Origin of the sequence: Paucibacter sp. TC2R-5 (genome assembly GCF_025717605.1) — a bacterium.
GTDB lineage: Bacteria > Pseudomonadota > Gammaproteobacteria > Burkholderiales > Burkholderiaceae_C > Paucibacter_A > Paucibacter_A albus.
Window position 1 is genome coordinate 396709 of record NZ_JAJIRQ010000005.1, and the last position, 53711, is coordinate 450419.

Annotated in this window: 48 protein-coding genes and 1 pseudogene (1 of these 49 running past the window's edge); 27 read left to right on the top strand and 22 right to left on the bottom strand. The window is 62.3% G+C overall.

Annotation, left to right across the window (positions count from 1 at the left end):
- The 5 genes from icmF to LNV08_RS14450 form a co-directional block, all read right to left on the bottom strand.
- A protein-coding gene (gene icmF, locus LNV08_RS14430; RefSeq protein ID WP_263534419.1) for a fused isobutyryl-CoA mutase/GTPase IcmF crosses the window boundary here: on the bottom strand, nt 1-2694 show its 5' portion. 597 nt of this gene lie to the left of the window's left edge; the window shows 2694 of its 3291 coding nt (coding positions 1-2694); its start codon is at nt 2692-2694; its stop codon lies beyond the left edge, outside the window.
- Nucleotides 2695-2859: 165 nt separating this feature from the next.
- Complete coding sequence (locus tag LNV08_RS14435; RefSeq protein ID WP_263534420.1) at nt 2860-4098, bottom strand: HD-GYP domain-containing protein; 1239 nt, start codon at nt 4096-4098, stop codon at nt 2860-2862.
- Nucleotides 4099-4183: 85 nt separating this feature from the next.
- Nucleotides 4184-5809, bottom strand: a complete 1626-nt coding sequence (locus LNV08_RS14440; protein ID WP_263534421.1) for a GDYXXLXY domain-containing protein — start codon at nt 5807-5809, stop codon at nt 4184-4186.
- Complete coding sequence (locus LNV08_RS14445) at nt 5806-6807, bottom strand: DUF2157 domain-containing protein (RefSeq protein ID WP_263534422.1); 1002 nt, start codon at nt 6805-6807, stop codon at nt 5806-5808. Before LNV08_RS14445 ends, LNV08_RS14440 begins: the two co-directional genes overlap by 4 nt.
- Nucleotides 6808-6865: 58 nt before the next feature.
- Nucleotides 6866-7081, bottom strand: coding sequence for a YgdI/YgdR family lipoprotein (locus tag LNV08_RS14450; protein ID WP_263534423.1), 216 nt, complete (start codon nt 7079-7081; stop codon nt 6866-6868).
- Between the two features lie 233 nt (nt 7082-7314).
- On the opposite strand from LNV08_RS14450, the gene LNV08_RS14455 reads away from it, so the two are divergent.
- The 9 genes from LNV08_RS14455 to LNV08_RS14495 all read left to right on the top strand — a co-directional run bounded on the left by LNV08_RS14455 (nt 7315) and on the right by LNV08_RS14495 (nt 18452).
- Nucleotides 7315-7962 (top strand): ANTAR domain-containing response regulator, encoded by a 648-nt coding sequence (locus LNV08_RS14455; RefSeq protein WP_263534424.1) that lies wholly within the window; start codon nt 7315-7317, stop codon nt 7960-7962.
- A 260-nt stretch (nt 7963-8222) separates the two neighbouring features.
- Nucleotides 8223-9461, top strand: a complete 1239-nt coding sequence (locus tag LNV08_RS14460) for a CmpA/NrtA family ABC transporter substrate-binding protein (RefSeq protein WP_263534425.1) — start codon at nt 8223-8225, stop codon at nt 9459-9461.
- 13 nt (nt 9462-9474) lie between these two features.
- Nucleotides 9475-10359: a nitrate ABC transporter permease gene (ntrB, locus tag LNV08_RS14465; protein ID WP_263534426.1), complete on the top strand. Its 885-nt coding sequence runs from the start codon at nt 9475-9477 to the stop codon at nt 10357-10359.
- A gap of 4 nt (nt 10360-10363) precedes the next feature.
- Nucleotides 10364-11179 carry an ABC transporter ATP-binding protein gene (locus tag LNV08_RS14470; RefSeq protein WP_263534427.1) on the top strand — a complete coding sequence of 272 codons (816 nt, stop codon included), beginning with the start codon at nt 10364-10366 and terminating at the stop codon, nt 11177-11179.
- Entirely contained in the window at nt 11176-13626 is a 2451-nt protein-coding gene (gene nirB / locus LNV08_RS14475) for a nitrite reductase large subunit NirB (RefSeq protein WP_263534428.1), read from the top strand. The genes LNV08_RS14470 and nirB overlap by 4 nt, the downstream gene beginning before the upstream one ends.
- A gap of 14 nt (nt 13627-13640) precedes the next feature.
- Nucleotides 13641-14018 carry a nitrite reductase small subunit NirD gene (gene nirD / locus LNV08_RS14480; protein ID WP_263534429.1) on the top strand — a complete coding sequence of 126 codons (378 nt, stop codon included), beginning with the start codon at nt 13641-13643 and terminating at the stop codon, nt 14016-14018.
- A gap of 6 nt (nt 14019-14024) precedes the next feature.
- Nucleotides 14025-16817 (top strand): molybdopterin-dependent oxidoreductase, encoded by a 2793-nt coding sequence (locus tag LNV08_RS14485; RefSeq protein WP_263534430.1) that lies wholly within the window; start codon nt 14025-14027, stop codon nt 16815-16817.
- Entirely contained in the window at nt 16814-17617 is an 804-nt protein-coding gene (gene cobA / locus LNV08_RS14490) for a uroporphyrinogen-III C-methyltransferase (protein ID WP_263534431.1), read from the top strand. Before LNV08_RS14485 ends, cobA begins: the two co-directional genes overlap by 4 nt.
- A gap of 55 nt (nt 17618-17672) precedes the next feature.
- Nucleotides 17673-18452: a type III pantothenate kinase gene (locus LNV08_RS14495; protein ID WP_263534432.1), complete on the top strand. Its 780-nt coding sequence runs from the start codon at nt 17673-17675 to the stop codon at nt 18450-18452.
- Here the strand turns inward: LNV08_RS14495 and LNV08_RS14500 are convergent.
- The 6 genes from LNV08_RS14500 to LNV08_RS14525 form a co-directional block, all read right to left on the bottom strand.
- Nucleotides 18449-19234, bottom strand: coding sequence for a potassium channel family protein (locus LNV08_RS14500; RefSeq protein WP_263534433.1), 786 nt, complete (start codon nt 19232-19234; stop codon nt 18449-18451). The two genes, LNV08_RS14495 and LNV08_RS14500, sit on opposite strands and share 4 nt — an antisense overlap.
- Before the next feature lie 69 nt (nt 19235-19303).
- The gene (gene hslU, locus LNV08_RS14505) at nt 19304-20626 is read right to left on the bottom strand and encodes an ATP-dependent protease ATPase subunit HslU (RefSeq protein ID WP_263534434.1); all 1323 of its coding nucleotides are present in this window, start codon (nt 20624-20626) and stop codon (nt 19304-19306) included.
- Complete coding sequence (hslV, locus tag LNV08_RS14510; protein ID WP_318014125.1) at nt 20623-21186, bottom strand: ATP-dependent protease subunit HslV; 564 nt, start codon at nt 21184-21186, stop codon at nt 20623-20625. The genes hslU and hslV overlap by 4 nt, the downstream gene beginning before the upstream one ends.
- Nucleotides 21187-21232: 46 nt before the next feature.
- On the bottom strand, nt 21233-23062 hold the full coding sequence (locus tag LNV08_RS14515) for a hypothetical protein (RefSeq protein ID WP_263534435.1): 1830 nt from the start codon (nt 23060-23062) through the stop codon (nt 21233-21235).
- Nucleotides 23063-23140: 78 nt separating this feature from the next.
- A complete protein-coding gene (gene dksA, locus LNV08_RS14520) occupies nt 23141-23860 on the bottom strand; it encodes an RNA polymerase-binding protein DksA (RefSeq protein WP_263534436.1) in 720 nt (239 codons plus the stop codon).
- A gap of 160 nt (nt 23861-24020) precedes the next feature.
- Nucleotides 24021-25058 carry a CobW family GTP-binding protein gene (locus tag LNV08_RS14525; protein WP_263534437.1) on the bottom strand — a complete coding sequence of 346 codons (1038 nt, stop codon included), beginning with the start codon at nt 25056-25058 and terminating at the stop codon, nt 24021-24023.
- A 312-nt stretch (nt 25059-25370) separates the two neighbouring features.
- Here LNV08_RS14525 and LNV08_RS14530 point away from each other — a divergent pair, with 312 nt between their 5' ends.
- The 7 genes from LNV08_RS14530 to LNV08_RS14560 all read left to right on the top strand — a co-directional run bounded on the left by LNV08_RS14530 (nt 25371) and on the right by LNV08_RS14560 (nt 33071).
- On the top strand, nt 25371-26165 hold the full coding sequence (locus LNV08_RS14530) for an HlyC/CorC family transporter (protein ID WP_414858744.1): 795 nt from the start codon (nt 25371-25373) through the stop codon (nt 26163-26165).
- 10 nt (nt 26166-26175) lie between these two features.
- Nucleotides 26176-27657, top strand: coding sequence for an apolipoprotein N-acyltransferase (gene lnt, locus LNV08_RS14535; protein ID WP_263534438.1), 1482 nt, complete (start codon nt 26176-26178; stop codon nt 27655-27657).
- Between the two features lie 62 nt (nt 27658-27719).
- Nucleotides 27720-28637 (top strand): glycine--tRNA ligase subunit alpha, encoded by a 918-nt coding sequence (gene glyQ, locus LNV08_RS14540; RefSeq protein WP_263534439.1) that lies wholly within the window; start codon nt 27720-27722, stop codon nt 28635-28637.
- 3 nt (nt 28638-28640) lie between these two features.
- Complete coding sequence (gene glyS / locus LNV08_RS14545) at nt 28641-30746, top strand: glycine--tRNA ligase subunit beta (RefSeq protein ID WP_263534440.1); 2106 nt, start codon at nt 28641-28643, stop codon at nt 30744-30746.
- 55 nt (nt 30747-30801) lie between these two features.
- Nucleotides 30802-31422, top strand: coding sequence for a D-glycero-beta-D-manno-heptose 1,7-bisphosphate 7-phosphatase (gmhB, locus tag LNV08_RS14550; protein WP_263534441.1), 621 nt, complete (start codon nt 30802-30804; stop codon nt 31420-31422).
- Nucleotides 31422-32216: a lysophospholipid acyltransferase family protein gene (locus tag LNV08_RS14555; RefSeq protein ID WP_263534442.1), complete on the top strand. Its 795-nt coding sequence runs from the start codon at nt 31422-31424 to the stop codon at nt 32214-32216. Before gmhB ends, LNV08_RS14555 begins: the two co-directional genes overlap by 1 nt.
- A 12-nt stretch (nt 32217-32228) precedes the next feature.
- Complete coding sequence (locus LNV08_RS14560; protein WP_263534443.1) at nt 32229-33071, top strand: M48 family metallopeptidase; 843 nt, start codon at nt 32229-32231, stop codon at nt 33069-33071.
- A 318-nt stretch (nt 33072-33389) separates the two neighbouring features.
- Here LNV08_RS14560 and LNV08_RS14565 read toward each other — a convergent pair whose 3' ends face one another.
- Nucleotides 33390-34538, bottom strand: coding sequence for an MBL fold metallo-hydrolase (locus LNV08_RS14565; protein WP_263534444.1), 1149 nt, complete (start codon nt 34536-34538; stop codon nt 33390-33392).
- Between the two features lie 107 nt (nt 34539-34645).
- Here LNV08_RS14565 and LNV08_RS14570 point away from each other — a divergent pair, with 107 nt between their 5' ends.
- Nucleotides 34646-35062 (top strand): MerR family transcriptional regulator, encoded by a 417-nt coding sequence (locus LNV08_RS14570; RefSeq protein ID WP_263534445.1) that lies wholly within the window; start codon nt 34646-34648, stop codon nt 35060-35062.
- A gap of 118 nt (nt 35063-35180) precedes the next feature.
- Complete coding sequence (locus LNV08_RS14575; protein ID WP_263534446.1) at nt 35181-38066, top strand: histidine kinase dimerization/phosphoacceptor domain -containing protein; 2886 nt, start codon at nt 35181-35183, stop codon at nt 38064-38066.
- 174 nt (nt 38067-38240) lie between these two features.
- Here the strand turns inward: LNV08_RS14575 and LNV08_RS14580 are convergent, their stop codons facing one another.
- Together LNV08_RS14580 and LNV08_RS14585 are read right to left on the bottom strand one after the other, a co-directional pair.
- Complete coding sequence (locus LNV08_RS14580) at nt 38241-38831, bottom strand: PEP-CTERM sorting domain-containing protein (protein ID WP_263534447.1); 591 nt, start codon at nt 38829-38831, stop codon at nt 38241-38243.
- Nucleotides 38832-39105: 274 nt separating this feature from the next.
- Entirely contained in the window at nt 39106-39540 is a 435-nt protein-coding gene (locus tag LNV08_RS14585) for a PACE efflux transporter (protein WP_263534448.1), read from the bottom strand.
- 197 nt (nt 39541-39737) lie between these two features.
- Here LNV08_RS14585 and grxC point away from each other — a divergent pair, with 197 nt between their 5' ends.
- Both grxC and LNV08_RS14595 read left to right on the top strand, forming a co-directional pair.
- The gene (grxC, locus tag LNV08_RS14590; protein ID WP_263534449.1) at nt 39738-40001 is read left to right on the top strand and encodes a glutaredoxin 3; all 264 of its coding nucleotides are present in this window, start codon (nt 39738-39740) and stop codon (nt 39999-40001) included.
- Between the two features lie 49 nt (nt 40002-40050).
- A complete protein-coding gene (locus LNV08_RS14595) occupies nt 40051-40704 on the top strand; it encodes a pyridoxamine 5'-phosphate oxidase family protein (protein WP_263534450.1) in 654 nt (217 codons plus the stop codon).
- Here the strand turns inward: LNV08_RS14595 and LNV08_RS14600 are convergent.
- Nucleotides 40697-41596, bottom strand: coding sequence for a LysR family transcriptional regulator (locus LNV08_RS14600; RefSeq protein ID WP_263534451.1), 900 nt, complete (start codon nt 41594-41596; stop codon nt 40697-40699). The two genes, LNV08_RS14595 and LNV08_RS14600, sit on opposite strands and share 8 nt — an antisense overlap.
- A gap of 151 nt (nt 41597-41747) precedes the next feature.
- On the opposite strand from LNV08_RS14600, the gene LNV08_RS14605 reads away from it, so the two are divergent.
- Together LNV08_RS14605 and LNV08_RS14610 are read left to right on the top strand one after the other, a co-directional pair.
- Nucleotides 41748-42296 (top strand): carboxymuconolactone decarboxylase family protein, encoded by a 549-nt coding sequence (locus tag LNV08_RS14605; protein ID WP_263534452.1) that lies wholly within the window; start codon nt 41748-41750, stop codon nt 42294-42296.
- Nucleotides 42297-42379: 83 nt separating this feature from the next.
- Nucleotides 42380-42856 (top strand): nuclear transport factor 2 family protein, encoded by a 477-nt coding sequence (locus LNV08_RS14610; protein ID WP_263534453.1) that lies wholly within the window; start codon nt 42380-42382, stop codon nt 42854-42856.
- A gap of 49 nt (nt 42857-42905) precedes the next feature.
- Here the strand turns inward: LNV08_RS14610 and LNV08_RS14615 are convergent, their stop codons facing one another.
- The gene (locus LNV08_RS14615) at nt 42906-43445 is read right to left on the bottom strand and encodes a cysteine hydrolase family protein (protein ID WP_263534454.1); all 540 of its coding nucleotides are present in this window, start codon (nt 43443-43445) and stop codon (nt 42906-42908) included.
- Nucleotides 43446-43545: 100 nt separating this feature from the next.
- Entirely contained in the window at nt 43546-43923 is a 378-nt protein-coding gene (locus tag LNV08_RS14620) for a TipAS antibiotic-recognition domain-containing protein (protein WP_263534455.1), read from the bottom strand.
- 338 nt (nt 43924-44261) lie between these two features.
- Between LNV08_RS14620 and LNV08_RS14625 the strand changes: the two genes are divergently transcribed.
- Nucleotides 44262-44897: a glutathione S-transferase family protein gene (locus LNV08_RS14625; RefSeq protein ID WP_263534456.1), complete on the top strand. Its 636-nt coding sequence runs from the start codon at nt 44262-44264 to the stop codon at nt 44895-44897.
- Between the two features lie 19 nt (nt 44898-44916).
- Entirely contained in the window at nt 44917-47016 is a 2100-nt protein-coding gene (locus tag LNV08_RS14630) for a pyridoxamine 5'-phosphate oxidase family protein (protein ID WP_263534457.1), read from the top strand.
- On the opposite strand, the gene LNV08_RS14635 is transcribed toward LNV08_RS14630, so the two are convergent.
- Both LNV08_RS14635 and LNV08_RS14640 read right to left on the bottom strand, forming a co-directional pair.
- Nucleotides 46994-48424 (bottom strand): MATE family efflux transporter, encoded by a 1431-nt coding sequence (locus LNV08_RS14635; protein WP_263534458.1) that lies wholly within the window; start codon nt 48422-48424, stop codon nt 46994-46996. The two genes, LNV08_RS14630 and LNV08_RS14635, sit on opposite strands and share 23 nt — an antisense overlap.
- Nucleotides 48425-48609: 185 nt before the next feature.
- Nucleotides 48610-49674 carry a zinc-dependent alcohol dehydrogenase family protein gene (locus tag LNV08_RS14640; protein WP_263534459.1) on the bottom strand — a complete coding sequence of 355 codons (1065 nt, stop codon included), beginning with the start codon at nt 49672-49674 and terminating at the stop codon, nt 48610-48612.
- Nucleotides 49675-49770: 96 nt separating this feature from the next.
- On the opposite strand from LNV08_RS14640, the gene LNV08_RS14645 reads away from it, so the two are divergent.
- The 3 genes from LNV08_RS14645 (at nt 49771) to LNV08_RS14655 (ending at nt 51442) form a co-directional block, all read left to right on the top strand.
- Nucleotides 49771-50400 carry a TetR/AcrR family transcriptional regulator gene (locus LNV08_RS14645; protein ID WP_263534460.1) on the top strand — a complete coding sequence of 210 codons (630 nt, stop codon included), beginning with the start codon at nt 49771-49773 and terminating at the stop codon, nt 50398-50400.
- A gap of 215 nt (nt 50401-50615) precedes the next feature.
- Nucleotides 50616-51116, top strand: coding sequence for a YHS domain-containing (seleno)protein (locus tag LNV08_RS14650; protein ID WP_263534461.1), 501 nt, complete (start codon nt 50616-50618; stop codon nt 51114-51116).
- A 38-nt stretch (nt 51117-51154) separates the two neighbouring features.
- Complete coding sequence (locus tag LNV08_RS14655; RefSeq protein WP_263534462.1) at nt 51155-51442, top strand: DUF2282 domain-containing protein; 288 nt, start codon at nt 51155-51157, stop codon at nt 51440-51442.
- 104 nt (nt 51443-51546) lie between these two features.
- Here LNV08_RS14655 and LNV08_RS14660 read toward each other — a convergent pair.
- The 3 genes and pseudogenes from LNV08_RS14660 to LNV08_RS14670 all read right to left on the bottom strand — a co-directional run.
- A pseudogene (locus LNV08_RS14660) lies at nt 51547-52395 on the bottom strand (DUF535 family protein); the annotation flags it as partial.
- 111 nt (nt 52396-52506) lie between these two features.
- Nucleotides 52507-53124, bottom strand: a complete 618-nt coding sequence (locus LNV08_RS14665) for a porin family protein (protein ID WP_263534463.1) — start codon at nt 53122-53124, stop codon at nt 52507-52509.
- A gap of 467 nt (nt 53125-53591) precedes the next feature.
- A partial coding sequence (locus LNV08_RS14670) for an IS3 family transposase (RefSeq protein ID WP_263534473.1) occupies nt 53592-53711 on the bottom strand: 120 nt, incomplete at its 5' end.

Here is a 53711-nt window from a genome sequence, read left to right on the forward strand (position 1 = left end):
GCAGTTGTCATAGATCGCGATCAAGGCCTGCAGCGTGGTGCGGATGTCGTTGAACTGGATCTCTTGCGCGTGCAGGCTGCGGCCCGAGGTTTGGATGTGATATTTGAGCTTTTGGCTGCGCTCATTGGCGCCGTATTTGTCGCGCATCGCCACCGCCCAGATGCGCCGCGCCACGCGGCCCAGCACCGTGTACTCGGGGTCCATGCCGTTGGAGAAGAAGAAGCTCAGGTTCGGCGCGAAGTCATCGATGTGCATGCCGCGCGCCAGATAGGCTTCGACAAAGGTGAAGCCATTGGAGAGTGTGAGTGCCAGCTGGCTGATCGGATTCGCGCCGGCCTCGGCGATGTGATAACCACTGATCGAGACGGAGTAGAAATTGCGCACATTGTGGTGCACGAAGAACTCGGCGATGTCACCCATCACCTTCAGGCTGAACTCGGTCGAGAAGATGCAGGTGTTCTGGCCCTGGTCTTCCTTCAGGATGTCGGCCTGCACGGTGCCGCGCACATTGGCCAAAACCCAGTCCTTGATCTTGGCGGCTTCGTCAGCGGTCGGGTCGCGGTGATTGTCCGCTTTGAACTTGGCGAGGTTCTGGTCTATCGCGGTGTTCATGAACATCGCCAGAATCGTCGGCGCCGGGCCGTTGATCGTCATCGACACCGAGGTCGTCGGACTGCACAGATCGAAGCCGTCGTAGAGCACCTTCATATCGTCCAGCGTCGCGATGCTGACGCCGGAGTTACCGACCTTGCCGTAGATGTCCGGGCGCGGTGCGGGGTCGGCGCCATAGAGCGTGACCGAGTCGAAAGCGGTCGACAAGCGCTTGGCCGGCATACCGGAGCTGACCAGTTTGAAGCGGCGGTTGGTGCGGAAGGCATCGCCTTCGCCGGCGAACATACGGGTCGGATCTTCGCCCTCGCGCTTGAAGGCGAACACGCCGGCGGTATAGGGAAAGCTGCCGGGCACATTTTCCAGCAGCAGCCATTTCAGCAGCTCGCCATGGCATTCATAGGCCGGCAACACGACCTTGCGGATCTTGGTGCCCGAGAGGCTGGTGTGAACGAGGTTGGTGCGGATTTCCTTGTCGCGGATCTTCACCACATATTCGTCGCCGCCGTAAGCCTGCTGCATATCCGGCCATTGCTTGAGCAATTGGCGGGCCGGGGCGTCCATCTGCGCTTCGCGCGCTTCGGCCAAGTCGCTCAAGGCCATACGCGCGCCTTGCTTGTCCGGGTTGGCTTCCAGCAGCATGCGTGAGCTGCCCCAGAGTTGCTGGATCTCGCGCGCCAGCGTCGCTTGTTGACGGGAGCGCTTTTTGTAGCCGCGCACGGTATCGGAAATCTCGGCCAGATAACGCACACGTGCAGCGGGCACCACCGGGGTTTGGTGGGTGCTGTGGCGGGTGTTCACTTGCGGCAGGCGGCCTTCGTTCAGCTGCAGGCCCAAGTCGGCAAGGCGCGGCTTCAGGGCTTGGTAGAGCGCGGTCACCCCGTCATCATTGAAGCGGCTGGCCATGGTGCCGAAGACCGGCATCTGATCCGGCGCTGTGGTCCAGGCTTCCTTGTTGCGCTGCACCTGTTTGGCGACATCGCGGATCGCATCGAGCGCGCCCTTGCGGTCGAACTTGTTGATCGCGACGAACTCGGCGAAGTCCAGCATGTCGATTTTTTCGAGCTGGCTGGCCGCGCCAAATTCCGGCGTCATCACGTACATCGGCACATCGACATGCGGCACGATGGCCGCGTCGCCCTGTCCAATGCCCGAGGTCTCGACGATGATCAAATCGAAGCCGGCCACCTTGGCCGCTGCGATCGCATCGGGCAGGGCAGGGGAGATTTCGCTGCCGAAGTCGCGCGTGGCTAAGGAGCGCATGAATACTCGCTGACCTTGGCTCCAGGGGCCGATCGCGTTCATTCGGATCCGATCGCCCAAGAGCGCACCGCCGCTCTTGCGGCGCGACGGATCGATTGAGATCACGGCCACGCGCAAAGCATCGTTCTGGTCCAGCCGCAGGCGGCGGATCAACTCATCGGTCAGGCTACTTTTGCCGGCGCCACCGGTGCCGGTGATGCCCAGCACGGGCACCCTGATGCTCTTGGCGGCGGCTTGCAACTCGGCGACCAACGCCTTGTCCGCCTTATCGTTCTCAAGCGCCGTGATCAGTTGGGCCAAGGAGCGCCAAGCGCCTTCGCCATGGCCTTGCAGGCTGCTCAAGGCCTTGGGGGCATAGACGCTGAAGTCCTGGTCGGCCTTCATCACCATCTCGCCGATCATGCCTTGGAGGCCCATGCGCTGGCCGTCCTCTGGGCTAAAGATGCGCACGCCATGCTCGGCCAGATCGCGGATCTCGGCCGGCACGATCACACCGCCGCCGCCGCCAAAGACTTGGATATGCGAGCCGCCGCGAGCCTTCAGCAACTCGACCATATATTTGAAGTACTCGACATGGCCGCCCTGGTAGCTGCTGATCGCAATGCCTTGCGCGTCTTCTTGCAGTGCTGCGGTGACGACCTCGTCGACCGAGCGGTTGTGGCCCAGGTGGATCACCTCGACGCCCATGCCTTGCAAGATGCGCCGCATGATGTTGATGGCGGCGTCATGGCCGTCAAACAGGCTGGCGGCCGTTACAAAGCGCACCTTGTTGGACGGGCGGTAGTTGGCGAGGGCCTTGTATTCGGCGGACAAATCGGTCATGGCGGGTCTCCAGCGGCAGCGGCTAATGTCTTCAGGCTTGCCGGTTTGTAGCAGCAAAACTGCTGTGATTCTAGGGCTTGATTGACGTTTACGTAAACGTCAGGTTGACGGGGTGTTGACGAAATGGATGGCGATTAAATGAACCTGACCCCATTTAAGGGGTGCTCAAGCGCCGCTGGGCTGCTGCCAGATATCGTCCAGATAGCTGAAGCCCCAGTCTGAGGGGGTTTCGCGGCTGAGGACCTTGTCGCGCGTGCTGGGGTGCGAGAGGTCCAGGGTCAGAACTGGAATCGGCATGCTGGAGCGGGTCGAATAGAACACCCGCACCACCGGCGCGGCGAGGCTTGCCGCGTTCAGCTCGGACACGACCGCCAGCCGCCCCGATTCAAGCTTGACCAGGCTGCCGACCGGATAGATGCCGACGCTTTTCACAAAGGCCTTGAACACCACCGGGTCGAAATGGTCGCCCGACCATTGCGCCATGCGCTGAATCGAGCCGGCCGGGTCCCAGGCCGATTTATAGGGCCGGGTCGAGGTGATCGCGTCATAGACATCGCAGACCGCGCCCATGCGGGCCAAGAGGCTGATCTGCTCGCCCTTGAGCTTTTGCGGATAGCCAGAGCCGTCCATTTTTTCATGGTGGTGCAGGCAGACATCCAAGGCGCCGGCCGGCACCGAGGCGCCTTCTTTGAGCATTTGGTAGCCGCGCAGCGGATGGGAGCGAATGACGTTGAACTCGGCGTCGGTCAGCTTGCCTGGTTTGTTCAACACATCCATCGGCATGGCCATCTTGCCAATGTCATGCAGCAGGCCGGCCAAGCCGGCCTCGCGGGTCTGCTCGTCACTGAGGCCGAGCTGTTTGGCCAGGGAGACCATCAAGGCGCAGACCGCCACCGAATGCATATAGGTGTAGTTGTCCTTGGTCTTCAGGCGCGCCAGGCTGATCAGCGCGGACGGATTGCGCGAGACCGAGTTGCTGATTTCTTCGACGATGGGCAGGCATTGATCGGCGTCCAGGGCCTTGCCCAAACGCGCCTCGCCAAACATCGAGGTCACGGCCTCGCGCGAGCGGTTGACAAGGATATTGGCGCGGGCCATTTCGGCGGCCATGCTGGTGGGCGCGCGCTGATCCTCTGACTTGGGCTTGGCTGCGGCAGCCGGTTCGGCGGGGGGCGGGCTCACTTGCTGTTCCGGCGGCGCGGCCGGGGTTGCGTCGCTCACGTCCAAGCCGCGCTCGGTATCAATCACCAGCATGGGCACACCGCTGCTCAGCAAGGCATCCAAGTCCGCTTGCTCTTGCAGCAGAAACTTGGTCTTCCAAAAGGGATGGGCCAGCCAAGACCCTTCCAGCGACTGGACAAACATGCCGATGCGGACTTGTTGTACGGAGATTTTCTTCAGCATCAAAAAAGGTCCGGTGCTCGCGCCTGTTCGCTACTTCAAAGGATTGTCATCGGCAACAATGGCATAAAACTGAACCTGACCCCATTTAAGGCTCGATGCGCTGGAGCTTGGCGTCGGCCAGTCCGACCAGCAAGGCTTGGCCATCGGGGCGGACCCTGAATTCGCCGTACTTGGCCGCTTGCCAACGCGCGCCATCACCTTCACGGAAGAACCAGGCATCGCTGACCAGCGTCCAGCCTCCATTCTTGGGGCTCAATTCCATCAATTGCTCATCTGGGGCCAGAGCCGTGCCCGTAGCACCCGGCTCATGCAAGCGCTGCACGCGCGCGACGCCGCGCGCGTCAAGCTTCAGCACCACTTGGGGACGCGCAGTGCCAAGCCGGTACAAATGGGCTGCATTGATGTCGGAACCTAAACCGTAATTCAGGCGCATAAAGTCGCCCTGCATCAGTGAGCGCGGATCAACGGGTGCCAGCGCTACAAAGAGCGGTCGGCCCTCGCTGATCAGGCGCTGCTTTTGCCAGATGCCGGTGTTGACGACGGCCAGGCCCAGCAGACTCGCGCTCAAGAGCCAGGCGGCGCCGGGCATCCGCCGGGCTTGCGAGTTGGCGCTGACCGTGCTTGCCACCGTGTATTGACTCCGAGCCGCGAGCCCGACGATCAGTGCCAGCAAGGCGGCTGCGCTCACCAGCACAGCCGCCTTGCTGCTCAAACCCCAGCTGAGTTGATAGTAAGACGCCCCCAGCACCCAGACTGCAGCGCTCGCGCTGGCCGTGGCCAATTCCCAGCGCCGGTTGGAGCTGCTCCAGGCCAGCAGCATCAAGAGGCCGCCCAGGCAAGGCAGCCAGATGCAAAGGCCGGCCAGCACCATCGCGACGGCAAGAGGCATTGGGCGGCGCAGATCAGGCCAAGCTCGCGCGGCCAGGGCAAAGCCGCCCAGCGCGAATGCGACTGCGCCGGCCTGGTAGGCCCATCGCAAGCTGGCGGGCATCTCCAACTCGGGGCCGAAAAAGCCCTGTTCCAGAGCGGCGAAACTGCCCAAGACCGCGAGGCCAAGCACCAGCATCAAGAGCCAACCGGTGGCAACTGCCTCCAGCAGCGCCGCCTTGGCCGCATGCCTGCCGTGCAGCAGGCGGGCCTGCTGCAAGAGCAGCGCGACCAGCCCCATCACCACGCCCGCATGCAAGATCAGCCAGTACACCCCGAGCCCCTTGCGCTGGCTCAATCCCGTTGGAATCAGCATGATGCAGAAAAACAGGCCGGCAGCCGCTCCCAGCAACACGCGCAGCCAAGCTTTGTCAATGGCCAGGGCCAGCCCGAAGCAGACTATCAGCAGCAGGGCCGAAGCGACTGATTCGTGCAAATCACGGTACAGACCCAGGCTCAAGGTCAGCGCGCCGCTCAGCAACAGCGGCAGGGCCAATTGCTCGACGAACAAGGCCGCCTTCCTGGCGCGCAAGATGATGCTCGCCGCCGCCACCAGCAGGGCACCGACGAGATAGGCGCCGCCCCCTTCTGTCAACGCCGCCCCCAGCAGCAAGTAGATGCAAATCAGCAGTGGTACCGCCGCCAACCAGGCGCCCAGCGCCGTCAGCATCACCAGTGACCAGGGGCGTTCCTCGGTGGCAGGCAACTCTGCTGAACTGGGTAACAAGCCCGCTGTGATCGCGCGCTGCAATACTTGCGCCGACGTCAATGCTGCTGTGTTCATTGGGCAGCTCCCGCCGCGCCGGCGTGGTGACGTGCGAGCCGCATCAGGCCGCTGACGCTGGCCGCCAGCAGCAGAGCCGCACACGCCCCGAGCAGCAGAAGCCGCAGCGGATCGTCGCCGAGCGAGCCATGGCCCAGGCTCAGCCAATGTGCAGCACCGAACACCAGCAGCGTGTTCAGCCCTAAGGCCAAGATGCTCAGCTGAGCCATGTCAAAGCCTTGAGCACGGCGGGCGACCAGTGCGGCAGCCAGCAGCCCCAGGATCAGGCCGATCCAATATTGCGGCATCACCTCTGTACGCAGTAAACCATTCAGCGCCACTGCGGTGACCAAGGCGGTGGCCAGCCCCACCGCCACACGCAGCGTGAGCAGACCGGCGCCGGTCTGGCGGCGGCACAACGGCCCGAGCAGAATCAGCATCAGGCTGATTGCGCCAAAAGCTAGCGCGTGCACCACGATATCTGCGTCTTGGCCAACCGGCAGCGCGCTCCAGCGCCCGCCTAAATGGGTGTCCAACCATAGCGCAATCGCTGTTGTCGTGATCGCAGCCCAGGGCGCCCACAAAACATCGGAGCGCGCGCCCAAGCACAGCGGCAGGCCCAAGGCGGCCCAGAGCGCAAACAGCAGCCAAGGGTCGGCGCCGGTTTGGTAGGTTTGGCCGAAAAAGGCCAGCAAACCGCCCAAGCTCAGCAGGCATAACAAGGCCAAGGCGGCGCGGGCCTTGGGCCACAGCGCTGCACCTAGCGCGCTGGCGAGCAGCAGGGTTTGCAAGAGAGCAAATCGCCCGGCACGCCCCAGCTCGGCCCAGTTGGCCGCCACCCACATCAAAAGCCCTAAGCCGGCCAAGCCTCCCGCCAACAAGGCCGTACCGCGCAGCAGCTGTGCGCTCAAGTTGCGCGGCTGCTCGGTCAGGCCTGCCGCGCGCTGTAGCTGAAGCGCGGCTTGTTCGTCCAAGCCATATTGGGCGCCAAGTTGAAGGAGCAGGAGTCGTGTTTTCATTGGCGCAAATGATAAGGGCGGCCATGCCGCCCTCAATGTGCTGCCTTTGATGCGCGTGTCAGCGTTCCATGATCTGAACGACTTCGCCCTTCATGATGGTCATGCGCTTGCCCTCGGCATCACGGTACTCGTAGCTGCCGGCTTTCTCATCCAAGTCGGGCTTGCCGTGGGTGACGATCATGCGGCCTTCTTTGGTGCTCATGATGTATTGCGTGGAGCTGCAGCCGGCCAAGGCTGCAAGCAGAACCAAACAGATGGAAGCGCTGAGTTTCATGGCTTGATCTCCTATCTAAAGTTGATTTATGAGGCCGGTCGACAAAGGCCGACGCGGCGAGTATTCCATGGCGAGCTGGCGTTAGCACAAGGAATTTCTCACCCTGGCCTTGGCAGCGCAGATTCAAATTAGGGGATTGATCTGGCCCTATGTTCGCGCTAGGGGCTATGCCTAGCTGGGCACGAAACTTGCATTTGGCTGATGACTCGGTCCAGACTATGCAAAATCCCAGCATGCCCACTCCGCCCATCAAGGCCATCGCCATCGCCGCACCGCCCAGCCCCGCCCAAGGCTTGCGTGTGCTGCTGATCGACGACGGCGCGCACCGGGTGCAACTGATTCAGCAAGAGCTGGCGCGCCAAGGCTGCGAGGTGGTCGGCGTGATCGAGCAGGGTGCCTTGATCCATGACTGCGTGCTGCGTCTGAAGCCCGATGTGGTGATCGTCGACAGTGAGTCGCCGACGCGCGACACCTTGGAGAACCTCGCCACGCTGTCGGTGCAGATGCCGCGGCCGGTGGTGGTGTTCTCGGAGGACGGCGACCAAGGAACGATGCGCCGAGCGCTGCAGGCCGGCGTCAGCGCCTATGTGGTGGCGGGGCTGCAGCCGCAGCGCCTGGCTTCGGTGCTGCAAGTGGCCTGCCTGCGTTTTGAGCAAGACCTGGCCCTGCGCCAGGAGCTAACGCAGGCGCAAGCGCAACTCAGTGGGCGCAAGCTCATCGAGCGGGCCAAAGGCATCCTGATGGCGGAGATGGGGCTGGATGAAGACGCCGCCTACAAGCGCATGCGCCGCTTGGCGATGGACCGTGGCTCGCCCTTGCTCGATGTGGCCGAACGCATCATTGATGCGCAGGCCTTGTTGCGCTGCACCAAACTGGGTTGATTCTGGTCGGCGCATGCCTTCAAAGCGTGCATCAAGCGCTTTGAAGGCCAGTATTTCAGCTGGCACGAGTCCTGCTAAGTAGATCCTGAGACTCACAACGGCGTGGGTTCACTCAAGCGCAATATAGATTTTCGACGGACAACGGCGTCCGACCTTGGCTCTAGCTTTCTTTGGAAAGCCTGAGCGGGTCGACGCCGTTTTTGTTTTTGGAACTGGAGATGTTGATGAGCAAGAGTCTTGAACTTCAAGGAGAAGGTTTGATGAGCGCAGATCGTCGCAAACTATTGACCGGCGCGGCCGCCGGCGCTGTATCTGGTCTCGCAGGTCTTGCCAGCAGTCTGCCCGGTGGCGCCTGGGCCGCCGGCTCCGACAAACCCGAGAAGGAAGAAGTCCGCATCGGCTTCATTCCGCTGACCGATTGCGCCAGCGTCGTGATGGCCTCGGTGCTGGGCTTCGACAAGAAATACGGCGTCAAGATCATCCCGACCAAGGAAGCTTCCTGGGCCGGCGTGCGCGACAAGCTGGTCAACGGCGAGCTGGACATGGCGCATGCCCTTTACGGGATGATTTACGGCGTCCACCTCGGCGTGGCCGGCCCCAAGAAGGACATGGCCGTCCTGATGACGCTGAACAACAATGGCCAGGCGATCACGCTGTCCAAGAAGCTGGCCGACAAGGGCGCGGTCGACGGCGCAAGCTTGGCCAAGCTGATGGCGACCGACAAGCGGGAGTACACCTTCGCGCAGACCTTCCCGACCGGCACCCATGCGATGTGGTTGTACTACTGGATGGCCGCGCATGGCATCAACCCGCTCAAAGATGCCAAGGTCATCACAGTGCCGCCGCCGCAGATGGTGGCGAATATGCGGGTCGGCAATATGGACGGCTATTGTGTCGGCGAGCCCTGGAACCACCGCGCCATCGTCGACGGCATCGGCATCACCGCCGTCACCTCGCAAGACATCTGGAAAGACCATCCCGAAAAGGTCCTGGCCAGCAGCGGCGACTTCGTCAAGCAGTACCCGAACACTGCGCGCGCCGTCATCATGGCCGTGCTGGAGGCCGGACGCTGGATAGACGCCGGCCTGCAGAACAAGCTCAAGATGGCCGACACCATCGCCGAGAAGGCCTATGTCAACACCGGCGTAGACGCGATCAACCAGCGCATTCTGGGCCGCTATCAAAACGGCTTAGGAAGGACCTGGGACGACCCCAACTACATGAAGTTCTTCAATGACGGGGCGGTCAACTTCCCCTATTTGAGCGACGGCATGTGGTTCCTGACCCAGCACAAGCGCTGGGGCTTGCTGAAAGACCACCCGGACTATCTGGCGGTCGCCAAGCAAATCAACCAGATCGATCTGTACAAGCAAGCCGCCAGCGCGCTGAAGGTCAATGTGCCCAAAGACGCCATGCGCAGCTCCAAGCTGATTGACGGTGTGGTCTGGGACGGGCGCGAGGCTGCCAAGTACGCCGATGCCTTCAAAGTCAAAGCCTGAGGAGTCCATCACCATGGTCAGTGCCGTCTTCCATTCGCCGCGTGACGTCAGCATCGAGCTGGTCAAGCCGCCTGTATCTCCCCCGCAGAAAGTGAAAGCTAAACCGCAAACCGCGCGGATGCCGATCGACTGGCGCGGCGTCTGGCTGCGCGTGCTGCCGCCAGTGCTGGGTCTGGCCTTGTTGATCGGCATCTGGGCCTTGGCGACCCAGAAAGGCGGGCCCTTTCCAACCCCGTCGGCCACCTTTGATGCCGCCGTCAAGCTCTTCGCCGACCCGTTCCGGAGCAACGGTCCGAACGACCAAGGCATAGGCTGGAACATCCTGGCCTCTTTGCAGCGGGTCGCGCTGGGCTTCGGCTTGGCGGCGCTGGTCGGCATCCCCTTGGGCTTCATCATCGGCCGCTTCGAGTTCGCCAGCCGCATGATCTCGCCGCTGATCAGTCTGCTCAAGCCAGTCTCTCCGCTGGCCTGGCTGCCGATAGGTTTATTGGTGTTCAAGAGCGCAAATCCGGCGGCGATCTGGACCATCTTTATCTGCTCGATCTGGCCCATGGTGGTCAACACGGCGGTCGGCGTGCAGCGCGTGCCCGAGGACTATCTGAACGTGGCGCGGGTCTTGAAGCTGTCTGAATGGAAGGTTATCACCCGCATCCTCTTGCCGGCCGTGCTGCCTTACATCTTGACCGGCGTGCGGCTTTCTGTCGGCACCGCCTGGCTGGTGATCGTGGCGGCCGAGATGCTGACCGGCGGTGTCGGCATCGGCTTCTGGGTCTGGGACGAATGGAACAACCTCAATGTCGCCCACATCATCATCGCCATCTTCGTCATCGGCATCGTCGGGCTGGCGTTGGAATGGGTCTTGATGGCGGTGGCCAAACGCTTCTCTTTCGAGGACTGATGCGATGACAACAACAAAAGCTTTCATCGAAGTGCAAGCGGCCGAGATGGTCTTCAACACCCGCAAGGGCTCTTTCCACGCGCTCAGCAAGATTGACTTGCAGGTGCAGCGCGGCGAGTTCATCACGCTGATCGGCCATTCCGGCTGCGGCAAGTCGACCTTGCTGAACCTGATCGCCGGCTTGCTGCGGCCCAGCAGCGGCGTGCTGCTGTGCGACAACCGCGAGATCACCGAGCCCGGCCCTGAGCGCGCGGTGGTGTTCCAGAACCATTCGCTCTTGCCTTGGTTGTCGTGCTTCGAGAACGTCTATCTGGGTGTGGAGTCGGTGTTCGAGCGGGCCGAGTCCAAGGCCAAGCTGATCGAGCGCACCGAGGCCGCGCTGGCGCTGGTCGGCATGAGTCACGCGACACACAAGCGCCCGCATGAGATCTCCGGCGGCATGAAGCAGCGCATAGGCATTGCCCGCGCGCTGGCCATGAGTCCTAAGGTCTTGTTGATGGACGAGCCCTTCGGCGCGCTCGATGCGCTGACACGCGCGCATCTGCAGGACGAGCTGCTGAAGATCGTCGCCGCCACACAAAGCACGGTGGTGATGGTTACGCATGATGTGGACGAAGCGGTGCTCTTGAGCGACCGCATCGTGATGATGAGCAATGGGCCGGCCGCAACGATAGGCGAGATCCTCAGCGTGGATCTGCCGCGGCCGCGCAGCCGTGTCGAGTTGTCGGAGAGCGCGTCGTATATCGCGGCCCGCAAGGCGGTGATCGATTTTCTCTACACCCGCCACGCCAAGGATGCCCGCAGCGAGGTGCTGGCATGAACGCCTCCAGCAAGTTCCTTGGCCTTAAACAGAAGCTGGTGTTGATCGGCAACGGCATGGCCGGCGTGCGCACGCTCGAAGAGCTGCTCAAGATGGCGCCGGATCTCTACGACATCACCGTCTTCGGTGCCGAGCCGCACCCGAACTACAACCGCATCCTACTGAGCCCTGTGCTGGCCGGCGAGCAAACGATTGAGGAGATCATCCTCAACCCGCTTGATTGGTATGCGGACAACAACATCACCCTTCATCTAAGCAAAACGGTCACGCAGATCGACCGAATTCGCCGCAAGGTCATCGCGTCGGATGGCACAGAGGCCAATTACGACCGCCTGCTGATCGCTACCGGCTCCACGCCCTTCATCCTGCCTATTCCCGGCAAGGATCTGGACGGCGTGATCGCCTACCGCGACATCGCCGATACCGAGGAGATGATTGACGCTGCGACCAAATACCAGCACGCAGTCGTGATCGGCGGTGGCTTGCTGGGCCTGGAGGCCGCTAACGGCTTGATGCTGCGGGGCATGCAGGTGACGGTGGTGCATATCGGAGATTGGCTGATGGAGCGCCAGCTCGATGATGTGGCCGGTGACCTCTTGCGCAAATCCTTGCAAGCGCGCGGCCTGAAGTTCAAGCTCGGCGCGCAGACGCAGGCCTTGATCGGCGGCAAAGACGGCCGAGTGATGGCGGTTCAATTCAAGGACGGTAGCGAAATCCCGGCCGATCTGGTCGTGATGGCCGCCGGCATCCGCCCCAATACGGCCTTGGCCGAAAGTGCCGGCATCCACTGCAGCCGTGGCATCGTCGTCAGCGATACGCTGCAGACCACCACCGACCCGCGCATCTACTCGGTCGGCGAATGCGCCGCGCATCGCGGCATCGCCTACGGCCTGGTGGCGCCGCTGTTCGAGCAGGGCAAGGTTTGCGCCACGCACTTGGCGCAGTTCGGCATCGGCCGCTACACCGGCAGCTCGGTCTCGACCAAACTGAAAGTGACCGGCATCGACCTGTTCTCGGCCGGCGACTTCACCGGCGGGGAGGGCTTTGAGGAAATCGTCATGAGTGATCCCTTCGCCGGGGTCTATAAAAAGCTCGTGATCAAGAACGACCAACTGGTTGGCGCTTGCCTGTATGGCGACACGGTCGATGGATCCTGGTACTTCAAGCTGCTGCGCGAGGGCCGCAAGGTCGCCGATATCCGCGACAAGCTGATGTTCGGCGAATCGAATATTGGTGACGTCGGCCATCAAGGTCACAACAAGGCAGCCGCCATGGCGGACAGCGACGAGGTCTGCGGTTGCAACGGCGTCAGCAAGGGCACGATTTGCAAGGCGATCAAGGACAAGGGTCTGTTCACGCTGGAGGAGGTGCGCAAGCACACCAAGGCGAGTGCGTCCTGCGGCAGTTGCACCGGTCTGGTCGAGCAGTTGCTGATGTTCACCGCCGGCGGCGACTATTCGGCCACGCCGAAGAAGAAGGCGGTTTGCGCTTGTACCGATCTCAGTCATCAGGATGTGCGAGAGGCCATCGTCAAACAGCATTTGATCAGCCTGGATAGCGTCTACACAGCTTTGAGCTGGAAGACGCCCAATGGTTGCCCGACCTGCCGCCCGGCCCTGAACTACTACCTGATCTCCAGCTGGCCCAAGGCGGCGCAGGACGATCCGCAAAGCCGCGCCATCAATGAGCGGGCGCATGCCAATATCCAGAAGGACGGCACGTACTCGGTGATCCCGCGCATGTGGGGCGGTGAAACCACTGCGTCGGAGTTGCGCCGCATTGCCGACGCGGTCGATAAATACAAGATCCCCACCGTCAAGGTCACCGGTGGACAGCGCATCGACTTGTTGGGCGTGAAGAAAGAGGATCTGGTCGGCGTCTGGAAGGACATAGGCATGCCTTCTGGCCATGCTTACGCCAAGGCGCTGCGCACGGTCAAAACCTGCGTCGGCTCCGAGTGGTGCCGCATGGGCACGCAAGACAGCACCCAAATGGGCAAGGACCTGGAGCGCGCTTTCGTGGGCATGTATGCGCCCCACAAGGTCAAGTTCGCGGTCTCGGGCTGCCCGCGCAACTGCGCCGAGGCGGGCATCAAGGACGTCGGCATCATCGGCGTCGACAGCGGCTGGGAGATGTATGTGGCGGGCAATGGCGGCATCAAGACCGAGGTTGCGGTGTTTCTTACCAAGCTCAAGACGGCCGAAGAAGTGCTGGAGTACACCGGCGCCTTCATGCAGCTTTACCGTACCGAGGGCTGGTACTTGGAGCGCACCGTGCATTACGTGTCGCGAGTCGGCATCGACTATGTGAAGCAGAGGGTTCTTGAAGACGGTGAGGGCCGCCGCGCACTGTGGGCGCAGCTGCAATTCGCGCTTGCCGGTGAGCCCGATCCTTGGTTCGATTTCGACAAGGCCAAGGTCGATTTGCGTCAGTTTGAAGCGCTGTGAGAGGGAGATTAGCAATGAAGGAATGGAAAGAAATCTGCGCTTTGTCCGACATCCCGGTGCTGGGCTCCCGTCGCGTGCAGCGCAGCCAAGGCCCGCAAGTCGCCTTGTTTCGCACGGCCGATGATGCGGTGTTCGCGCTGCTGGACCGCTGCCCCCACAAGGGCGGGCCACTCAGCCAAGGGATCGTGTTCGGCAACAAAGTGGCCTGCCCGCTGCATAACTGGACCATCGCACTGGACAGCGGCCAGGCGCAGGCGCCCGACGAGGGTTGCACGGCCAAATTCAACGTTAGGGTGGAGGCGGGTCAGGTGATGCTTTGTGAAGGCGAGCTGGCCAGCATAGGCCTGGAATTTGAGCCGATCAAAGCCGGACCCTGCACGCGCAGCTGCTGAAACTCTATGGACACGCGTTCGACCTGCCCGTACTGCGGCGTTGGCTGTGGGGTGATCATCGAGAGCGAGGCCGGGGCCATCACCGGCGTGCGGGGTGACCCCGATCATCCGGCCAATTTCGGCCGCCTGTGCAGCAAGGGCTCGACCTTGCACCTGACCGCCGCGCCGGTGGTGTTGCAAACCCGGCGCTTGCTGCAGCCGATGCTGCGGGTCGAGCGGACTGCACCCATGGAAGCGAGCAGCTGGGACGCCGTCAACCAGCATGTGGCCGACAAACTGGCCGCGGTCATTGGCGAGCACGGACCCGACTCGGTCGGCTTCTACATCTCCGGCCAGCTGTTGACCGAGGACTATCACGCCTTCAACAAGCTCGCCCGCGCTCTTGTCGGCACCAACAACATCGACAGCAACTCGCGCCTGTGCATGAGTTCCGCCGTGGTCGGCTACAAGCAAAGCTTGGGCGCCGATGCGCCGCCGGCCTGTTATGAAGATCTGGACCACGCGGACTGCGTCTTCATCTCTGGCGCCAACCCGGCCTGGGCGCACCCGATTCTGTTTCGCCGGCTCGAAGCGGCCAAAGCCTTGCGCCCTTTGATGAAGATCATCGTCGTCGACCCGCGCCGTACCGAAAGTGCCGAGTTTGCCGACCTGCATCTGCAGATCCTGCCCGGCACCGATGTGGCGCTGTGCCTGGGTCTGCTGCATGCCTGCATCTGGGACGGCCTGCTGGCTCAGCCTTTTATCGATGCGCATACGACTGGCTTTGCCGAGCTCAAGGCGCTGGCGCGCGACATGACGCCGGCGCAAGCCGCGCGCATCTGCGGCGTCAAGGAAGTGGACCTGCTGCAAGCCGCGCGCTGGTTTGCCCAGTCGCCCTCCACCTTGTCGCTCTATTGCCAAGGCCTCAACCAAAGCAGCAGCGGCACGGCCAAGAACACCGCCTTGATCAATTTGCATCTGGCCACCGGCCAGATCGGCCGGCCCGGCGCCGGACCTCTTTCGCTAACCGGACAACCCAATGCCATGGGCGGGCGCGAGGTCGGTGGCATGGCGACGCTTCTACCCGGCCACCGCGACCCGAATTTGGCGACGGACCGAGCCGAGATCGCCGCCCTGTGGGGCGTCGACGAGCTACCGAGTAAGCCAGGCAAGACGGCAGTCGAGCTGTTCGAGGCGGCGGCACGCGGCGAGGTGAGGGTCTTGTGGATAGCCTGCACCAACCCGGCGCAGTCGCTGCCCGACCAGGCGCTGGTGCGGCGCGCGCTGGAGCGCTGCGAGTTGGTGATCCTGCAGGAATGCTTTTCCGGCACCGCGACAGCCGCCTATGCCGACGTGATTTTGCCGGCCGCAACCTGGGGCGAGAAGGACGGCAGCGTCACCAATAGCGAGCGCCGCATCAGTCGCGTGCGCGCGGCAATCGGCCCGCCGGGCGGAGCTAAACAAGACTGGCAAATCGTGCGCGATGTGGCGCGCTTGTTGGAGCCGGTGCTGCGGCCCGGCCGCCCCAGTTTGTTTGATTTCGAAAGCAGCGAAGCGCTGTGGCTTGAGCACCGTGAGGCCACTCGTGGCCGCGACCTCGACATCAGCGGCCTCAGCTACGCCTTGATGGACCGCGACGGGCCGCAGCAATGGCCGTTTCCAGAAGGCGCGCTGAAGGGGCGCGCGCGCCTCTATGAAGACCGCAGCTTCGCTATGCCCGATGGCCGCGCGCGCTTTGTTGCCAAGCCCTACCAAGCCTGCGCTGAGCAGGTCGACGCACGCTTTCCTTTTGGCTTGACTACAAGCCGTTTGCGCGATCAATGGCATGGCATGAGCCGCAGCGGCGTGGTCAGCCGCATGTTCGGCCATGAGGCCGGGCCGGTCTTGCGCATGAATCCGCAAGACATGCCGCGCCGGGGACTCAAGGATGGAGACTTGGTTCGAATACGTTCGCGTCGCGGTGAAATGGTCGTGGCCTTGCGGGCGGACGCCGGCATTGCTGCGGCGCAGGCCGATCTGGCCATGCATTGGGGCGAAGAGTTCATCTCCGGCCGCGGCACCGAGGGCCAGCCCTTGCTAGGTGTCAACGCCCTGACTCAGCCAGCGTTTTGCCCCGACTCGAAGCAGCCCGAATTGAAATTTTCGGCGGTGGATATCCAGCGCTTGGATCTACCTTGGCGCCTGAGCGCGGCGGCTTGGGTGGCGCCGGCCGGGGCGGCTGCTTTGGGCTTGGCCTTGCGCGCCTTGATGTCCGAATTCGACTATGCCTGTTGCGTGCCCGTTCCGGCTCAAACCGGCAAGGAAGGTTGGACGTTTGAGGCCGCGCATGCGACCGCGCCGGCACCGGAGCTGATCGCAAGGATTGCTGCACTGCTGAAGCTGCAGGGCGTCAAGCTGCTGCGTTATGCCGACGCACAGCGCGGCCGCACGCGCCTGCTCTTGCTCGACGGCGTGGGCAACGAGGCCCGCTTGCAGGCGCTGTTGCGTGTGGGTGAAGCCGGCGAGGGGGCTTGGATTCAGCAACTTTGGCGTGACGCCGCCCTGGTGGCCCCACATGGCCGTCGGTTGCTGGCGCCCGAGGCTGGAGAGCCGCAAGACCTGGCCCCGCGCAGCCCGCAGGTGTGCAATTGCTTTGATGTTTCAGAAGCTCGCATTCGGACCCAGCTCGGTGCCTGTGCCGGCTCGGCGGCCGAGCGTCTGCAGGGCGTGCAATCCGCATTGCGTTGCGGCACCCAATGCGGCTCCTGCTTGCCGGCATTGCGGAGATTGGTAGACGGCACGGTGTTTCATCAGGCCCAAACGGAAGAGGTGAATCCATGAAAAGCGACAACTGTCATTCCGTCAGCCTGGTCGGCGCCGGCCCCGGCGACCCAGAGCTCTTGACCCTCAAGGCCTACAAGCGCATCCAGGCCGCCGATGTGATCCTCAGCGACGATCTGGTCGACCCGCGCGTGCTGGCGCTGGCGAACCCGCAGGCGCGTGTCTTGTACGTCGGCAAGCGGGGCGGCTGCGTTTCTACGGAGCAGCGCTTCATCCATGACTTGATGATTCGCGAAGCCCGCAGCGGCGCTCGCGTCGTGCGGCTGAAAGGCGGCGATCCCTTTATGTTCGGGCGCGGCGCCGAGGAAGTCGATGCCTTGCAGGCTGCAGGACTGGCGGTTGAAATCATCAATGGCATCACCTCGGGCCTGGCGGCGCCCGCCAGCATAGGCATCCCGGTGACCGACCGTCGGCATGCGCCGGGTGTGGCTTTTGTGACCGGGCATAGCCGGGCAGGCGCGCCTGTAGGCGAGGGCCCCGACTGGGCGGCCCTGGCGCGCAGCGGCCTGACCCTGGTGATCTATATGGGCTTGACGCGGGCCGAAGCCTTGGCCGAGGCCTTGATCGCAGGGGGAATGGATGCCGACATGCCGGCGGCTGCCATCTCCTCAGCCCATACCCCGCAGCAGCGCCATGCCATCTGCAGCTTGCGTACGCTTGCCAGCACGCTGCGCGAACAGGCGATCAGCAGTCCGGCCATTTTGGTGATCGGCACGGTGGTGAGACAGGCTGGCGACTTCAAAACCTTGTTGGCGACATCTGCTCAGCAAAGCGCGAATCTTCGGGCCTGCTCCGCTTAGGCGGAGGGATAGCTGTTAGGCTGGCGGCCTTTGTCAGCTTATCTTCACCCGCCTCATGAGCTTTTTGGCCATCGACATCGGTAACACCCGCCTGAAATGGGCGCTCTACGCATCGCCGCAGCCCGGCGCAGTGCTCTTGGCCCATGGGGCGGTGTTTCTCGAAACCATCGAGACCTTGGCCGATAGCGATTGGCGCGGCCTGCCGGCACCGCACAGTGTGCTGGGCTGCAATGTGGCCGGTGACGCGGTTCGGCGGCGGGTCGAGGAGCAGTTGGAGCTGTGGGATCAGGAGCCGCGCTGGGTGGTGTCGAGTGCGCATGCTGGAGGGGTTAGCAATGGCTATGACCACCCCGGCCGGCTCGGCGTCGACCGGTTCGTGGCGCTGATCGGCGCGCGCTCGCACATGCAGCAGCGCGCCATCGCGCCCGCAGGACCGAGTGCGGCGCTGGTGGTGATGATTGGCACCGCGGTTACCGTGGACGCGCTAGATGCTGAAGGCCATTTCTTGGGCGGCATGATCATGCCCGGCCACGGCATCATGTTGCGGGCCCTTGAGGGCGGCACCGCCGGCCTGCGCGTACCCACCGGAGAGGTGCGAGACTTCCCCACTAACACCTCAGATGCGCTGACCAGTGGCGGCACCTTTGCCATCACCGGGGCGATCGAGCGCATGCACAGGCATCTGGCGAAAAAAGTCGGCAGCTCGCCGCTAACGCTGATGACCGGCGGCGCCGCCTGGAAGGTCGCGCCGACGCTGGAGCTGGAACATGAGCTGGTCGACTCGCTGATCTTCGACGGCATGCTGGCGCTGCAGTCGCATCGGCTTGCGCTCTAGCGCTCCAGGCGTTTGAGCTCGTCTTTGAGTGCCGCCAATTCCTCATGCACGCTGCGCAGCTGCGCATGCATATCCCTGAGGATGTCTTGCTCCATGCGGCGCTCCGAGGTCTCGACCCAGAAGGATGCGATCGCCGCCGTTACCAGCGACAGCACCGCATAACCGAGCAGCACGACGAAGACCGAAAAGATCTTGGCAGCGGGCGTGGTCGGCACGATGTCGCCATAACCGACCGTTGCGGCGGTCGTAAAGGCCAGCCAAAGCCCATCGCCCAAGCTGTGTACGCGCGGCTCCAGCGCCCAAAAGCCGACGCCGCAAAAAAACAGCACCAGCATCGCCAGCGCCAGCAAATAGCCCAGGCCGCCGCGCGTAACCCAGAATTTGATCGCCCAGGCCATATGCACCAGGGTCAGCATGGCGACGAACAAGCGCAGGCCTAAGGCCAGTTGAGAGTGCACACTCGGCGGTAGGAGCGCGGCAGCGACCAAACCGACGGCCAACACCAAATCCATCGCGTTGCTGCGCAGGTATTGACGTGGGTGGCTGAGTTGGCTGGCCACCAGGCTCAGTGACAGCACGATCAGCCCGGCCGCGCCCAAATAGATGGCTACGGCCAGCGGCGTCGGTAGATCCTCCAGCAGCTCAATATAGAAAGCCGGAATCGTGCACAGCAGGCCGATCAAGACCGGCCAGCGCCAGCGCTTTTCAGTGCGCAGCGCGGCGGCATTCATGGCCGGCGGGCGGGCCAGCCCCCAGCTGCGGGTGCTTAGTCGGTGTGGCATGGTGCCCGAGCTTAGCCTTGAGCCCAAGCCCTCGACTTGATGTTGATCAAGCCGAGGGCTGAGGCAGCCTTAGAGGATGAACCTCGACAAGTCCTCGTTCTTCGCCAACTCGCCGAGCTTGGCGTCGACCTCGGCTGCGCTCAGCTTGACCGTTTGACCGGCAAGATTGGGCGCATCGAAGCTGATCTCGTCAAGCAGGCGCTCCATCACCGTCGCCAGCCGCCGCGCACCGATGTTCTCGGTGCGCTCATTGACCTCGAAGGCGATCTCGGCCAGGCGTCGGATGCCATCTGCGCTCAACTCCAGTGTCACGTCTTCGGTCGCCAGCAGCGCCTGATACTGCTTGACCAGACTGGCGTGCGTGCTGCACAAAATCGCCTCGAAGTCGTCGACCGAGAGTGAACTCAGCTCGACCCGGATCGGGAAGCGGCCCTGCAACTCAGGGATCAAGTCACTCGGCTTGGCCAGGTGAAACGCGCCCGAGGCGATGAAGAGCATATGGTCGGTCTTGACCATGCCGTATTTGGTGTTGACAGTCGTGCCTTCGACCAGCGGCAGCAGATCGCGCTGCACGCCCTGACGCGATACCTCAGCGGAGCCCGAGTCCGAACGCGAGCAGACCTTGTCGATCTCGTCGATGAAGACGATGCCCATCTCCTGCGCGCTGTGCAGCGCGGCGGCCTTGATCTCGTCTTCGTTCAGCAGCTTGGCCGCTTCTTCTTCGACCAGATGCTTGATCGCGTCGCTAATTTTGAGCTTGCGAGTCTTTTTCTTGCCCGCGCCCATTTGCGAGAACATGCCCTTGAGCTGCTCGGCCATTTCTTCCATGCCGGGCTGGCCCATGGGGCCGAGGATCTCCATCGTTGGCTTGGCCTCGAGCAGATCGATTTCGATCTCTTTGTCGGCCATTGCACCCTCGCGCAAGCGCTTGCGCATGATCTGGCGGGCGGTGTTGTCTGCCTCGTTTGTGGTTGAACTGCCGGGCACCAGGATGTCGAGCACGCGGTCCTCTGCGGCGTCTTCGGCGCGCACCCGCTGGCGCTTCATCTGCAGCTCACGCTCCTGCTTGACGGCCATGTCGATCAGGTCACGGATGATGGAGTCGACATCCTTGCCGACATAGCCGACCTCGGTGAACTTGGTTGCTTCGACCTTGATGAAGGGTGCGCCGGCGAGCTTGGCCAGGCGGCGAGCGATCTCGGTCTTTCCGACGCCGGTAGGCCCAATCATCAGGATGTTTTTGGGCGTGATCTCGGCGCGCAGCTTTTCATCGACCTGCTGACGGCGCCAGCGATTACGCATCGCGATCGCCACCGCGCGTTTGGCTGCGTTTTGGCCGACGATGTGCTGGTCGAGTTCGGAGACGATCTCCTGAGGAGTCATTGAGCTCATTCGAGAATCTCGATGGTGTGGTTCTGATTGGTGTAAATGCACAGATCGCCGGCAATTTCCAGCGATTGCTTGACGATGTCGGCGGCGCTCAACTCGCTGTGCTTGAGCAGCGCACGGGCGGCGGCTTGCGCGTAGGCGCCACCGGAGCCGATCGCCGCGATGCCCAACTCGGGCTCCAGCACATCGCCATTGCCGGTGATGATCAAGGAGGCGCTTCGGTCGGCAACGACCAGCATCGCCTCCAAACGGCGCAGCACGCGGTCGGTGCGCCAGTCCTTGGTCAACTCGACGGCGGCGCGTGTCAGGTGCCCCTGATGTTTTTCAAGCTTGGCTTCGAAGCGCTCGAACAACGTGAAGGCGTCGGCGGTGGCACCGGCAAAACCGGCCAGCACCTGGTCGCGGTGCAGCTTGCGTACCTTGCGGGCGCTTGCCTTGACGACGATGGTGCCCAGGGTGACTTGGCCATCGCCGCCAATAGCGACCTGCATGCCGCCATTGGCGGTCGCGCGCCGCACACTGATGATGGTCGTGCCGTGAAAGAGGGGAGATTGTTGGTCCATAGCGGCTCCAGATGAGGCCAATCTGCCCGGCTTCAAGCCAGAACTTCTACAGCTGGCGCACCTTGATCTTGGCATGCTCGTTGATGCCCATGGCGACAAAGAACAGGGCGACCAGGCGGTGTGCATCGGTGAAGCTGACGCTGCGGTTCTCGCTGCGGCGGCTCAACACCCAATTGAGCAAGTCGCCGGCTGCCATGAAGTCGAGGCGTATCAATTTCGGGCAATTGATGTTGATCTGGGTCGCCGCGCCCAGTTTGGCGCTCATCAAACTCAAGGTCTCCGAGATGTCGCCACTGAGTTGGCCATGCAATTCCAGTTCGAGGCTGGTGGGCAGGGGGGGCAACTCGCTGATCTGGGTTTCCATAAAGCGGGTCGAGGGCTGTAGGGACACCGTGTTTGTCGCAGGGCCCATGGTCGACATGCCTGCACTGCTGATACGCACCCGGCAATTGCTGCGCTCCCAGCTCGGCGGCGAAACCTCGTAGGTCACGCAATAGTCGATGGCGACTTCATCGAACTGGTCTGGACGGTTGACCAGGCGCAGGGCTTCAAGGCGCAGCATCCACAGGGCGGGGTCGGCATCCCGCATGCCGACCGGGGCCATTTCGCTCAGCAGTTGCAAGAACGCGTCCCCGGCCAACCAGCGCATATCGACTTGCTGCAGCGCCCAGCTGCGGAACAAGTCGCGCAAGAGGCCGCAGGCCTCAATGTCCAATTTTTGCAACGGAGCCCAGTCCAGGACCCAGGGCATGGGCATGTTCTGGCAGCGTTTGCTGAGTTGATGGACCGATTCCGCGATCAGGTACTCGGGCGCGGTCCAGCTGACACCTTCCGATGCGCCCATTGGTGCACGTACGGCCCGGGCCGCTTCGGCCGCCAGCTTGGGCATCGAGTACCACTGCGGCGCAGATAAGCCGAACAGTCGCGCATAGTCCAGCGCCAAAGCTTCGAACTTGGCTTGTTGGCCGGTGGCGCGGAACAGGTCAAACAAGACCAGCCAAGTCTCACCTTGCAGATTGCGCGGCCCGCCCGGGCGCACCAGGCTGTTCAAGGCGTTCTCGCAGGTCTCGTAGTCGGCATTGGCGAAGGCAATCACGGCCTCGTCGAGCTCGGGATCATGTTGCACCTCGCGCAACTCCGGCATCGCTTGCCCTGCGACCCTGAAGCTGAGCGGCGGTGCGGCTGAGTCGGACTTCACAGCCTCCTTGGCTTTTTTGGGCTGTTCGGTCGCTGCTGTTGCCAGCGTGCCCGAGGATGTCATCTCCAGCGGCGGCAAATCTTTGATGGCCGGCAAGACGCTGGCCTTGGCATCGGACAGTGGCGACATGCCTGCGCCCATCACAAGGGCGGCCTGCGCTGGCGCTGAGTCCATGCGCTCCATCTCCGCCGCCGAGGCGAATTCGCTCACCCGTGGCGCAGCAGGCTCCGGCGTGGTGGTGGTGGCGAAATGCGCCGGCGTGGTGCTGGTTTCGTAAAACCGTTGGGTATGCGGGACCTGGGGCTCGGTGGTGACATAACCTTCGCCGGCCATTTGCTGCTCGATTTCGTCGATCTTGGCCTTCACGCCCAGATCGATTTTCGAGTTCAGCTCGCTGATTCGTTCAACCTCGTCCAGACGAGAATTTGATGAGCCCAAGATCGCCAACTGCTCGGGCGTCAAGCCCTCGCGGCGGATGCGCCGCAGCATATCAAGCTCGCGTTTGCGGACGAAGTCGTTGCGCCGCTTGCGATCCACCATGGCGCGCAACTCGGCCTTGGCCTGATCGCCTTCGGGGTCGTCTTGGCGCGAGTTGATCTCGGCCCATTCGGTGGTCGGATTGGCCACAAAGCGCGCGACCTTGCGGAAAAAACCTTCACCGTCTTTCGGTTCTGTCATGCGCGCGCAACCTGCTTTGGACTTGAACTGGGGCCGCTGACCCGAGGCCGCTCAATCTGAGCGGCCCGGCATTGCTGATCAGTCTCCGAACATCTTTTGCTTCATCTCGCGGCGCTGCTGCGCTTCGAGTGACAGCGAGGCGGTCGGGCGGGCGATCAAACGGCCCAGGCCGATGGGCTCGCCGGTCTCGTCGCAATAGCCGTACTCGCCATTGTCCAGGCGGGCCAGCGACTGGATGATCTTCTTCAGCAGCTTGCGCTCGCGGTCGCGCGTGCGCAATTCCAGCGCATGCTCTTCTTCGATGGTGGCGCGGTCGGCCGGGTCCGGCACGATGGAGGTGTCTTCGCGCAGATGCTCGGTGGTTTCGCCAGCGTTTGACAAAACGCCGTTCTTCAACTCGGTCAGCTTGGTGCGGAAAAACTCGATCTGCTTGGGACCCATGTACTCGGTCTCTGGCATGGCCAGCACTTCGGCATCGGTCAATTCAGCGCCAGTCTTGGACTTCCAGGCGTTGACCAGCTTGGGGTCGGACTTGGCGGCGGTGCGGGGGCTTTCAATCACGGGCGTATTCATCTGTCTGGTGGGCGGCTTCGGGGGAGCGAATCGGTCAGCGAAGCGGCTGTTTCCGGTCGGCGGGGGGCTGTCCTCGATGCTGGCAAGGGCGGGCTGATCGGCGGCCTCGGTCTTGGCCTTGGATGAGGCCTTGCCTGCCTTGATGGCGGGACGAGACTCGGCTCCAGCCTGGGTAGGCTCAAGCTCGGTCGCAACGGCGGGTTTTGGGGCCTGGGTCTTGCTCACGGTTCTCTCCTCGCACTTACATCCCTGACCGGCAGCTTCTCGAAGCTACCAAGCCAGATATCAATCGGGACCAGCTTTGTTCGCATTTTGGGCGCCGCGCATTGTAGTCACGAACCTGCGACGCCCGGCATGTCAATCTACGAAGTTTGACCGCTTTCGCTCAGGCCAAACAGCCTTCCATACCTTGCAACAAAATTTCTTTCGGCAGATCAATGCCGATGAAAACCATTTTGCTCGCCTTTTTCTCACCCGGCATCCATTTCGGTCCCAGATCCGAGCCCATCAATTGATGGACCCCCTGAAAAATCACACGCTTGTCCGTGCCTTTCATGTACAGCACGCCTTTGTAGCGCAGCATCTTGGGACCGTAGACCTGCACGATGGCGCCCAAAAAGTCTTCCAATTTGGCGGGGTTGAAGGGCTTGTCCGACTTGAAGACAAAGGACTTCACATCATCGTCATGCACATGGTGGTGCGGGTGATCGCAATGCTCGCCATGTTCGTGATCGTGGTCATGCGGGGCCTCGATGGTCAAGAAGTCCGGGTCGATCTCTAACTTGGCATTCAGATTGAAGCCGCGCAGATCGAATACCTTGGACAAGGCCACCTCGCCGAAATGAGCCTGCTGCTGCGGCGCACGCGGGTTCATGTGCTTGATCCGGTGCGACAGCGCCGCGACGGCTTCCGGCAGCGCCAGGTCGGCCTTGCTGATGAAGATCTGGTCGGCAAAGCCGATCTGGCGGCGTGCTTCCTGGCGGGTATTGAGTTGCTCTTCGGCGTGCACCGCGTCGACCAGGGTCAGAATCGAGTCGAGCAAATAGCTTTCGGCGATCTCGTCGTCCATGAAGAAGGTCTGCGCCACGGGGCCGGGGTCAGCCAGGCCGGTGGTTTCAATGACGACGCGGTCAAATTTGAGTTCGCCTTTGCGCCGTTTGGCGGCCAGGTCGGACAGCGTGGTGCGCAAATCCTCGCGGATCGTGCAGCAAACGCAGCCGTTATTCATCTGGATGATCTGCTCCTCGGTGTCGGCGACGAGGATTTCGGTGTCGATGTCTTCTTCGCCGAATTCATTTTCGATCACGGCGATCTTCTGGCCATGGGCCTCGGTCAAGATGCGCTTGAGCAAGGTGGTTTTGCCTGAGCCGAGGAAGCCCGTCAGGATGGTGACGGGGATGAGACCTTTTTGTGGATTTGACATGGTGAGCGGGCTTGGAAGCAGGGAATTCAGGTAAATGACGCTAGTCGGCAATATGGGGGCGGGTGACTGTCATGCAAGAGGCTCGTCATGTCAATCGGTTATTCTGCAAGCCTGTGCAACTACGACACGCCCGTCCCAGTGTCTGACCCTCATCCTATAAAGCCTCCTCATCGAGGGGGCCAAAAACATGCCGCGTCTGAACGCCCCCAGGCCGACGATGTGCGTCGTCCGCCCCCCGAGGGGGGCAAGAAAGCTCGGGGCGGCCCTTCGCTTTCTTCCGCGCGCAGCCAGACTCGCAATCTGTTCGAGCGCATGTTCGAGTTTCTCCATCCCGGTCCGGACTCCAAGTCCGAACTGATGGAGACCCTGGCCGAGGCCGAGCAGCGTGAGTTGATCGAGCCGGAATCGCTGCAAATGCTCGAAGGCGTGCTGCGCATGGCCGAGCTCAGCGCCGGTGACGCGATGGTAGCCGCGCCCCGCATGGACCTGCTGGACATCGACGCCCCTTACGAAGAACTGCTCGCCAGCGTGATCGAAGCCGGCCATTCACGCTTCCCCGTGTTTGATGGCCAGCGTGACAACATCATCGGCATCTTGTTGGCCAAAGACTTGTTGAAAATTCAGCGGGCGCCTGAACTGAACTTGCGCGCGCTGCTGCGGCCGGCCAGTTTTGTGCCGGAAAGCAAGGGTTTGAACGAGTTGCTGCGCGACTTTCGCTCCAACCGCAACCATCTGGCCATCGTTGTCGATGAGTTCGGCAACAACGCCGGCCTGATCACCATCGAGGATGTGCTGGAAGAAATCGTCGGCGAAATCGAGGATGAATTCGACGACAAGGACGGTGAATCCAGCATTTACACCTTGGCCGATGGCAGCCAGCGTGTCGCCGGTGACACCACGATCGCGGCGGTCAATCAGTCATTCGAAGTGGATTTCTCTGAGGAGGACTTTGACACCATTGGCGGTCTGATCGCCCAGCATCATGGCCGCGTGCCCAGGCGCGGTGAGGCCGTCGAGGTTGGCGGTCTGCGCTTTTCGGTGATGTTGACCCGGGGCGGCTCGGTGCGCTGGTTCAAGGTCACCCGCGCCGACAAGCCTGCAGCTTGATCCTCCGCCGATGCGCCTGAGATTTGCCGGCCCGCTGGCGCTGCTTGCCGGCTTGGCCCATACGGCCGCCTTCGCGCCGCTGGAGGCCTGGTACTTGCAGCTGTTCGCGCTGGCGCTGCTGGCGCGGCTCACCCTGGGCGCGACACCGCGCCGGGCGGCCAGCCTGGGCGGCTTGTTTGGCTTGGCTTGGTTGGGCTCGGGTGTTTGGTGGATCCATGTCAGCCTGCATCAGTTCGGCCATCTTCCCTGGCTCTTGGCCGCGATCGCTGTGCTCGGTTTGGCGGCGTTTTTGGCCTGCTATTACGCCGCCACCATGGCCTTGGCCGCTTGGCTCTTGCCGGCGGGCGCGCGGCCATTCCGCCGCATCAGCGTGTGGGCGGCCTGCTGGCTGCTGGCCGAGTTGGGCCGCGCGACGCTGCTGACCGGCTTTCCCTGGTTGGCCTCCGGCTATGCCCACACGGTCGGGCCCTTGGCGGCTTGGGCGCCTTGGGTTGGTGTTTACGGCATCACGGCACTGGCGGCCTTAAGCGCAGCGGCGCTTGGCTTGGCCTCAACGGGTTTGAGCCTACAGCTCTGGCGGCCGGTCGCTTTGATGGCGCTTGTGCTGGCCGTGGGTACGCAGTTGCCGCAGGATTTCAGCGTCAGCACCGGCAACTTGCGGGTCAGTCTGTTGCAGCCCAATGTGCGGCAGGATCAAAAATTTGACCGTGAACTGATGGACGCGAATCTGGAGCGACTGGCGCTGCAGATCGAGTCGGCGCAGGGCCAGGTCATCGTCACGCCCGAGTCGGTGGTGCCGCTGCCGCTGGACTATCTGGACGCCGTCTTCCTCCAGCGCATGGAGCGGGTGGCGCAGCAGCGGCCGCTCTTGCTGGGCAGTTTCTTGGGCAATGAGCGGGTGGGCTATGTCAACTCACTGGTGGGCTTTGGCGGGCCGCAGGCTTATGACTACGGCAAGCGGCATTTGCTGCCCTTTGGCGAGTTCATACCGCCCGGCTTTCATTGGTTTGTGAGCGCTTTGCAGATCCCCTTGGACGATCAGGCGCGCGGCCAGCATCAGCGCAGCTTCGATGTGGCGGGTCAGCGGCTGCGGCCCCTGATTTGCTATGAAGACCTGTTCGGTGAGGACTTTGTCGGCAGTGTGGTGGGCGAGCAATCCGCCACGGTGTTGGTCAATGCCAGCAATCTGGCCTGGTTCGGAACCTTGATGGTGCAAGACCAGCACCTGCAGTTCTCGCAGATGCGCGCGCTGGAGTTTCAGCGCCCGGTGGTGCGCTCCACCAATACCGGCGCGACCGCCGTGGTGGACCATCGCGGTCGCGTCACCGCAAGGTTGGCGCCGGCCACGGCCGGCGTCCTGGAAGCCGAGCTTGAAGGCCGCAGTGGCAGCACGCCTTATGCGCGCTGGCTACAGGCTTTTGGACTTTGGCCTTTGTGGCTTGCAATCGCTGTCGTGCTGGGCCTGGCGGGCTGGCGTCGCCGCGCCTCGTAGAATCGGGCGCAATACCCGTCCATCACGGGCGGCTTTTCTCAATTACCGGCTATGAAAACAATATGCTGAGCTTCCAGCAAATCATTCTGACCTTGCAGGACTACTGGTCCAAGCAAGGCTGCGCACTGTTGCAACCCTTCGATATGGAAGTCGGCGCCGGCACCAGCCACACCGCGACTTTTTTGCGTGCGATCGGCCCTGAGCCCTGGAAGGCCGCCTATGTGCAGCCCAGCCGCCGGCCCAAGGATGGCCGTTACGGCGAAAACCCGAACCGCCTGCAGCATTACTACCAATACCAGGTCGTGCTCAAGCCGGCCCCGGCCAATATTTTGGAGCTGTATCTGGGCTCTTTGGAGGCGCTGGGTTTCGATCTGAAGAAGAACGATGTGCGTTTCGTGGAAGACGACTGGGAAAACCCGACCCTGGGTTGCTGGGGTCTGGGCTGGGAGGTCTGGCTCAACGGCATGGAGGTGACGCAGTTCACCTACTTCCAGCAGGTCGGCGGCATCGATTGCAAGCCCATCACCGGCGAGATCACCTATGGCCTGGAGCGGCTGGCCATGTATTTGCAGGGCGTCGAGTCGGTCTATGACCTCGAATACACGCCTGGTTTGAAATACGGCGATGTGTTCCATCAGAACGAGGTCGAGCAATCGACTTATAACTTCGAGCACAGTGACGTCGATTTCCTGCTGACCGCATTTGCGGCGCATGAGAAGCAATCCAAGCACCTGATGGAGCAGCAGCTGGCGCTGCCCGCCTATGAGCAGTTGCTCAAGGCCGGCCACAGCTTCAACCTGCTGGACGCACGCGGGGCCATCAGCGTGACCGAACGCGCCGCCTATATCGGCCGAATCCGCAATTTGGCGCGAGCCGTGGCGCAGGGCTATCTGGACAGCCGTGCCCGTCTGGGTTTCCCGATGGCCTTGAAAGAGCGTGCCGCTGAAGTGCTGGCGCAGATTGAAAAGAAAGCCGCCTGAGCCATGACTGCCCACCAGAATTTATTGATCGAGTTGTTCGTCGAAGAGTTGCCGCCGAAGGCGCTTAAAAAGCTCGGCGAGTCTTTTTCCAGCGTGTTGGTCGAGAGCCTGAAGGCGCAAGGTCTGGTCGGGCCTGCGGCCGTGGCCACGGCCATTGCTTCGCCACGCCGCCTTGGCCTGCATTTGAGCGATGTGTCGCCCAAGGCCGCCGATCGCGCCGTGCAGCAAAAGCTGATGCCGGTGGCCGTGGCCTTGACGGCGGATGGTCAAGCGACGCCGGCGCTGCTGAAGAAGCTCGCCAGCGTGGGCGCCGATGCCTCTGCTTTGCCGCAACTTAAGCGTGCGATGGACGGCAAGGCGGAGGCCTTGTTCCTGGACCTGTTGCTGCCCGGCGCCAGCTTGGCCGAGGGCTTGCAAAAGGCCTTGGACGAGACCCTGGCCAAGCTGCCTATCCCCAAGGTGATGACCTATCAGCTCAGCGACGGCTGGACCGATGTGAAATTTGTGCGCCCGGCCCATGGCATCGTGGCCTTGCACGGCAGCGATGTGGTCGAGATTCAAGCTTTGGGTCTGAGCTCGGGTCGCAGCACACGAGGCCATCGCTTTGAGTCCCAGCTTGAGAACCTGACGATTGAGAGCGCCGACAGCTATAGCGCGCAGCTGCGCGAGCAGGGCGCCGTGATCGCCGGCTTTGCCGAGCGCCGCGCTGAAATAAGCCGTCAGCTCGACGCTGCCGCTGCGCGCCAGGGCCTGAAGCCGATTAGCGACGAAGCCTTGCTGGACGAGGTGACCGGCTTGGTCGAGCGCCCCAATGTGCTGAGCTGCCTGTTCGAGGCCGAGTTCCTGGCGGTGCCGCAGGAATGCCTGATTTTGACCATGAAGGCGAACCAGAAATACTTCCCGCTGCTGGACGCTGAAAACAAGCTGACCAACCAGTTCCTGGTCGTCAGCAATATCAGCCCCGGCGATACCAGCGCGGTAATTCAGGGCAATGAGCGGGTGGTGCGCCCGCGCTTGGCCGACGCCAAGTTCTTCTTCGATCAAGACCGCAAGAAGACGCTGGCCTCGCGGGTGGCTGGCCTTGCCAAGGTTGTGTACCACGGCAAGCTGGGCAGCCAGGGTGACCGGGTCGAGCGTGTTCGTGCGATCGCCTGCGCCATCGCCGCGCAGTTGGGCGGCGGAGCTCTGACCGCGCAGGTTGATCAGGCCGCGCAGCTGGCCAAGTCTGATTTGTTGACCGATATGGTCGGTGAGTTCCCCGAGTTGCAAGGCATCATGGGCGGCTATTACGCTCGCCATGACGGTTTGAGCGAGGCGGTTGCTTTCGCGATTGAAGACCATTACAAGCCCCGCTTTGCCGGCGACGATTTGCCGCGCAACGAGGTTGGTTTGGTGGTGGCGCTGGCCGACAAGCTGGAGACCCTGGTCGGCATGTTCGGCATCGGCCAGCTGCCAACCGGTGACAAAGACCCCTTCGCCTTGCGCCGCCATGCCTTGGGCTTGGTGCGCATGTTGAGCGAGCGTGCTGCCGGTCTGAGTCTGGATGCCTTGATCGCAGCGGCGCTGCCTGCCTTTGGCACCTTGATCAAGGACCCGAGCGTGGCCTTGAGCGAATTCATCTTCGACCGCCTATCCGGCTCGCTGCGTGAGCAGGGCTATAGCGCGCAAGAGGTGGATGCGGTGCTGGCCTTGCGCCCGCAGCGCCTGGCCGACGTGTCAGCGCGCTTGGGCGCGGTGCGTGCTTTTGCCGCGTTGCCCGAGGCCGCTTCGCTGGCTGCTGCCAACAAGCGCATTGGCAATATCTTGAAGAAGAGCGAGCAAGCTGTTGAGGCGCGCGTGGATGCGGCGCTGCTGCAAGAGCCGGCCGAGAAGGAGTTGGCCGGTGCCTTGGCGCAGGTGCAAGCCCTGAGCGATGCCTTCTTCCACCAGGGCGAATATGCTGCGTCCCTGCGCGAGCTGGCGACGCTGCGGGCGCCGGTCGATGCCTTCTTTGAGGGCGTGATGGTGAACGCCGAGGACGCGGCCCTGCGCGCCAATCGCTTAGGCCTGCTGAAGACCTTGCACGAGGCGATGAACCGGGTCGCCGATCTGTCTCGCCTGGCCAGCTGAAGCCGCCACTGAAGCACGACAAGGACGATTGATGCGCTCCGACCACAGCCACACCATGAAGCTCGTCATCCTCGGGCGAGACGGGACGCTCAATCAATACCGCGATGACCATGTCAAAGTGGTCGAGGAATTGACCCCGCTGCCGGGCGCCTTGGAAGCGGTGGCGCGGCTCAATCAGGCGGGCTGGCACACCGTGCTGGCCACCAACCAGCCCGGCATCGGCCGTGGCCTGTTGGACATGGCCTCTTTGACGGCTATTCACATCCGCCTGAATCAGTTGTTAGCCGAAAAGGGCGGCCGCTTGGATGCAGCCTTCTTTTGCCCGCACACGCCGGAGGAGGGCTGCGATTGCCGCAAACCTCTGCCGGGGATGCTGACGCAAATTGGCGAGCGCTTTGGCGTTGATCTGGGCCAGGTGCATATGGTGGGCGCCTCACTGCGTGATTTGAAAACCGCACAAGCGGCCGGCTGCATACCGCACTTGGTGCGCAGCGACCGCTTGGGCGATCTTGATGAAAGCCAGCTGGCCGCCTTGCTGGACTTGGTGCCCGGCGCCAAGCTGCATGACAGCCTGAGTGCTTTTGCCGAAGGCCTGATCAATACCGAACGCCGCAACAAGGCCGATGCCCGTGGCGAGTCCCTAGCCCTGAATACCGGTCCTGGAGACCTGACCTGATGCCTCTCTTTTTATCTGCTCTGCGCTCCTTGTTGTTCGTGCTTTTTCTGATCATCACGGTGATCCCCTGGGCGACGGCGGTTTTGCTGATTTCTATCGTCGCCAAGGGTGACCGGGTCTATTGGGCTTGCGCGGCCTGGCTGCGACTGGCGATTTATGGCGCGCGCTATATCTGCGGCGTGCAGTGGCGCTTGCATGGCATGGAGAATCTGCCGGCCGAGGCCGACACCAAATCGGCAGTGATTCTCTTGTCCAAGCATCAAAGCACCTGGGAGGCTTTTGCCTACCCTGCGCTGATGTCGCACCCGCTGGCCTATGTGTTCAAGCGCGAGCTGCTGTATGTGCCCTTCTTCGGCTGGGCGATGGCCCGTATGGACATGATCCATATCGACCGCAGCAAACGCGCACAGGCCTGGGCTAAGGTGGCGGCGCAGGGCAAGCGTTTGGCGGCGATGGGGCATTGGGTGATCATGTTCCCCGAAGGCACCCGTATCGCGCGTGGCCAAAAAGGCGAGTACAAGTCCGGTGGCAGCCGTTTGGCAATCGACACCGGCGTGCCCATCGTGCCGATCGCGGCGACCTCGGCGCGCTGCTGGCCGCGCAAGAGTTTTTTGTTGCGCCCCGGCGTCGTCGATATCTCTTTTGGCAAGCCCATTGCCTCGGTGGGCCGCGAGTCGGCCGAGCTGATGCGTGAGGTGGAGGGCTGGATCGAAGCGGAAATGCGCCGTTTGGACCCCGAGGCTTATGCGCCAGAGGCCTCCAGCGACGCGGCCACGGTCGCCGCCAAGCCCTGACGACTTAACGCCATGCTCAAGCGCCTCGCTCAGCTGTTGCAAGAACCACCGCAGCTGTCTTTGTTTGGTGCGCCATCTCCGCCATCCCCGCCTTCGCCACCCGCGCCCACAGGCCCCCAGGCACGCGTCAAAACCGAGGCCAGTCCCTTGTGTGAGTTGCACCTCGGCGAGCAGCGCGTCGCATATGAATTGCGGCGTGCGCGCCGGCGCAGCATCGGCTTTGTGATCGGCAGTGAAGGGCTGCGCGTCAGCGCGCCGCGATGGCTGCCGCAGGCCGATATCGAGCGAGCACTGTTGCAAAAATCAGACTGGATTTTGCGCAAGCTGGTCGAGCAGCGCGAACGTGCGCGACGTGTCGAAGCGGCCCGGATCGAGTGGCGCGACGGCGGCAGTTTCAATTTTTTGGGCCGGCTGATCTGGCTGCGACTGGATCCTGAGGCCAGAGGTGTGCGGCTGGATGAATCCGGCGTGCTGCTCAAGCTGGGCCTGCCTCTGACGGCTTCGCAAGAGCAGGTCAGGGATGCCGTGCAAGCTTGGCTTAAGCGACAAGCGCGGGCCGCGTTCGAGCCGCGCTGCCAACATTTCGCTGCAGCACTGGGGGTTCAGATGACGCAGCTGCGCCTGAGCTCGGCGCAAACCCGTTGGGGCAGCGCCAGCGCCGACGGCAGCATCCGGCTGAACTGGCGGCTGATTCATTTCGCGCCCGACATCATTGACTATGTCGTCGCCCATGAGTTGGCCCACTTGCGCGAAATGAACCACAGCGCACGCTTTTGGGCGGTGGTTGCTTCGGTCTTGCCCGGCTACGAGCAAGCGCGCAGCCGGCTGCGCGAAGAGTCCATCATTGCCGAGTAGCGGCGCGCCTGGCCTGTTGGCGCAATATCTGAATACCTAGCAAACACCAAAAGACGCTGGTCTATCCCACCAAAGAGGGGGATTGTGGATTCGTGGCTAGCCAAGCAAACTGTGCGTATTAGCTGTCATCACCTGCATCAAGAGTCTGCGCCGGCGCAGATTCGCTCGAAGGACCTTTGATCTTCAACAGGCCCACACCCATGGCAAAGGCCTGGTTCGAGTCGGATGCGATAAAAAGGGCCGAGAACCCGTCGTCGTCGAGCTGTCAAAAGCTCAGCGGCGGCGGTTTTTTTTTTCCGCTCTGCCGGCGATATCAGTTCAGACGGCGCTGAAGCGGTAGATCCCGTCCGCATCCAAGCTGCGTCGCAGTTGCCCACTCAGCCACAGCGCATTCAAATGCGCGACCGACTCGCCCATCGCAAACGTGGTCTGGTGCAGATCGAGCTTGCGCTTGAACATCATGGCCAGCAACTCGGCCGCATGGCAGGGTTTGGCGGCGCAGGCTTGCTGCACCTCGGCCAAGCGTTCGGCGTGGTGTTCGCGCAACTGGTCGATGCGGGCGTGCAGGCCGGTGAAGGGTTTGCCATGCGAGGGCAGCACCAAGGTGTCGGCCGGCAGGGCGAGCATGCGCTCCAGTGATGCCAGGTAGAGCGTCAAAGGGTCGGCCTCGGGCTCGACATCGACAACCGACACATTGGTCGAAATGCGCGGCAAGACCATATCGCCGGAAATCAGCAGGCCTAAATCCGGGCAATGCAGGCTGATGTGCTCTGGCGCGTGGCCATAGCCGGTGTGGCAGACCCAGTCGTGGGCGCCGATTTTGATGCTCAGGCCATCCATCAGTCGATGGAAGCTGCTCGGCACGGCCGGCACCATGCTGGGGTAATAGCTGGCACGGCCGCGAATCTTGGCGAGTGAATCTTCGTCCGTCAGGCCGTGGCTGGCAAAGAAGCTCGCCGCTGCCTCCCCGCCCATGCCCACGGTCGAGCCGCTGGCCAGCCGGGCAAGATTGAAGTCGGTTGCGCTGATGGATAGCCGGCATTCACGGTTCGCCCCCAAGCTCACCGGCTTTGCCGCGTCGCCCCCCCCGAGGGGGCTGGCCTCGCCTTGGGGCGGCTCTGCGGCGCGGCCGCTCCACCTCTCGGTCAGCCAAGCCGCCAGTCCGATATGGTCCGGGTGAAAGTGCGTGACGATCACGCGCAACACGGGCAGCCCCTCCAAATGATTTGCAAACACCTGCTCCCAGTTGGCGCGGGTAGCGTCATTGGCGACGCCGCAGTCGACGATGGCCCAGCCATCCACACCATCCACATGGTCCCGCAGCAACCACAAATTGATATGGTCGAGCGCAAACGGCAGGCCCATGCGCAGCCAGCGTACGCCGGCTGCGATCTCCAGCACGCTGCCGGCAGCGGGCAGCGCGTCGCCCATGGGGTAGAGAAGTTCTGACTCGCGGGGATTGGCCATTTTTTTAGTCAGTTGATGCCCGAGCTACTCGCTTCGCTCGGGCGGTCCGGCACACAAGGTCGTAAACTGACGTTTACGTTAACGTCACTGAAGCTCCCAGTTTAGCCATGAGTACCCAAGCCAGCGTCGCCCCGACCTCCGACAGCAATGGTCGCTTGTTCACCATCACCGAATTGGCGGCCGAATTCGACATCACGCCGCGCGCGATTCGCTTCTACGAGGACATGGGCCTGCTGGAGCCGTCGCGGGCCGGGCGCAACCGGGTCTACACGCACCGCGACCGCACCCGCTTGAAGCTGACCTTGCGCGGCAAGCGCCTGGGGCTGACGCTGCAGGAGATCAAGCAACTGGTCGATATGTACGACGCCTCCACCGGCGCCGCGCCGCAACTGAAAGCGTTTTTGCAGGTCTTGCAGCAGCATCGCCAAGCGCTGGAACAGCAACTCGATGACATCGAGATCACCTTGGCCGAAATCAGCCAGCACGAAGAGCGTTGCCAAAGCCTGTTGGCCGAGCGCAAGTAGGCCTGTTTTCGTCGCTAAGATCCGGCTGAATCGATTCCATTCTTCAGCCCATGTCTCTCAGCACAGAAGCCCTCCAGGTCTTGGTCATAGACAAAAGCCTCGACGAGCGCCAGCCCGAATGAGCGCCTGGCTGGCCCGCCTCGGTATTCGCCAGCAAATCTATGCGCTGGTCTTGCTAGTTTGCTTGCCCTTGGCCGCGATGCTGACTTGGCAGATGGCGTCGGAGTTGGCCCATGTACGTAACGAAGCGGATGAGCGGGTTAAAGAAATGGCCCATGGCCAGGCGGCCAATCTGAGTCGCTACTTCGCGCAGCAAGAAGCTTTTCTGGCCCGCCTGGCCGAGATGCCGGGTATTCGGTCCATGGATCCCGCCGGCTGCGAATTGTTGATGCGCGATCTGGTGGTCTTGGATCCGCGCCTGAGCAGCCTGGTGCTGCGTGATTTGCAGGCCCGGCCGATTTGCTCGACCTTGCCCACTTTGGCTCCCGCCACCGAGATGAGTCACTCGGTCGATTTTGTCCAGGCTTTGAAACATGAGGGTTTCACCGTGGGTGGCGTCGAGCCCGGCTCGGGCAGCGGGCACTGGGTTTCGTTGCTGTCATACCCGGTCCGCAACCCCCAGGGCGAAAGAATAGGTCTGCTTCGCATGGTGGTTGACCTGCAAAAACTCAGCGCCGATTTGTTGGTCGGACTGCCCTCGACCGCCTTGACCACGGTGGTAGATCAGCGTGAAGGCATTGCCATGCGATCCGTCGGTGCCGACAAATACATTGGTCAAGCGGCACCCGGCGCAGGCACCGAAGCCGCAAGGCGTCAGCGTGACGGATTTGTATCCGTTCAGGGTATGGACGGCGTTGTGCGCCGCATGGCCTATCAAACCTTGCCGGGCAGCAACTGGCGGGTGGTGGCGGGCCTGCCCGAGGCCGAGGTCTTGATTGAATTTCATGCTGCCTTGCAGCGGACCATTGTTGCGGGGCTGGCGGTGCTGGTGTTGGCCCTGCTGTTGGCTTGGCGTTTGGGGCTGCGGGTGGCCGGGCCGATAGACCTTTTGGCCGACACCGCGCGGCGCGTCGCGGCCGGCGATCAGGAGGCGCGCGCTGACCTGGCCGGCAGCGCCGATGTGCGCCAGGTGGCCGCGCAATTCAACCTGATGCTGGATGCCTTCAAGCGCGAAACCCAGGTCCGCGAGCGCGCCTTCGCCGATCTGCAGCAAAGCGAGGCGCGTTTTCGGGCCTTGATCGAGTTGTCTTCCGATTGGTACTGGGAGCAAGACGAGAATTTCCGCTTCACCACCATGACCGGCCTGAATGGCGCCGCGCTCAACAGCTCGCGCCAGTCCCGCCTAGGGAAAACTCGCTGGGACCTGCCTTGGGTGGATATGGAGGAGCAGGTTTGGCAGGAGCATCGGGCGCTGCTGGAGCGCCATGAGCGCTTCGATGAGTTTCAGATGAGCCGGATCGAGGCCAACGGGCAACTCGCGGTCTACCTCAGCTCAGGTCTGCCCCGCTTCGATGCCGAGGGCAAATTCCTCGGCTACCACGGCGTGGCCCGCGACGTCACCGCTGCCCGCAGCGCTGCCGCTCTGTTGAGCGCCACGGTCGATCGCTATCAGCAGGTTTTGGCCAATGTCTATTACGGCATCTTGCTGGTCAATAACGACGGCACGGTCGATTACGCCAACCAGACCTTTTGCGATATGTTCGGCTTGAACCGCCTAGCGGCCGAATTGATCGGTATGGACAACGAGATGATGATGAAGACCGCCAACCTCAGCTTGGCCAACCCCGCAGCGGGCCTGGCCCGAGTGGCTGAATTGCTGAGTCAGGGCATCGCGGTGCACGATGAAGAAGTTGCCTGCACCCATCAACGTACGCTCTTGCGCGACTTTGTGCCCTTGATGATCAATGGCGAGCCGCGCGGGCGCTTGTGGGTGTTCCGTGACATCACTCAGCGGCAAAAAACCGCCCTTGCCCTGCAGCTCAACGAGAGCCGGCTGCGCATGGCCGAAGAGCTGGCCGGTATCGGCAGCTGGGTTTGGCCGGTGGCCAGGGGCGAGCCGGTGTGGTCCGATCAGATGTTCAATATTTATGGCCGCAAGCGGGCCGACGGTGTGCCCGCTTCCGGCGCTTGGAAAGAGTCCGTCCACCCGGACGACCATGAGCGTCTAGCGCTCGCCATTCAAAGTGCCCGGTCTTCGGCCCAGCAGTTCAGCATCGAGTACCGCATCCATAGCCTGGATGGGGGCGAGCTGCGACACATCTCCTCCAAAGTGGTCTCGGTCGCTGACGCCCAGGGTCAGGTCTTGCATGTGTGGGGGGTTGATCAAGACGTCACGGCGCAAAAGCTGGCGCAGCAAGTGTTGCAAACCTCCTTGAATGAAAAAGTTGCCCTTCTCAACGAGGTTCACCACCGGGTCAAGAACAACCTGCAGGTGATCACCAGCTTGCTGAGGCTGGAGGCCAGGCGCAGTGCCGAGCCGGGGGTCAAGACCGTGTTGGATGAAATGCAGGCGCGCATCCGCTCGATGTCCTTGCTGCATGAGTCGCTCTACCGCAGCGGTATTTTTGCGGCGGTCGATCTGGCTAAGTATCTACGCCAGCTGACCGGCGAGGCCTTCCGGGCACAGGCTCCGGATGGCGGCATGCTGCGCCTGGTGCTGGATTTGAGTCCGCTGCGAATGAATATGGACCAAGCCATGCCTTGCGGCCTGTTGGTGAACGAGCTGATCTCCAATTGTTTGAAGCATGGCTTTCCACCCGGCAGTCAGGGCGAGGTCCGCGTCTCCTTGCAGCCGTTGGCCGATACCGACTACTGGCGTTTGCAAGTCAGCGACACCGGGCTCGGTCTGCCGGCTGATTTTGAAGTTAGGCGAAAAACATCCTTGGGTCTGCAACTCGCCAGCGATCTGGCCCGTCAGCTCGGCGGCGAGCTGGAAATCGGCCCCGGCCCCGGGGCCAGCCTGGGTGTGAGCTTCAAGGTGCAGCAGGTGGCTCAAGAGAAATGAGCTAAGCCGTGAGCGAGGCGTGCAGCGCCAAGCTCTTGGCCGTGGTTCGCCATCTGATCCACGGGCGGGGCGGCCTTTGTGTTGAGCTTCTGAGCCAATCCTGGCCTTTGGCGCCATGAAAAAGGGGCCCGTAGGCCCCTGAAAAGACTGGCACTGAGCTGATCATTTGTCGGATCAGGCGGGCCGGCGGCGACGAGCGACAAAACCAACGGCTGCCAAGCCTGCCACCATCAAGGCATAGGTTTGCGGCTCCGGCACCGGAGCGGCCACGATGGTGATGGTGACATCGTCAACCTTGAGGCCAGCCACGCCAGCCAGACCGGAGGTCGCGAAATTCAGGCTGTAGTCGCCTGCAGCCAGCTTGTTCAGAGGGGCCATCGAGAACGCCTTGCCATTGTTGGCGCCCGGGTTTGCAATCAAAAAGCCTAAGCCCGTGGACGACAGATTCCAACTCTGGTTTTGCGGGCCGGTCAGCGACACCGTGCTGGTGTTGCCGAGCGCCTTGTAGTTGAAGGACACATCAAGCGAGGCCAGCGCGCCGACAGTGAACGAGTAGCTTGAAGAAGTCGCGCCCAAGGCGGACAGCCACATGTAGTCATCAGGGCCAAACGCATTGAAGTACCCGCCGGTGAAGGATGAGCCGCCATTGAAGTTCTCGCTATAGACGGTCGTGCCGACTACCGGCGTGGTCTTCGCCACGGTCGCGTTGGCGGCGCCGAACGAAGCGGCAAGCAAGGCAGCAAATGCAATCTTCTGGAAGTTCATGGGGCAGTCCCTGAGTTGTTTGTTACGGAGTTTGTGAGGGCCAAGGGTTTCGGCCTGGACTTGATTCTGATCAACTCCTGCGAATCAACCATCCCTGGCTTGCGGGGGGGGGGGGGGGGGGGNGGGGGGGGGTAGTCAAAACGTGCATTGCTGCACAAATGGCGATGAAGCACCTGACACACCTAGTCACGATCCTCATGAACACATCGAAGCGGCAAAACTGCATGCTCAGGACAGTTCACTGAGCTTGACCTGAACGGCTGTGCTGGATTTCCTATGTCTGCGTTGGCGGCGCGGCCGACTGGGGCAAGCCAAAGACACGGTCAAAAGCCCAGGTGAAGGCCAGGGCATAGACGAAGAAGAATACCAACACCCCCAGGTCCGCCACCAGGGCATGGAGCAGCGAGGTGTTCAGCCACCAGGCCATGATGGGGACCAGCCACACGACGAGGCCGCCTTCGAACCCAAGACCATGCGCGAGCCTGCGTTTGAAGGAGCGGCCCTTGATGGACTGCCGGGCTTCCCAGCGCTCGAACCAGCCGTTGAACAGATAGTTCCAAGCCAGAGCCACCGTGGACATCAGAACCGCCAGGCCGAGCGTGGAACTCAAGGCTTGCTCAAACATCAGCGCCAGGGCAGGGCCGACGGCAGCCACGGCGAAAACTTCGTAGAGCAGGGCTTGCACGACGCGGCGAGTTCTTGGGTTCATAAGCGGCCCAGCATAGCGCGCCGGCCTCTGTGCGCCGGCTGTGTGGCCGAACCGCGCGCTTCCGGACCGCCGGTTACGGCGTTGGGGTGCAGGTGATTGTTCCAGTTCTCGCATAAGTGAATTGACGGCTGAGGAGATTCCGTCTGCGGGCGGGCTCCCGCATAGTTCGCTCCTCGCCAAGCCAAAAGGAAATCCTCATGTCGAACGCCGTCACTCTTTTTCACACCTCGACCTGCCCCTACTGCACCCAAGCCGAGCGCTTGCTGGCTCGCCACGGTGTGACCGATGCGGTCAAGCTCAATATCGGCCAAAGCGCCGAGCTGCGCGACCAAATGGTGGAACGCACCGGGCGGCGCACCGTGCCGCAAATCTTCATCGGTAGCCAGCATGTGGGCGGCTATGACGATCTGCTTGAGCTGGAGCGTCGAGGGGATTTGGCACCCTTGCTGAAAGCCGCCTAGACAGCAGCAAAACAGCTCAAGCTAACTGAATAAAACACTGGAGCCCGCCATGAGCCGCGCCTATGCAGACATTGCCTTCACCGCTTCGGTCCGTGCCATGCAGTCGCGTATGGGCAGCCGTGCGGCTTATGCAGGGCTCGACCATGCGCCCAAGAGTCCTGTGAGTTTGGGCGGGCAAGAGGCCGCCTTCATCCGCGAGCGCGATGGCTTTTACCAAGCCACCGTGAGCGAGACCGGCTGGCCCTATCTGCAGTTTCGGGGCGGGCCGGCCGGCTTCTTGAAGGTTTTGGACGGCCAGACCTTGGGCTATGCCGACTTCCGCGGCAACCGTCAGTACATCAGCGTCGGCAATCTGCAGGGCAATGAGCGGGTCTCGATCTTCTTGATGGACTACGCCAATCAACGCCGTTTGAAGATTCTCGGCCGGGTGCGCTTGCTCAGTGACCCGGCAGACCCTGAATTCTCGGCAACGCTGGCGCGGCTGGAACTGCCCGGCTACCGGGCGCGGGTCGAGCGCGCGGCCATCATCAGCGTCGAGGCCTTTGATTGGAACTGCCCGCAGCACATCAGCCCCAAATTCTCCGAGGCCGAGATCGACGAAGGCATTGCGCCACTGCGGGCGGAGTTGGCGCGCTTGCGGGCCGAAGTTGCCGAGCTGAAGGTCAAGGTGGCGGGTTCCGTGACAGCCGCAGGCCTCAGTTGATCGCAGGGTTGGCGCGCAGGCGCTCGATCGCCAGATCCAGAAATGCCCGCGCCTTCTTGGAGGCATGGCGGCCTTCGCGGTGCACCAAGTGGATGGGCAGATCCGGCGGCTCGAACTCGCTGAGCACGATCTTGAGCCGGCCCGCGCGCACATGCTCGGCCACTTGATAAGACATCAGCCGCGAGAGCCCAAAGCCCGAGGCCACGGCTGCCACGGCCGAGTCATTGGTGGTGGTCAGCATGCGTGGCTGCAGCTTGATCAGCTTGGGCTCGCCCTTGTCGAACAGCCGCCATTCCGGCGTCGGCGAGACGGCGTTGGCGGACACGATGCTGTGCTGCGTTAGCTCCTCGGGCGTCTGTGGTGTGCCGTGAGCGGCCAGATAGTCGGGCGAGCCACAGATCACCCGCCGCACTCGACCCACACGTACCGCCTGCATGCTGGAGTCGGGCAGCTCGCCCAGACGCACCGCTACGTCCACACCCTCGTCCATCATGTTCACCACCCGGTCCAAGAACCAGCAGGATGCGTTGACCTCGGGGTAGCGTTGCAGGTATTCGGTCACGATGGGGGTAACAAACAGAGCGCCAAACAGCACCGGCGCGGTCAGCGTCAGGCGGCCGCGCGGCGCGCCATGCATGCCGCTGACCGACTCATCCGCCTCGGCCAGATCGGCCAAGACGCGCCGGCAATCCTCGACATAACGCGCGCCCGCATCGGTCACCCGCACGACCCGCGTGGTGCGTGTGAAAAGGCGTACGCCCAGGTGCGCTTCCAGCTCGCTGATCGCCCGCGTGACGGCCGGCGGCGAGATGTTCAGCTTGCGCGCAGCGCCGGCAAAACCGCTGGCATCCACCACGGCCACAAAGACATTGATCAGGTGCAGACGGTCCAATTGTTTCTCCTGGCGTAACGGTGTATTGGTGGCGCAGGTGATTCTAATCAGGAGGCGAATCAAGGACAGTTCAGTCATTCGCTGCAGACGCACAAACTCCGGAACGTGCCGACAGACGAATGACCTCACTTCTCTTCTCAAGGAAACCACCATGTCACGCATCAGCATCCCTTCCGTTGACCAATCCCTCGCCGCTTCCAAGCCATTGCTTGCCGCCGTGCAGCAGCAACTCGGCGTGGTGCCCAATTTGATGAAGCTGGTCGGCCACAGCCCGGCCGCGCTGGAAGGCTATCTGGCGCTGAACGGCGCGCTGGCCAAAGGCAAGCTGAGCGTGCAACTGCGCGAGCGCATCGCCCTGACGGTGGCCGAATTCAATGCTTGCGACTACTGCTTGTCCGCCCATAGCTACCTGGCCACCAACGTCGCCAAGATCAGCGCCGCCGAAGTAGCCGCCGCCCGCGATGGCAAGTCCGACGATGCCCGCACCGCCGCAGCGCTGGCTTTTGCGCGCCGCGTGTCTGAGTCGCGTGGTCAGGTGGCCGACGCCGATCTGGCTGCCTTGCGCGCCGCCGATTTCGATGAAGCCAGCGTGGTCGAGATCGTGCTGAATGTGGCGCTCAATGTGCTGACCAATTACGTCAACAATGTGGCGCACACCGACATTGACTTCCCCGTCGTGAAGGCCAAGTCGGCAGTCTGATATCAAGCTCAGAGCAGGCTTTAGCTTCGGCCGAGTCATGGTGACTCGGCCGAACACTCAAAGAGTTGAGCAGAGGAAACCTCATGAATCTAGAAGCACCCCGTTTGCCGCTGCCGCCATTCACCCGCGAGAGCGCGATTCTGAAAGTACGGCTGGCCGAAGACGCCTGGAACAGCCGCGACCCGCAGCGCGTGTCTATGGCTTACACGCCGGACAGTCGCTGGCGCAACCGCAGCGAGTTTCCGCGCGGCCGTGAGGAAATCCGGCAAATGCTGGAGCGCAAGTGGGCACGCGAGTCTGATTACCGTTTGATCAAAGAGTTATGGGCTTTTGACAGTCACCGCATCGCCGTGCGCTTCGCTTACGAATATCGCGACGAAGCCGGCAATTGCTTCCGCGCCTACGGCAACGAGAACTGGGAATTTGATGAGCTGGGCTATATGGCCGTGAGGCACGCCAGCATCAACGATCTGCCGATCCAGGCCAGCCAGCGCCTGTTCCATTGGCCTCTGGGGCGCCGGCCCGATGAGCATGCGAGCCTGAGTGATTTGGGGCTTTGAGTCTCCACCGATTCTTGGATGCCCCTAGGGTGTGACCGACCAACAGCCCTTAATCAATCCTCAGTGCCGCTGCGCTGACTGGCGTGGCCCTTGGCCCGAAGCTGGTGATATTGGACAGCGTTGCGGTGTGGTGGGCCGTGATCTGCGCGGCGCTCAGGATACCGTTGTCTATGGTCGAGTGCCCATCGGAAATCAAGCTGACGGCATAGCCAAGTCCAAGCGCGCGACGCGTAGTGGTGTCCACGCAGAATTCGCTTTGCAGCCCGCAGATGATCAAGTGCTGAATGCCGCGACTTTGCAACTCGGCCTGCAGGGCCGTATTGTGGAAGGAGTCGGTCGCCGTCTTGGAAATGATGACATCCGTACTGGCGACATTGAGGCCTTTTGCCAAACGCCAACCCTCGCTGCCGTGGTCCAGCGGCCCGCCGCCCTTGGTTTCATGTTGAATCAAGATGACCGGCGCAGCAGCTTCCCGCGCCTTGGCACTGACTTGATTGATACGCTCGATCAGCCCTTGGCTGTCGAAAGCTGCGTACTCACCAAAACACAGCGCGTTTTGAACGTCAATGATGAGCAGGGCTGTATGCATGGAATACCAGGTGAGAGCTGTGAGTTAGACGGCAGCCTGCCTTGCGGCCCGCTGTGTCAAGAATGGAAGAAGGTCTGAGTTTGCAGGCTAGAGCATGGACTCACAGCTTTGCTTGGGCATATTCAAACATGCCTTGCGCAAGGAATTCAACCATCTCGGGGTGGAAGCCATTGTGGAAATCGCGCATGCCTTCGTTCTCGGCATAGAACAGGCTCATGCCGATATAGGCCTCCCTGGACGGTATGTAAAAGCGCGAGGCGATGGAATAGTGCCGGGCGATCAGGGCCTGGATCGTCGGGGCCCTAGCTTCTGAGGAATCAATCAGGGGCGCCAATTCTTTGTACAAATTGGCCCAGTCTGCATGCACTTGCTGCCTATCGACATGCGCCCAGTTGTTGGTTTGCTCAAGTGAAAGGCTTTGTTCCTTGAGCATTGCTGCGCGGCACAGCTCGAGGTATTCGCTTGTAGGTACTTGCATTTCGAGAAATCGTGTCCGGTCAGCAGATTGGATCGGCGATTGTAAGGGTGCCTAAGCGAATGCTAACGATTAAGTCGAGCGGTTTACCTGAGCAAAGGCGGAGTGCCATCACGGACCGCCACATGCGCCTTAAATCATGTGACAGATGGGGCAAGCGGGCGTTCATTCATGGTTTATTCCGCATTTCGGAATAGTGACTTGCTTGCGCCGGGGATTCTATTGGGGGCGTGATAGGAGGACAGTTCAGTCATTCGCTGCACAGCAAGGCAGCGAAGGCAGAAATCGAAACCCGATTGAGCCCCTTTCTTTGTTTCACACCTCATCTTTTGGAGAACCCCATGTCCGCAGCAATCAATCACTCCGTCAAGCTCTACACCTTCCCTTTGTCCGGTCACGCACACCGCGTGCGGCTGGCACTGTCCCTGCTCCATGTGCCGACCGAATTGGTCGAAGTGGATCTGCGCAAAGGCGCGCAAAAGCAGCCCGGCTTTCTGGCGCTGAACCCATTTGGCCAGGTGCCGGTGATTGAAGACCAAGGCACGGTGGTGGCCGACTCCAATGCCATCCTGGTCTACCTGGCTCGCAAATACGGCAATAACGACTGGCTGCCCGCCGACCCGGCCGGCGAGGCTGCCGTGCAGCGCTGGTTGTCGGTGGCGGCTGGCCTGGTGGCCTTCGGCCCCGCAGCGGCTCGCTTGGTGACGGTGTTTGGTGCTGGCTTCAACGCGACGGAAGTGATCAATCGCGCCCATGGCCTGCTGAAGGTGATGGATGCTGAATTGACAGGCCGCGACTTCCTGCTCGGCGCCAAGCCCAGCATCGCCGACATTGCCAACTACAGCTATATCGCCCATGCACCGGAAGGCAATGTCTCGCTCGCCGACTATCCTCATGTACGTGCCTGGTTGGCCCGCATCGAGGCCTTGCCCGGTTTCGTCGGTATGCAAAAGACCGCAGTGGGCCTGGCAGCCTGATCAGTAGAAGATAAGCATCATGTCGACCAACGAATTCATCGCCCCAGCGGGCTCGCCCTGGCATAGCGGCGAGCGCAGCATCCACCAGCGCATGGGCAATGCCGCGCAGCTGGAATCGTTCGGTCGTCGGGTCATCCGCGACTACATGCCCGATCAGCACCGGGACTTTTACAAGCAACTGCCCTTTATGGTGATCGGCGCGCTGGATGCCCAGGGCCAGCCCTGGGCCAGCTTGATCGAGGGCGAGCCTGGTTTCATGCATTCGCCCGAGCCCAAGCGGCTCGATGTGGGGGCGCTGCCGGGCCGGGGTGACCCGGTGCGCGCCGCCTTGCTGGCCGGGGCGCCGATAGGCATGCTCGGCATCGAGCTGCACAGCCGGCGCCGCAACCGCCTCAATGGGCAGGTGCTGGCGGCCGATGCGGGCGGCTTCTCGCTGCAAGTCGGGCATGCTTTTGGCAACTGCCCGCAATACATTCAACACCGCGATTTCTCGTTTGCGCGGCCACCTGCCGACGAGCATCAAGCGCCGCTGGAGCAACTGACGGCGCTCGACGCCGAGGCTCGCGCGCTGATCGCGGCGGCCGACACATTCTTTGTCGCCAGCGCCCATCCCGGCGGCGAGGCCGACCATCCCTTGCCGACGGTGGACGTGTCCCACCGGGGCGGCAAGCCGGGCTTTGTGAAGATTGCAGGTACTGAGGATTTGCTGCGCATTCCCGACTTCGCCGGCAATATGCATTTCAATACCTTCGGCAATCTCATGCTCAATCCGCGCGCCGGCCTGGTCTTCGTCGATTTCAGCAATGGCGATGTGTTGCAACTGGCCGGTGAGGCCCAGATTCAGTTTGAAGGCCCGGAGATCGCCGCCTTCCAGGGCGCCGAGCGGATCTGGACCTTCCGCGTCACGCAGGTGCTGCGCCGGCGCGGCGCGCTGGCCTTGCGCTGGGCACTGCAGCAGTTTTCGCCCAATTCCTTGATGACGGGGTCTTGGGAAGCGGCCGAGGCCAGCCTCGCTGCGGCGGTGCTGAAGCAACAGTGGCGGCCTTTCAAGCTCGTCCGCGTGGTGGATGAAAGCAGCACGGTGCGCAGCTTCTATCTGGAGCCGGCCGATGGCCATGCCTTGCTGCCCTTCCTGGCTGGCCAGCATTTGCCGATTCGCGTCAAGGTGGACGGTGTGTCTTTGATGCGCACCTACACCTTGTCGGCCGCGCCGAGCGACGGCTTTTATCGTCTCAGCGTCAAGCGGGGCGGGCGGGTGTCGGAGTTTTTGCACGATCAGTTCAAGCTTGGCGATTTGATCGAGGCGCGTGCGCCGCAAGGTGACTTCACGGTCGACGCGCTGGAGCGCCGCCCGCTGGTGCTTTTGGCCGGCGGCATTGGCGTCACGCCGATGCTAGCTATGCTGCGCCATGTGGTGTTCGAGGGTCTGCGCAAGCGCAGAGTTAGACCGACCTACTTCTTCTACTCGACCCGCCACATTGCAGAGCGCGGCTTTGATGCCGAACTGGCCGAGTTGGTGCAGCGCGCCAAGGGTGCGGTGCGGGTGTTGCGGGTGACGGATGCGCCGGAGGAGGGCGCTGTCGCGGGGCGCGACTTCGATGTGCTGGGCCGCATCGACATGGCGCTGCTCAAAGCCCAGCTGCCCTTTGATGACCATGACTTCTTCCTCTGCGGGCCGCCGCCCTTTATGCAGGCCCTGTATGACGGGCTGCGTGATTTGCGCGTCAGCGATGAGCGCATTCATGCCGAGGCTTTTGGCCCGGCGGCTATGCAACGGCGCCAAGATGTGACTGTCGCAGTGCCGGAACTGGCACCAGTGGCCAGCAGCGATGTGGCGGTGCAGTTCGCCGAGTCCAGCAAGGAGGCGCGCTGGACGCCCGCCAGCGGCAGCTTGCTGGAGCTGGCTGAGGCGCGCGGCCTGAGCCCCGAGTTCTCATGCCGGGGTGGGTCTTGCGGCAGTTGCCGCACCCAGGTGCTGGAGGGCGAGGTGACTTATCTGTCGCCCCCGGCCTTCAAGGCCGCGCCCGGCGAGGCCTTGATTTGCTGCGCGATGCCGGCGGCACCGCGTGATCAAGGTCAGGGCAAGGTGGTACCAATCAAGCTGGTGTTGAAGCTCTAAGGTCAGCCTGCGGCAAGTTTTCTCGCGCCACCCGGCGCAGCAGCGCAGAAAGCGCCACCGCCGCGATGGTCAGGCCGACGATCAGCGCAATCCAGAAGCCGCTTGCCCCCATCGCCTGCTTGGGCGCCCAAGGCAGCCAAGCCGGTGCCAGCCCCAGCACGCAACCCAAGGGCAGCGCAAAACCCCAGAACGCGGTCAGGTGAATCACCATCGGCGCGCGCGTGACCTTGTAGCCGCGAATCGCACAGCTGGTGGCGACTTGAGTCGCGTCCGAGAGTTGAAAGATCGCTGCAAAGATCAGCAAATGCGCGGCCAGCGCGGCCACGGCCGCGTCGCCGGTGTAGGCCGCGGCAATCTGCTGGCTGCACAAGGCCATGAAGGCCGCCGAAGCGCAGGCCAGCGTCAGGGCCGTGCCCACGCCTACCCAGGACCGAAAGCGCGCCTGATACGCATCCCCTGCACCCAAAGACTGGCCCACGCGCGTCAGCAGTGCGATGCCCAGACTCAGCGGCAACATGAACATCAGCGAGGCAAAGTTGAGCGCAATTTGATGGGCGGCCACTTGGGTGGTGCCGAACTTGGCCACCAGCAAGGCAATCAGGCTGAAGGCGCTGCTCTCGGCAAAATAGGTCACGCCTATCGGCAGGCCTAACTTGAGCAGGCTGCGGATCTCGGGCCAGTGCGGGGCCTCCCAATGCGAGAACGGCCAGGTGCTGCGGTAGGCCGAGCTGCGGCGCATCCACCACAGCAGGCCGCCCAGGTTGAACCACACACACAACATCGTGGACCAGGCGCAGCCCAGGCCGCCCAGCTTGGGCAACCCCCAGTGACCGTAAATAAGCAGCCAGTTGAGCAGCACATTCAGCCCTAAGGCGGCGAGCGCGATCATCATCAGCGGCTTGGTCTGGTTCAGGCTGGCGCTATAGCCGTAGAGCACCCGGTAGCAGGCAAAGGCGGGCAGCGCCAGGCTGGTGACGTGGACGAAGCTTTTGGCCAACTCGCGCACCAGCGGGTCCAACTCCAGCAGGTCAAACACAAGGCTGGACAGGTTGATCACGAGGATCGCCAGCAGGCCCAGGCCCAAGGCCTTCCACAAGGCCTGGCGCACCACATGCGGCACCTTGTGAAACTCCTCGGCCCCGACATGATGGGACACGATGGGGCTGACCGACATCATCACGCCCATCAAGGTGATGATGACCATGCTCCAGATCGAGGCCCCCAGCGAAACGCCTGCCAGATCTTGCGCGGAGGCATTGCCGGCCATCGCCACATCGGCGACCGACATGCCTACCGTGGCCAACTGGCCAATCAAAATCGGCCAAGCCAGTTGCCAAAGTGCGGACACTTCGGCCCGGATCTGAGCGCGAGAAGGCTTGGAGTGGGGGTGCGGGTTCAAATGATTCATCGAATAAGGTCGGCAGCGGCCAAGGTTGGCCGCAGTCTTGGCGCGGCTGCGCCGACCGCGATTGTCGGAGCGATTTGCTCCTTGGCCGCAAGCGAGTAGCTGTTTCTCCGCAACAAGCAGTTTCTCGCCGTGCTCATCGAGCCGCGTGGCTAGCGCCGAGCACTGAATAGCCGCCCGGCCAGCCTTCAGAACTCGATCACCAGTTTGCCGAAGTGAGCGGCCGAGCGCAGTCGCTCGTAGGCCTCGGGCACTTGCTCAAAGGCGAAGCCTTGATCGATCACGGGATGCAACTGCTTCTCCGCCATGAAGCGATTCAAACGCTCGAACTGCTCCACCGAGCCCACGCAGATGCCGTTGATGCTGGCGTTCTTGAACTGCAGTGGCAGGATATTGGGCTGCGAGGCGAAGCCGGTCAACACACCGATCTGGGCGATCTGACCGCCGGGCGCAATCGCGTTGATCGAACGGTCATAGGTGTCGGGGCCGCCCAGTTCCAGAATATGGTCGACCCCGCGCCCATCGGTCAAGTCCAGCGTGACGCGGTCCCAGTCGGGTGTGTGCCGGTAGTTGATGGTGTGCCAGGCGCCGAGCGCGCGGGCGCGGGCCAGCTTCTCGTCGCTGGAGGAGGTCACGATCACCCGCGCACCCGCCGCGCTGGCCAGTTGCAGCCCGAACAGCGCCACGCCACCTGTGCCTTGCACCAGCACGGTGTCGCCGGCCTTTATGCGGCCGCGTTCGAACAAGGCATGCCAGGCGGTCAGGCCCGCGCAGGGCAGGGTGGCCGCCTCGGCCAGGCTCAGGTGCTCAGGCACTGCCACCAAGGCGGAGGCTTCGATCACCAGTCGCTCGCGCAAGATGCCGTCGGTCTGCCCGCCGCCCAGGGCGCGGCCCAGGTAGGTAGCCGAGAAGCGGCCCCCGGTCCATTCGGGAAAGAAGTTAGGGCTGACCCGGTCGCCCGGCTTCCAATGACTGACGCCGGCGCCGACGGCCTCGACGATGCCCGCGCCGTCCGATAGCGGCACCAGCGACTTGCCCTCACTGGCGGGCTCTTGCAGTGTCAACAGATCGCGGTAGTTGAGGCTCGCCGCGCCCATGCGCAGCAGCACCTGACCGGGGCCGACTTCGGTGTGTGCCTCAAAGCCGCTGCTCAATATGCGGCTCGCGCCTTGGGGCCGCAGGCGATAGCTGCGGTCTGCCTTGGCGGGCTGCGCCTGGGTGCTTAAGGGCAAGCGGTGGGGGTTTGCGTTCATGAGGGATTGATTCGATAAGTTGTGTACAAGTCTGTATGTTATTTCGATGAAGCGAGGCCTGTCAATCAATTGTTTATTGATCTGTACAATAATCGAATGAGCACCGAAGCCCCAAAAATCAAGCGCTCCGCCGGCCGCCCCCGTGCCTTTGATCGTCAGCTGGCCTTGGAGATCGCCCTCGATCTGTTCTGGCGTCGCGGTTTCGAGGGCACCTCGACCACCGAGCTGACGGCGGCCATGAGCATCTCCCAGCCCAGCTTGTATGCGGCCTTTGGCTCCAAAGAGGGGCTGTACCGCGAGGCGCTGGACTTGTATGTGCTGCGCTACGGCGCGCGCGTTCAGCAGTTGCTGGATGCCAAGGCGGCGGCCAAAGAAACCTTGGCCGCGCTGCTGGCTCATTTCGCCCAGCAATACACCGACCCCGGCCATGCGCCGGGCTGCATGATTGCCGGTGGCGCTTTGCAAGGCGGGCCGGCCAGTGGCGAGTTGTTGGCGCAGATGGTGATGCTGCGGCAGGCCGCGCAAGCAGGCATCCGGCTGCGCCTGGAGCGTGCGCTCAGCGAGGGCGAACTGCCCAAACGTACGGACGCCGCCGGTCTGGCGGGCTACTTTGCCATGGTGATCCAAGGCATGGCGGTGCAAGCCCATGACGGCGCCACGATGGCCACGCTGAAGCGGCAGGCCAAGCTCGCCATGGCGGCCTGGCCTGAGGCGATGCCTGAGTAAGAGTGGGCCGGTCGGCACTGTTTCAATTTCTGGAATGCTGTCTTGGACCTGGCGGTGATTCTCCAAACAAGCCCTTTCGCGCACAGTTCAGTCACTCGCTCCAGACCGGAGCGATATGAAGAAAGTGCAGTGAAGGAGACCTCCTAAGGCCCCTCGATCTGCGCGACCGACTGTTAGCCATGCTCATTGATTGATGAGCGCATTTGGAGTTCGCTATGAAAGCTGTTTTTGCCCGCCGCACCTTGCTGGCCGCCATGATCTCGACGCTCGCCGCCTTGGCCGTCATGCCCAATCTCGCCCATGCTTACGACGAAACGTCGACCAGCGCCTTGAACGTCGACGCCCATAACGTGGCAGTCAAGGGGCATGACGTGGTGGCCTACTTCACCGCCGGCAGCCCGACCGCCGGCAAGGCCGAGTTCACGGCCAAGCATGAGGGCGCTGTTTACCACTTCAGCAGCGCTGCCAACCGTGACACCTTCAAGGCCAATCCGACCAAGTACGCACCTCAGTTTGGAGGCTTTTGCGCCATGGGCGTGGCGCTGGACAAAAAGCTCGATGGCGATCCGAGCGCTTGGAAAATCGTTGACGACAAGCTCTATCTGAATGTCAACAAAGACGTGCAGAAAAAGTGGGTGGAAGACATTCCCGGCAATCTCGCCAAGGCCGGCAGCGCGTGGCCGCTGATCAAGTCCAAGGCGCCTAAGGATTTGTGAGCCCCGGCCGGCTTCAACTTGAAGACAAGGATGTTGCAATGAGTCGCTATCGAAACACAGTGAGTGTGGCGCTGGCTTGTGCCCTGGCCCTGGGCGCGGTGCAAGCGGCCCAGGCGGCAGACGCCAGCAAAGAGAAATGCTTTGGCGTTGCCAAGGCAGGTCAGAACGACTGCGCCAACTTGGCCGGCACTCATTCCTGTGCTGGTCAATCCAAGCTCGACGGCGATGCCGGCGAATGGAAACTGGTGCCCAAGGGGGAATGCAAGCCCATGGGCGGCTTCTCGCTGGCCGAGGCGAAGGTCAAGTTCGCGGCCAAGAAGGGCTGAAACGGTGTCGGCGTAGTGCTCGGCTCTCCTATCCCTGTGCTGCCCAGGCAGCCCACGCCGATAGGCAATACATGAGCCAATGCACCGGCCAAGGAGTCGGCCAAGGCCCGCAAGGTGTCGAAGCGCTTGCGGGCCTCGGAGCGTTTTTTTGACGCAATTCGGCTCAAGTCGGGCGGCGTCAATACCTCGCAGTCGAGTTGGTAGTCGCCGTCCGCGCGCGTCTGGGCGCCCATTTCGCGCCACAAGGCGTCGTAGTCGGCGAATATCTTGCCCTTGCAGGCGGCTCTGTGGTTGGCCAGGTTGGCATTGCTGACCAGCAAGAGCTTTCGGCAGCCATGCGCATGGCCTAAGTCAGACAGCAGGCGAACCATCAGGTTGACCGGACGCAGCCCATGCAAGTCGCGGGTCGCAGCGCGTATCAAGTCCAAGGCCGCCTTACCCTGCGGCCCTTGCATGCAGCCGATGGCCAGGTTCATCTGCGCGCCTTCGCCAAAGAAAGTGAAGGCGCTCGAATAAATCAGATCGCTGCCCTGCACAAGGCGCAGTACCAATTCGCCCTCGCGTTCGAGCGGGGCATTCGCCGTGATCTCAATGCCGTAGCGCAAGCCGCTCTTGCCCTCGACCTGGCCCAACAGTACCGGTGCTTGCGAGGCGCGCAGCATCAAGCCACCCCAGCCTTGCCGGGCGATGAAACGGTAGTGCGCTTGCAAGACGGCAAGGCGCTGGCGGCAGCTCAGCCGATTGCTCAGATAGGGGCGGTAGATCTTCACCAGCAAGCGCGGATTGAGCTTGACCAAGGCGTGGCCCAAAGGGTCGGCGTTGAGCCAATGCAGCCAGCGGTAGCTGGCTTTGCGGTTCAGGAAGGCACGGAGTTGCAGTTTGATGATCTCGCGCCACTGAGCAAGGCCGCTGGTCTCGTTCAGGCCGAAGTGCAGGGTGATCATCTGGGTCATGCTGGATTGAATAACGGTCAGGCCAAGCGGCAGATCAAGCGCTCGACAGGGGGCGGGAGCACCTGCATGGTGACCCCGCCGCCGGACGAGTCGTGCTGCTCGGCGCTGGGCTTAGAACTTGTAGCTGGCGCCGATCGAGAACATATTGACGGCCGCCTTGTCGCCCGCCTTGTTGTACTTGGCGCTGATGTGGTCGACATCGGCCGTCAAGCTAACTTGCTTGCTGAACGCATAGCTGAGGCCGGCGCCGAACAGTGGCGCGATGCTGTTCTTGCTCTCGCTGGCGCCGCTCTTGTAGTTGGCGGTACCGTGGGTGTAGGCTGCACCGAGTTTGCCCTTGAGCGTGAAGTCGCCGAAATTGAGTGGCAACACGCCGACGACACCCAGGCCGCCCATCTTGACGCTGCCTTGTGCGTCCTTGCCGCCGAGCTTGAGCGTGCCTTCGCCCCTGCCGGTGCCGAAGGCCAAGGCCTCAACACCCCATTGTTCGTACATCAAGCCGCCGTAGACCTTGCCGCCGAAATTGGCAGTTTTGTCGCACTTCTGGCCGGCGCTGCAGCTGATGTCGTATTTGCTGTAAAGGCCAATATTGGCGCCGACATAGGCTTCCGGCTGGGACTGTGGGCCCGCTGCGCTGGCGCTGCTGGCTGCTGCCAGGCCCAGGGCCGCGACCAGTGTCGAGACCAAAGTGGACATGGAACGGGAAAACATAACTTGCTTCTTGAACATCAGAAAAACTCCTAGGTTTGTGCCGCATCCCGGGCCTGCGCAGCAAGGCTGTTTGTGCTGCCTTGCTGCGTATTCGGGAGGCGACGGAAGGCAGTGTTTCCTTGATTGCGCCCCAGAGCCAGCGCCTTGATGGATGTCCACTGTGCCGCGCTGATCGGTACTGAAACTCGCTACCCGGCGGGCCGGTTTGCCGAGCTGTCGATAATCCGCCACTGTGTTGTTGTCCACCGCCACAGCCGCCCAAGTTCACCGACCCCTTTCAACGCTCGAGGAATCGGATAACAAAGTTTCAAAACTCTGCTCCTGTGTTGTTGCTCGAAAGAGCGGTCAATGCGCCCCTTGCATAGTTTCAAAATTTTGACCGGGCGACCGATGTCGTTGAGCGGAAACGTAAAACATAGTCTCAAAAGCCGTTGTCACTGCTCATGATTCCGTCCTTGGACTTCATCCGCTTTTGTAGACAAATCTCAGCTTCCAGTTTGAAGCTGTTCAAACGCCTTAGGGCTCAGCTGGCCGATGTGGCTGTGCCGGCGTTTGGAGTTGTAAAAGCCCTCGATGTAATCAAACACATCTGACTTGGCTTCACT

Bases quoted from the DNA above. Each gene is read 5' to 3' on its own strand.
- LNV08_RS14435 (WP_263534420.1), bottom strand. From the start codon at position 4,098: ATGCTGAAGAAAATCTCCGTACAACAAGTCCGCATCGGCATGTTTGTC.
- LNV08_RS14440 (WP_263534421.1), bottom strand. From the start codon at position 5,809: ATGAACACAGCAGCATTGACGTCGGCGCAAGTATTGCAGCGCGCGATC.
- LNV08_RS14445 (WP_263534422.1), bottom strand. From the start codon at position 6,807: ATGAAAACACGACTCCTGCTCCTTCAACTTGGCGCCCAATATGGCTTG.
- LNV08_RS14450 (WP_263534423.1), bottom strand. From the start codon at position 7,081: ATGAAACTCAGCGCTTCCATCTGTTTGGTTCTGCTTGCAGCCTTGGCC.
- LNV08_RS14455 (WP_263534424.1), top strand. From the start codon at position 7,315: ATGCCCACTCCGCCCATCAAGGCCATCGCCATCGCCGCACCGCCCAGC.
- LNV08_RS14460 (WP_263534425.1), top strand. From the start codon at position 8,223: ATGAGCGCAGATCGTCGCAAACTATTGACCGGCGCGGCCGCCGGCGCT.
- ntrB (WP_263534426.1), top strand. From the start codon at position 9,475: ATGGTCAGTGCCGTCTTCCATTCGCCGCGTGACGTCAGCATCGAGCTG.
- LNV08_RS14470 (WP_263534427.1), top strand. From the start codon at position 10,364: ATGACAACAACAAAAGCTTTCATCGAAGTGCAAGCGGCCGAGATGGTC.
- nirB (WP_263534428.1), top strand. From the start codon at position 11,176: ATGAACGCCTCCAGCAAGTTCCTTGGCCTTAAACAGAAGCTGGTGTTG.
- nirD (WP_263534429.1), top strand. From the start codon at position 13,641: ATGAAGGAATGGAAAGAAATCTGCGCTTTGTCCGACATCCCGGTGCTG.
- LNV08_RS14485 (WP_263534430.1), top strand. From the start codon at position 14,025: ATGGACACGCGTTCGACCTGCCCGTACTGCGGCGTTGGCTGTGGGGTG.
- cobA (WP_263534431.1), top strand. From the start codon at position 16,814: ATGAAAAGCGACAACTGTCATTCCGTCAGCCTGGTCGGCGCCGGCCCC.
- LNV08_RS14495 (WP_263534432.1), top strand. From the start codon at position 17,673: ATGAGCTTTTTGGCCATCGACATCGGTAACACCCGCCTGAAATGGGCG.
- LNV08_RS14500 (WP_263534433.1), bottom strand. From the start codon at position 19,234: ATGCCACACCGACTAAGCACCCGCAGCTGGGGGCTGGCCCGCCCGCCG.
- hslU (WP_263534434.1), bottom strand. From the start codon at position 20,626: ATGAGCTCAATGACTCCTCAGGAGATCGTCTCCGAACTCGACCAGCAC.
- hslV (WP_318014125.1), bottom strand. From the start codon at position 21,186: ATGGACCAACAATCTCCCCTCTTTCACGGCACGACCATCATCAGTGTG.
- LNV08_RS14515 (WP_263534435.1), bottom strand. From the start codon at position 23,062: ATGACAGAACCGAAAGACGGTGAAGGTTTTTTCCGCAAGGTCGCGCGC.
- LNV08_RS14525 (WP_263534437.1), bottom strand. From the start codon at position 25,058: ATGTCAAATCCACAAAAAGGTCTCATCCCCGTCACCATCCTGACGGGC.
- LNV08_RS14530 (WP_414858744.1), top strand. From the start codon at position 25,371: ATGTTCGAGTTTCTCCATCCCGGTCCGGACTCCAAGTCCGAACTGATG.
- lnt (WP_263534438.1), top strand. From the start codon at position 26,176: ATGCGCCTGAGATTTGCCGGCCCGCTGGCGCTGCTTGCCGGCTTGGCC.
- glyQ (WP_263534439.1), top strand. From the start codon at position 27,720: ATGCTGAGCTTCCAGCAAATCATTCTGACCTTGCAGGACTACTGGTCC.
- glyS (WP_263534440.1), top strand. From the start codon at position 28,641: ATGACTGCCCACCAGAATTTATTGATCGAGTTGTTCGTCGAAGAGTTG.
- gmhB (WP_263534441.1), top strand. From the start codon at position 30,802: ATGAAGCTCGTCATCCTCGGGCGAGACGGGACGCTCAATCAATACCGC.
- LNV08_RS14555 (WP_263534442.1), top strand. From the start codon at position 31,422: ATGCCTCTCTTTTTATCTGCTCTGCGCTCCTTGTTGTTCGTGCTTTTT.
- LNV08_RS14560 (WP_263534443.1), top strand. From the start codon at position 32,229: ATGCTCAAGCGCCTCGCTCAGCTGTTGCAAGAACCACCGCAGCTGTCT.
- LNV08_RS14565 (WP_263534444.1), bottom strand. From the start codon at position 34,538: ATGGCCAATCCCCGCGAGTCAGAACTTCTCTACCCCATGGGCGACGCG.
- LNV08_RS14570 (WP_263534445.1), top strand. From the start codon at position 34,646: ATGAGTACCCAAGCCAGCGTCGCCCCGACCTCCGACAGCAATGGTCGC.
- LNV08_RS14575 (WP_263534446.1), top strand. From the start codon at position 35,181: ATGAGCGCCTGGCTGGCCCGCCTCGGTATTCGCCAGCAAATCTATGCG.
- LNV08_RS14580 (WP_263534447.1), bottom strand. From the start codon at position 38,831: ATGAACTTCCAGAAGATTGCATTTGCTGCCTTGCTTGCCGCTTCGTTC.
- LNV08_RS14585 (WP_263534448.1), bottom strand. From the start codon at position 39,540: ATGAACCCAAGAACTCGCCGCGTCGTGCAAGCCCTGCTCTACGAAGTT.
- grxC (WP_263534449.1), top strand. From the start codon at position 39,738: ATGTCGAACGCCGTCACTCTTTTTCACACCTCGACCTGCCCCTACTGC.
- LNV08_RS14595 (WP_263534450.1), top strand. From the start codon at position 40,051: ATGAGCCGCGCCTATGCAGACATTGCCTTCACCGCTTCGGTCCGTGCC.
- LNV08_RS14605 (WP_263534452.1), top strand. From the start codon at position 41,748: ATGTCACGCATCAGCATCCCTTCCGTTGACCAATCCCTCGCCGCTTCC.
- LNV08_RS14610 (WP_263534453.1), top strand. From the start codon at position 42,380: ATGAATCTAGAAGCACCCCGTTTGCCGCTGCCGCCATTCACCCGCGAG.
- LNV08_RS14615 (WP_263534454.1), bottom strand. From the start codon at position 43,445: ATGCATACAGCCCTGCTCATCATTGACGTTCAAAACGCGCTGTGTTTT.
- LNV08_RS14620 (WP_263534455.1), bottom strand. From the start codon at position 43,923: ATGCAAGTACCTACAAGCGAATACCTCGAGCTGTGCCGCGCAGCAATG.
- LNV08_RS14625 (WP_263534456.1), top strand. From the start codon at position 44,262: ATGTCCGCAGCAATCAATCACTCCGTCAAGCTCTACACCTTCCCTTTG.
- LNV08_RS14630 (WP_263534457.1), top strand. From the start codon at position 44,917: ATGTCGACCAACGAATTCATCGCCCCAGCGGGCTCGCCCTGGCATAGC.
- LNV08_RS14635 (WP_263534458.1), bottom strand. From the start codon at position 48,424: ATGAATCATTTGAACCCGCACCCCCACTCCAAGCCTTCTCGCGCTCAG.
- LNV08_RS14640 (WP_263534459.1), bottom strand. From the start codon at position 49,674: ATGAACGCAAACCCCCACCGCTTGCCCTTAAGCACCCAGGCGCAGCCC.
- LNV08_RS14645 (WP_263534460.1), top strand. From the start codon at position 49,771: ATGAGCACCGAAGCCCCAAAAATCAAGCGCTCCGCCGGCCGCCCCCGT.
- LNV08_RS14650 (WP_263534461.1), top strand. From the start codon at position 50,616: ATGAAAGCTGTTTTTGCCCGCCGCACCTTGCTGGCCGCCATGATCTCG.
- LNV08_RS14655 (WP_263534462.1), top strand. From the start codon at position 51,155: ATGAGTCGCTATCGAAACACAGTGAGTGTGGCGCTGGCTTGTGCCCTG.
- LNV08_RS14665 (WP_263534463.1), bottom strand. From the start codon at position 53,124: ATGTTCAAGAAGCAAGTTATGTTTTCCCGTTCCATGTCCACTTTGGTC.